This is a genomic window from Pseudomonas peradeniyensis, from assembly GCF_014268935.2.
Classification (GTDB): Bacteria; Pseudomonadota; Gammaproteobacteria; order Pseudomonadales; family Pseudomonadaceae; genus Aquipseudomonas; species Aquipseudomonas peradeniyensis.
Window position 1 is genome coordinate 1 of sequence record NZ_JABWRJ020000001.1, and the last position, 57,671, is coordinate 57,671.

Annotated in this window: 35 protein-coding genes and 1 pseudogene (1 of these 36 running past the window's edge); 20 read left to right on the forward strand and 16 right to left on the reverse strand. The window is 64.7% G+C overall.

What is annotated here, in order from left to right; all coding sequences use genetic code 11:
• Positions 1 to 335 precede the first annotated feature (335 nt).
• From HU751_RS00005 to HU751_RS00030, 6 genes are all read right to left on the reverse strand, one after another.
• Positions 336 to 803, reverse strand: coding sequence for an SRPBCC family protein (locus HU751_RS00005; protein WP_186734120.1), 468 nt, complete (start codon positions 801 to 803; stop codon positions 336 to 338).
• A 31-nt stretch (positions 804 to 834) separates the two neighbouring features.
• Entirely contained in the window at positions 835 to 4,266 is a 3,432-nt protein-coding gene (locus HU751_RS00010) for an amino acid adenylation domain-containing protein (RefSeq protein ID WP_186734121.1), read from the reverse strand.
• 10 nt (positions 4,267 to 4,276) lie between these two features.
• Positions 4,277 to 5,206, reverse strand: coding sequence for a diiron oxygenase (locus HU751_RS00015; protein WP_186734122.1), 930 nt, complete (start codon positions 5,204 to 5,206; stop codon positions 4,277 to 4,279).
• A complete protein-coding gene (locus tag HU751_RS00020) occupies positions 5,203 to 5,979 on the reverse strand; it encodes a DUF3050 domain-containing protein (protein WP_186734123.1) in 777 nt (258 codons plus the stop codon). Before HU751_RS00020 ends, HU751_RS00015 begins: the two co-directional genes overlap by 4 nt.
• A 601-nt stretch (positions 5,980 to 6,580) precedes the next feature.
• Positions 6,581 to 7,147, reverse strand: a complete 567-nt coding sequence (locus HU751_RS00025) for a hypothetical protein (RefSeq protein WP_186734124.1) — start codon at positions 7,145 to 7,147, stop codon at positions 6,581 to 6,583.
• A 78-nt stretch (positions 7,148 to 7,225) separates the two neighbouring features.
• A complete protein-coding gene (locus HU751_RS00030) occupies positions 7,226 to 7,918 on the reverse strand; it encodes a GntR family transcriptional regulator (RefSeq protein ID WP_186734125.1) in 693 nt (230 codons plus the stop codon).
• A 271-nt stretch (positions 7,919 to 8,189) separates the two neighbouring features.
• On the opposite strand from HU751_RS00030, the gene lapG reads away from it, so the two are divergent.
• Both lapG and lapD read left to right on the forward strand, forming a co-directional pair.
• Positions 8,190 to 8,891, forward strand: a complete 702-nt coding sequence (lapG, locus tag HU751_RS00035; RefSeq protein ID WP_186734126.1) for a cysteine protease LapG — start codon at positions 8,190 to 8,192, stop codon at positions 8,889 to 8,891.
• Positions 8,892 to 8,901: 10 nt separating this feature from the next.
• On the forward strand, positions 8,902 to 10,848 hold the full coding sequence (lapD, locus tag HU751_RS00040; protein WP_186734127.1) for a cyclic di-GMP receptor LapD: 1,947 nt from the start codon (positions 8,902 to 8,904) through the stop codon (positions 10,846 to 10,848).
• A 59-nt stretch (positions 10,849 to 10,907) separates the two neighbouring features.
• On the opposite strand, the gene HU751_RS00045 is transcribed toward lapD, so the two are convergent.
• A complete protein-coding gene (locus tag HU751_RS00045) occupies positions 10,908 to 11,249 on the reverse strand; it encodes a tryptophan synthase subunit beta (protein WP_186734161.1) in 342 nt (113 codons plus the stop codon).
• Positions 11,250 to 11,411: 162 nt separating this feature from the next.
• Complete coding sequence (locus HU751_RS00050; RefSeq protein ID WP_217862528.1) at positions 11,412 to 28,607, reverse strand: immunoglobulin-like domain-containing protein; 17,196 nt, start codon at positions 28,605 to 28,607, stop codon at positions 11,412 to 11,414.
• A gap of 349 nt (positions 28,608 to 28,956) precedes the next feature.
• On the opposite strand from HU751_RS00050, the gene HU751_RS00055 reads away from it, so the two are divergent.
• The 7 genes from HU751_RS00055 to HU751_RS00085 all read left to right on the forward strand — a co-directional run bounded on the left by HU751_RS00055 (position 28,957) and on the right by HU751_RS00085 (position 37,868).
• The gene (locus HU751_RS00055; protein WP_186734129.1) at positions 28,957 to 30,294 is read left to right on the forward strand and encodes a TolC family outer membrane protein; all 1,338 of its coding nucleotides are present in this window, start codon (positions 28,957 to 28,959) and stop codon (positions 30,292 to 30,294) included.
• Positions 30,295 to 30,339: 45 nt separating this feature from the next.
• Entirely contained in the window at positions 30,340 to 32,496 is a 2,157-nt protein-coding gene (locus tag HU751_RS00060) for a type I secretion system permease/ATPase (protein WP_186716004.1), read from the forward strand.
• Entirely contained in the window at positions 32,486 to 33,862 is a 1,377-nt protein-coding gene (locus HU751_RS00065) for an HlyD family type I secretion periplasmic adaptor subunit (protein WP_186734130.1), read from the forward strand. The genes HU751_RS00060 and HU751_RS00065 overlap by 11 nt, the downstream gene beginning before the upstream one ends.
• A gap of 321 nt (positions 33,863 to 34,183) precedes the next feature.
• A complete protein-coding gene (locus HU751_RS00070; RefSeq protein WP_186734131.1) occupies positions 34,184 to 35,083 on the forward strand; it encodes a TauD/TfdA dioxygenase family protein in 900 nt (299 codons plus the stop codon).
• 18 nt (positions 35,084 to 35,101) lie between these two features.
• Positions 35,102 to 36,121, forward strand: a complete 1,020-nt coding sequence (locus HU751_RS00075; protein WP_186734132.1) for an ABC transporter substrate-binding protein — start codon at positions 35,102 to 35,104, stop codon at positions 36,119 to 36,121.
• Between the two features lie 6 nt (positions 36,122 to 36,127).
• Entirely contained in the window at positions 36,128 to 36,991 is an 864-nt protein-coding gene (locus HU751_RS00080; protein WP_186734133.1) for an ABC transporter ATP-binding protein, read from the forward strand.
• Positions 36,992 to 37,004: 13 nt separating this feature from the next.
• A complete protein-coding gene (locus tag HU751_RS00085) occupies positions 37,005 to 37,868 on the forward strand; it encodes an ABC transporter permease (protein WP_186734134.1) in 864 nt (287 codons plus the stop codon).
• A gap of 33 nt (positions 37,869 to 37,901) precedes the next feature.
• Here the strand turns inward: HU751_RS00085 and HU751_RS00090 are convergent, their stop codons facing one another.
• Positions 37,902 to 38,459: a WYL domain-containing protein gene (locus HU751_RS00090; RefSeq protein ID WP_186734135.1), complete on the reverse strand. Its 558-nt coding sequence runs from the start codon at positions 38,457 to 38,459 to the stop codon at positions 37,902 to 37,904.
• Positions 38,460 to 38,665: 206 nt separating this feature from the next.
• On the opposite strand from HU751_RS00090, the gene HU751_RS00095 reads away from it, so the two are divergent.
• The 6 genes from HU751_RS00095 to HU751_RS00120 all read left to right on the forward strand — a co-directional run bounded on the left by HU751_RS00095 (position 38,666) and on the right by HU751_RS00120 (position 44,799).
• Complete coding sequence (locus HU751_RS00095) at positions 38,666 to 39,478, forward strand: tetratricopeptide repeat protein (protein ID WP_186734136.1); 813 nt, start codon at positions 38,666 to 38,668, stop codon at positions 39,476 to 39,478.
• 303 nt (positions 39,479 to 39,781) lie between these two features.
• Positions 39,782 to 40,219 carry a MarR family winged helix-turn-helix transcriptional regulator gene (locus HU751_RS00100; protein WP_028689248.1) on the forward strand — a complete coding sequence of 146 codons (438 nt, stop codon included), beginning with the start codon at positions 39,782 to 39,784 and terminating at the stop codon, positions 40,217 to 40,219.
• On the forward strand, positions 40,216 to 42,303 hold the full coding sequence (locus HU751_RS00105; protein ID WP_186734137.1) for an FUSC family protein: 2,088 nt from the start codon (positions 40,216 to 40,218) through the stop codon (positions 42,301 to 42,303). Before HU751_RS00100 ends, HU751_RS00105 begins: the two co-directional genes overlap by 4 nt.
• On the forward strand, positions 42,300 to 42,512 hold the full coding sequence (locus tag HU751_RS00110; RefSeq protein WP_016392395.1) for a DUF1656 domain-containing protein: 213 nt from the start codon (positions 42,300 to 42,302) through the stop codon (positions 42,510 to 42,512). The genes HU751_RS00105 and HU751_RS00110 overlap by 4 nt, the downstream gene beginning before the upstream one ends.
• Positions 42,509 to 43,384, forward strand: coding sequence for an efflux RND transporter periplasmic adaptor subunit (locus tag HU751_RS00115; RefSeq protein ID WP_186734138.1), 876 nt, complete (start codon positions 42,509 to 42,511; stop codon positions 43,382 to 43,384). The genes HU751_RS00110 and HU751_RS00115 overlap by 4 nt, the downstream gene beginning before the upstream one ends.
• Positions 43,381 to 44,799: an efflux transporter outer membrane subunit gene (locus HU751_RS00120; protein WP_186734139.1), complete on the forward strand. Its 1,419-nt coding sequence runs from the start codon at positions 43,381 to 43,383 to the stop codon at positions 44,797 to 44,799. The genes HU751_RS00115 and HU751_RS00120 overlap by 4 nt, the downstream gene beginning before the upstream one ends.
• Before the next feature lie 227 nt (positions 44,800 to 45,026).
• On the opposite strand, the gene HU751_RS00125 is transcribed toward HU751_RS00120, so the two are convergent.
• From HU751_RS00125 to HU751_RS00140, 4 genes are read right to left on the reverse strand one after another with little or no spacing between them, the layout of a single operon-like run.
• Positions 45,027 to 45,770, reverse strand: coding sequence for a penicillin-binding protein activator LpoB (locus HU751_RS00125; protein WP_186734140.1), 744 nt, complete (start codon positions 45,768 to 45,770; stop codon positions 45,027 to 45,029).
• 3 nt (positions 45,771 to 45,773) lie between these two features.
• A complete protein-coding gene (gene lpoB, locus HU751_RS00130) occupies positions 45,774 to 46,361 on the reverse strand; it encodes a penicillin-binding protein activator LpoB (RefSeq protein WP_028689243.1) in 588 nt (195 codons plus the stop codon).
• A gap of 21 nt (positions 46,362 to 46,382) precedes the next feature.
• A complete protein-coding gene (locus HU751_RS00135; RefSeq protein ID WP_186716015.1) occupies positions 46,383 to 46,751 on the reverse strand; it encodes a YcfL family putative periplasmic lipoprotein in 369 nt (122 codons plus the stop codon).
• Positions 46,752 to 46,765: 14 nt separating this feature from the next.
• The gene (locus HU751_RS00140) at positions 46,766 to 48,157 is read right to left on the reverse strand and encodes a COG3014 family protein (RefSeq protein WP_050707478.1); all 1,392 of its coding nucleotides are present in this window, start codon (positions 48,155 to 48,157) and stop codon (positions 46,766 to 46,768) included.
• 288 nt (positions 48,158 to 48,445) lie between these two features.
• Here HU751_RS00140 and HU751_RS00145 point away from each other — a divergent pair, with 288 nt between their 5' ends.
• Positions 48,446 to 50,389 (forward strand): cytochrome c/FTR1 family iron permease, encoded by a 1,944-nt coding sequence (locus tag HU751_RS00145; RefSeq protein ID WP_186734141.1) that lies wholly within the window; start codon positions 48,446 to 48,448, stop codon positions 50,387 to 50,389.
• A gap of 139 nt (positions 50,390 to 50,528) precedes the next feature.
• Positions 50,529 to 50,981, forward strand: coding sequence for a YaiI/YqxD family protein (locus HU751_RS00150; protein WP_186734142.1), 453 nt, complete (start codon positions 50,529 to 50,531; stop codon positions 50,979 to 50,981).
• Between the two features lie 219 nt (positions 50,982 to 51,200).
• Here HU751_RS00150 and elbB read toward each other — a convergent pair whose 3' ends face one another.
• The gene (elbB, locus tag HU751_RS00155; protein ID WP_186734143.1) at positions 51,201 to 51,866 is read right to left on the reverse strand and encodes an isoprenoid biosynthesis glyoxalase ElbB; all 666 of its coding nucleotides are present in this window, start codon (positions 51,864 to 51,866) and stop codon (positions 51,201 to 51,203) included.
• Positions 51,867 to 51,979: 113 nt separating this feature from the next.
• Here elbB and HU751_RS26740 point away from each other — a divergent pair.
• A pseudogene (locus HU751_RS26740) lies at positions 51,980 to 52,606 on the forward strand (sterol desaturase family protein); the annotation flags it as partial.
• Positions 52,607 to 53,107: 501 nt separating this feature from the next.
• Here HU751_RS26740 and HU751_RS00165 read toward each other — a convergent pair.
• Positions 53,108 to 53,752 (reverse strand): DedA family protein, encoded by a 645-nt coding sequence (locus tag HU751_RS00165; RefSeq protein WP_186734144.1) that lies wholly within the window; start codon positions 53,750 to 53,752, stop codon positions 53,108 to 53,110.
• 207 nt (positions 53,753 to 53,959) lie between these two features.
• On the opposite strand from HU751_RS00165, the gene hemB reads away from it, so the two are divergent.
• Both hemB and ppk1 read left to right on the forward strand, forming a co-directional pair.
• Complete coding sequence (gene hemB / locus HU751_RS00170; RefSeq protein WP_050707473.1) at positions 53,960 to 54,970, forward strand: porphobilinogen synthase; 1,011 nt, start codon at positions 53,960 to 53,962, stop codon at positions 54,968 to 54,970.
• A gap of 19 nt (positions 54,971 to 54,989) precedes the next feature.
• Complete coding sequence (gene ppk1, locus HU751_RS00175) at positions 54,990 to 57,230, forward strand: polyphosphate kinase 1 (RefSeq protein ID WP_186734145.1); 2,241 nt, start codon at positions 54,990 to 54,992, stop codon at positions 57,228 to 57,230.
• Positions 57,231 to 57,267: 37 nt separating this feature from the next.
• Here the strand turns inward: ppk1 and ppx are convergent, their stop codons facing one another.
• Positions 57,268 to 57,671: the 3' end of an exopolyphosphatase gene (ppx, locus tag HU751_RS00180; protein ID WP_186734162.1), read on the reverse strand. It continues 1,099 nt past the right edge of the window; only the last 404 of its 1,503 coding nucleotides appear in the window; its start codon lies beyond the right edge, outside the window — the gene reads right to left on this strand; its stop codon occupies positions 57,268 to 57,270.

The following is a 57,671-nucleotide window of genomic DNA, read 5'->3' on the forward strand; positions in this document are numbered from 1 at the left end:
ATTCCAAAGCCCCTGATCGCGATGCGGTCGGGGGCTTTGTCTTTTCAGGGTATCAATGCGCGAGCTCCCTGGGCTGTCGTGAAGGGAACAGCATTCCCAGGCACAGCACGGCCCCCTGTGGGAGCGGCTTCAGCCGCGATCACCCGCGAAGCGGGTGCCAGACACCGAGTTGCTTGCATCGCGGCTAAAGCCGCTCCTACAGAGATCTCTTTTTGCCGTGCAACAGCACAGCCTGAAGGGCTATCCCCCGACCCCTGACATCCAAGACAAAAAAAGGCCGCTCCCAGTTGGGAGCGGCCTTTTTGCTATCGGGGCATACGCCCCTGCCAGTGATATCAGCTCAGCAGATTACGCACATTGCCCATCGCCTCATCGGCAAAGCCCTGCAGGAACGCCTGGAAGCCCGGCAGGGCCTCTGGACCACCCTCCCAGGGCTCGGCCTGGATGGTCCAGGTCGCACGGCTGCGGTTGGCATCGATCACCTGCACTTGCATGGCAGCCCACAGGTTGCCGATATTCAGGCTGGTGTAGATCAGGCTCCAGGTCATGTGCATGGCCTGCTCGTCACGGCTGTTCAACTGCTCGATCACCACGTTGCCATCCTTGAACAGCTTCTTGCGCACCGAGCGCACGCCAGTGCCGGTCATCTCGATATGCGCCAGTGCAGGGATGAACACCGGGAAACCGGCGAAGTTGCCGACGATGTTCCACACGCTGGCGGCCGGGGCGGCGATCTCGACGCTGGCAACCACCAGGCAGCCTTGCGGGTTGCGGATCAGGGTGTCGGGTTTGAGTGCTTGCATGGGATGTTGCTCCTGTTGTGGATAAAAGAGATCAGATAAAGCCGATGTCGGCCAGGTAGCGGCAGCCGCGGCTGAGCAGCGCCGGGTCCTTGCTCGGGTAACGGGCACCCATGCGCTGCACGCCGGCACGGGCGTTGTCGTGGGCGATGCCGGAGATGTCGCCTATGTCCTCCTCGAAGCCGTCCAGGTAGAAGCCCAGGACGTCGTACAGCGCGTTGTCGCGGTCGACCCTGGCCAACTGGCGCTGCCACTGCTCGACGCTGACCAGCTCGAAGGCGTGGCCCTGTGCATGGAACGACGCCAGGTAGTCACGCCAGCGCAGCGGTTCGGGGTTGTGCAGGTTGAACACGCATTGGCCAGCCTGGTGGCGGCTGCTATGGAAGGCGATGAAACGGGACAGGAAGTCCACCGGCATGAGGTCGAAGTCGATCTCCAGCCCCGGCACCTGGCCCAGTTGCAGCGAACCCTTGAGCATCAGCATCAGCCGGTTGCGTTGGGGCTGGCAGGCGCCCGTGCGGCTGTCGAAGGTGATGTTGCCGGGGCGGAACAGGTTGACCCACACGCCCTGCTCGCGGGCACGGCTGAGGATGCGCTCGCCGACCCATTTGCTCAGGTTGTAGCCATTGCGGATGTAGATCGGCGGGGTACTGGCTGGATCGCTTTCCAGCACGCGACCGTCGTTGTCCACCGCGCTGCACGCAGACAGGGTCGAGACGAAGTTGAAGATCTTCTTGCGCCGGCCTTCGCACAGCCGCAGGCACTCGAACAACGGCTCGATGTTGTCGGCGGCCAGCACCTCGTAGTCGAGTACATGGTTGACCTGCGCGGCGTTGTGCAGCAGGGCGCCATAATTGTTGTCCAGGTCGTCGTAATCGGCCTGGGACAAGCCCAGCAGCGGCTTGCGCAGGTCCGCCTCGAACACCCGTACACGGCTCAGGTCCAGGGCAATATGGTTGTCCCGCAGGGACTGGGCGAAGCGCTCCTCGGCGGACTGCCCACCGGCGCGGCGCACCAGGCAGGCGACTTCGGTGGCGCCCCATTCCAGCAGGGCTTCGACCAGGTGCACGCCAAGGAAGCTGTTGGCCCCGGTGACGATGACCTTGTGCACATCGCCCAGACGCTCCATCGGCAGCACCTGCAGGCCGAGATCGCGGTTGGCGTCCTGCTCCAGGCGCGCCAGGGAGGTCTGCAGCGCGTCATCGTTGCCGTCGAGCAGCGCGCCCAGGCGCTGCAGGGTCGGCTGCTCGATGAAACGGTTGATCGCCACACCCTGGCCGAAGTGTTCCCGGATCTCCAGCAACAGGCGCGACAGCAGGATCGAGTGCCCGCCCAGGTTGAAGAAGCTGTCGTCCATGGAGATGTCGGCTGGCGGCAGCTCCAGCAATTCGCTCCACAGCTGCAGCAGGCGCTTTTCGGTCTCGGTCGCCGGCGCGATGCGCGCGTTCGTTGGCAGGGTCAGTGGCCGCGCCGACAACGCTCGGCGGTCTACCTTGCCGTTGGCCGTATAGGGCATGTGCTCCAGCACCTGGTAGAACATCGGGCGCATGTAGTCGGGCAGGTGCCGTTCGGCATGATCGCGCAGCAAGGCTTGTGCATCGGCCCGCTGCGGATAGGCGAGGAAGGCCAGGATCCGGCGCTGTGCGTCGATCACCACCGCTACCTGGGCGAACAGGTGGCTGTCGCGCAGGCAGTGCTCGATCTCCTCGGGCTCGACCCGAAAGCCTCGGATCTTCACCTGGTTGTCACGCCGCCCGCACAGCTCGATACCCTGCGCGGTCCACTTGCCGATGTCGCCGGTGCGATAGGCACGCAGCGTGCGGCCGGCGGGCAGGTTCAACTCGACGAAGCGTTCAGCGGTCAATTCCGGCTTGTTCAGATACCCCAGGCCGACACCGGGCCCGGCGATATACAGCTCGCCCGGGGTCTGCTCCGCTACCGGTTGCAGTGCCTGGTCGAGTATCAGCACCTGGGTGTTGGCGATCGGCAGGCCCAGGTTGCGGTTGCTGTCGCCGCTGGTGAACACCCGGGTGGTGGCCAGCACGGTGGTTTCCGTCGGCCCGTAGATGTTGTGCATCCGGCACTGACCGGCCAGGCGGGCGATGACCTCCGGCTCACAGACGTCGCCGCCGGTGATCAGGTGGCGCAGGCCGAGGTGGAGATCGCGTGGCAGGATGCTCAGCAGGGCCGGTGGCAGGAACGCGTGGCTGACTTCCTGGCTGTGGATAAGTTGTACCAGTTGCTGCGGATCACGGCGCTGGTCTTCGCTGGGCAACACCAGTTCGGCACCGCAGGCGAAGGTCGGCAGGATGTCCAGCAGCGAGGCATCGAAGCCGATGGTAGAGAACTGTAGTACTCGGCTGTGTCCGTCCAAGGCCACATGCTCGCGGTACCAGGCCATGAAGTGCGCCAGGTTGCGCTGGCTGAGCAGCACGCCCTTGGGCTGGCCGGTGGTGCCGGAGGTGTAGATCGCCACGCAGGCCTGCTCGGCGTGGGCCTGGCGCAGCGCCAGGCCAGGCAACGCCATGCCCGGTGTCGTTGCGAGGCTGCGTACATCCACATGGGGGATATCCACAGGCACATGCCCGTCATGCAGCACGACGCAGGCACCGGCATCCTCAAGGATCGACTGGCGTCGTTCGGCCGGAGTGGCCGGGTCCAGCGGCAGGTAGATGGCTGCACAGCCCAGTACTGCCAGCAGGCTGGCATAAAGGTCGGGCGTCTTGTCCATGCACACGGCGACCACCGGCGGCTGTTCACTGGACTCGGGCAGTAACGGCGCCAGGGCCTGCTGGATGGCGACGGTGCGGGCATGCAACTGGCGATAGCTTGAGCGCTGGCCAGCGTGGTTCAGGGCGGAGCATTCGGCATGCAGGCGCAGGCTGTGCTCCAGTGTTTCGACCAGGCCCGTTTCGGCCTTCTCCAGCAGGTCGGCGCGCAGCGTGCGGTTGAACGGGTGGCGGTAGGCCAGTGCTTCCAGCCAGTCCAGGCCATGCTCGCGCTCCTGGTCGCCGGGGCTTACTGCGGGCGCTTCCTGCAAATATGCAGGATTGCGGGCAAAGCGGGTGACCTGCAGGGCCAGTTGATCACACAAGGCCTGCAGGGTGTCTTCACGCAACTGCTGGCCGTTGCCGGAGCTTGGCGCTTGGATCGCAGCTCGCTGGATCAGCCGCTGGGCGCTGGCACTGCCGCACCAGCACAGGGCTTCGAGTTGCGGCAGGGGCTCGGCGAAGCTGGCGCCCAGGCGCAGCCTGAGCAGCGGCGTGTCACCCAGGGGCTGCCAGTCGCTGCTGCCCAGGGCCAGGCTGCCATCTTCCACCACCAGGTCCGGCCGGGCCGACAGCTGCTGGCACAAGGTCTGCGCGCTGTCGGCGGTGGCCGAGCCATGGCCGTGCTCGTGGAGCAGGCGGGCGAATGCCTCCAGGGTGGGGCTGTTGCCCACCAGGAGTATGTCGAGGCGTCTCATGTCCAGGTCCTCAGGGCAGGTAATCGCGCAGGGCGTCTTGCACGCAGGGCGACTCGAGCATCGAGCTGCTGCGGAAGAAACGCAGGATGTTGCCCAGCAACGGATGCTGGTGATTGATCGGGTAGGCCAGGCCTTGTGCTTCCTCGCGCAGGGCCTGGCGCACCGTTTCGTTCACCGGCAAGGCGGCGATCAGGGCGCAGTCGAAAGCCTGCTGGATGTCGCTGGTCAGGTACTGGCGCAGGAACAGCGGCAGTACCTTGGCGATCGCCTGTCGATCCGCTTGCGGCGCGGTGTGCCAGTAGATGCGCGTCAGCCGCGCCCAGAAGCTGGAATGACGGCCTTCGTCCAGCAGGTGATCGGCCATCAGTCCCTTCACCGAGGGCTTGACCGAGTCGTCCTTGGCAAAGGCCGCGACATCGTCGGTCAGGGTGTTCTCGGCGATGCCCACGCAGATCAGCTCCAGCGCATCGCGCAGGCCCTCGGGCACCTGGTCCAGCACGGCCGGGATGGCGCGGCTGAGTTCGATCTCCTGGGGCAGGGCGATCGGCTCGATGCCGGTCAGGGCGATGGTCTGCTGCAGGAAGTCCATTGCCACCAGGGCGTGATAGTCCTCGTCCACCACCACGGTCATCGCGTCGTAGCGGCAGGCGAACGGGAAGCGCACGGCAAAGCGGTCCTTGGCGATGCGCCGGGCGGTGCGGTCGACGATCTCGGTCTCGAAGATCACCACATCGTTGATGAACTTGTAGAGGCTTTGCACCAGCACGAAATCACGCAGCTGCGGACACTCGCGCTGGAACGTCGCGCCGAGCACCAGGGGCTGGCGGCTCAGGGGGTAGATCAGTCGCTGGTCATCCTCCACCAGGCGCCGGGGTCGGGTGCGGATGGTCGCCCGAGCCTCCCAGGCTTCGGCAAAGGAGCGGTACTCGAGGGCATTCATGGGGTGACCTCGGCGACAGGCGTCTGCAGCGAGGCTCGCAGGCGGTCCCACAGCGCCATGCGACTGTCCACCGCGGCGATGGCGGCCACGTAGACGTCTTCCTGGCGCAGCGGGTCGTGATCGACCAGGCGAGCCAGCAACTGTTCGGCGGCAGGCCCGTGGTCCTCGGAGTCCACCTCGATGTGGCGTTGCAGGTAGTAACGGAAGGTCGGCGCCTGCTCGGTGCCGATGCCCCACTCGTCGAGGATCTGCTGGAACATCGCCGGGATCACGCTTTCCCGGCCGTGCAGGAAGGCGGCCGCAACCCGGTGGGCCGGTGCGTCGAGGGCCACCTCGAGGGTGTCGCGGACGAATTGCTGGGCGGCTTCACTGGCACCGCAGCGTTGCAGGGCATCGATGGCCGTGGTGCCTTGCTGTTGCAGGCTGATGAAGCGATCGATGGCCTGGGTGCTGGCACCGACCTCGCGCATGGCATCAAGGTACAGTTCGAAGTGGCTGTAGTGGCCGTGGTCGAGGCGGTCATCCGATTCTTCGCCCAATACGATCTCGTTGATCAGGCGTGCCGCAGCCGGATCCGTCGGTGGTAGCCAGGGCAGGCTGACGCAGGTCAGCTCCTGCTGCAGGCGCTTGGTCAGCGACATGAAGTCCCAGACTGCGAAAACATGGGTTTCCATGAATCGACGCAATGTCTGCAGCGAGTCGATCTCGGAAAAGAGTGGGTGCAGGGAAAGTTCATGTTTCTTGTCGGAAAGTGTGCGCTTCAATGTGCTCATGATGAGGTCCGTTATGGATGGCATTCAGGGATGGAGTTGCTCTGCACATTGTTCGTTATATAAATTCCAGGCGAAGGGGTGCCTCGAATGAAATTTCGACATCGAACAACGGGTAGAGGCCGGCAGGGCTTGTCTGGCAAGGCGTCCACGGTGATGCCTGGCCGCCCTTGGCTGGCGCTATAAAAGTTAGAACAACTTCAAAGTTTGCCGCAATTGTTTTTTTGATTATTTTACGCTCAGGCTTTTCTTGAAATATAAGTGCCCGAATAAAACTTTGGGTAAGTTTTATTTTGGCAATATGTGCTCCTTCCGATAAATAACGATCAGAAAAATAGACACAGAGTGAATGCCTCACTCGGAGCACTGATGAACGGAGATGGGAGAGTGACTATTGGAGGGCGGCTGATCGCGTGCGGTCCTTGCCCCGGTGCCAGATTCCTTCTGCAGGTGAATGAGGAGGCAGGCGGCCAGGTCCACGTCTGATGATCAGCGGCCGCTGCGGGGAGTAGAGTGTGCTCAAAATGCTGGCACTGCCATGGCCGGCAGCAGGCAGGCCAGAGGAAAAATCCGCTTGCTCAGCGCCAGGAGGGCAGGGGAAGGGTCAGTAGCTGAGCAGCCCGAGGTGGCTGTTGAAGATGCGTACCAGACGCTGGTTGAGCATCGAGGCATCGACCGATGGCAGCGGCAACTCGATCAGCTCAAGCTCCCGACGCACCAGGTTGTGCCAGCCGAGCATCGCCGCCAGGGAGCCTGGCGGGTAGAGCACAGTCATCGGTACGTGCAATGGAAGGTTGCTGGTACTGAACTGCGGGCTGTCACAGCTTGAAACAAACAAGTGACGGGTCTGCCCCGGACAAGCCTCTTGCACCTGCTGGATCAGGGCCAGCGCGATGTGCGCGCCCAGCCCCTGGGCGAACAGGGCGTGGGGCTGTACGAGATAGGGCTGCAGCTGTTCGCGCAGGGCCTGGGTCAGGCGCCCGGTCACGGGCAGCGCGGCGGACTGTTCCAGGTCGGCAATGCTCGGGACATCGACCGCGACCAGTTCGATGGGGTCGCTGAGGGTCCTGGCCCAGGTGCGGTACTGGGCAAGTTGCTGCCGGGTGCTGGCCAGGCAGATCAGGCGGATCCTGGACGGCTGGTCGGGCGTGGTTTCCTGTCGCGTCTGCACGTGCACTGCCGTTCCTTGTGGCGGATCGTGTCTGCGCAGCGACGCGGTCGCTGAGGTCGGCTGCGCGGTTGAGCAGGATCAGTTGCCCGATTGCCTGTCGAGGTAGCTCCTGATGGTGCGCGCGGCATGGTTCAGGTGCTCTTCCAGGAGCTCGATGGCTTCGTCTACCAGCTTGTCGCTGGCGGCGTCGACCAGGGCGATGTGGTCGTCCTGGGTGAGCTTGCCCAGCCCCATCGAGGACAGGTGGAAGCGCAGGAAGCGCTCTTCCTCGTTGAGCTCGATCTCGATCATGCGCAGCAGTTTCTGGTTCTGCGCCTTGCTGTAGAGGGCCATGTGAAACAGTCGGTTAAGCCGGCCGATTTCGGCGTGGCGGGTCTCGCTTTCGAGCTGGCGGATATACGCCCTGGCCAGGGCGATGTCGTCGGCATCGAGCAAGGGGATCGACTGGCGCAGCGCCTCGGTCTCGAGCAGCACGCGCAGAGCGTAGGTGTCGACGGCATCCTCGCCGATCAGTGGCGCCACCACGGCGCCTTTGTGCATTACCACCTGCAGCAGGGACTGCGCCTCGAGCTGACGCAGCGCCTCGCGCACTGGCATGCGGCTGACGCCGAACAGGGTCGCCAGCTCCTGCTGGCGCACGGCGGTGCCCGGTGGCAGGCGGCCGTCGAGGATGGCACTGCGCAGGCGCTCTTCGATGACACCGCGGGCCAGGTGCGGCGGTACCTGCTCGCTGCCCAGCACGGTGCTCAGGAGTTTGGGTTTCTCAGCCACGCGGGGTTCGCCTCGGCAACATGAAAATTGGATCCAATAACCCTAGTGAGGGAAGGGGGCGCTTGTCAAACGGATTGATCAAGCGTGCGCGCCATGGCGCACTCACGAAACGCGGCTATCGTGAAGCAAGTTGCCGGCATTGGGAAGATGGCCAAGGTCGCCAGCCCTTGTACGAAGCGGGTTTGCCGACAGTTGGCAGCAAGGGCACCCGGTGCCATTGTCTTTTCCCGCGTCAGCCCGCACCATCGCTGCTTTCGACTGATCTGAACGGGTGTCCGCAGTGGCGATACCTTGGCCCCTCAATGCAACCGCACGCCGGCTCGGCCTTGCCGTGCTGCTCGGCTGCCTGTGGCTGGGCGCTACCCAGGCGGATTGGGACTTCTCGCAGATCAGCCGCCGTGCGCAGGCATTGTATGGCCCGCTGGGGCCGGGGCAGGGGCGCATCGATGCCTGGCAGAACCTGCTGGCGGCACAGAAGCAGGGCAGCGAGCTGGAGCAGTTGCAGGTGGTCAACCTGTTCTTCAACAAGCAGTTGCGCTACGTAGAGGACATCGACCTGTGGCACGAGGTCGACTACTGGGCCACGCCGGTGCAGTCGCTGATCAAGGGCGCGGGCGACTGCGAGGACTATGCCATTGCCAAGTACTTCAGCCTGCGGCGCATGGGCATCCCAGCGGAAAAGCTGCGCATCACCTACGTCAAGGCCCTGCGCCAGAACCGTGCGCACATGGTCCTGACCTATTATTCAAGCCCACAGGCCCAGCCTCTGGTGCTCGACAGCCTGATGGACGCGATCAAGCCGGCCAGCCAGCGCACCGACCTGCTGCCGGTGTATGCCTTCAACGGTGAAGGCCTGTGGCTGACCGGCGCTGGCGGCAACAAGAAGGTCGGCGACACCAAGCGCCTGTCGCGGTGGCAGGACTTGCTGAAGAAAATGCAGGCCGAAGGGTTCCCGGCCGAACCGGTTTACTGAAGGAGCACAGATGTCACTGTTCAAACAATTGCTGCTAGCCATTTGCCTGTTCCTGGTGGTCGCCTTCAGTGGCAGCTTCATGGTCAGCCTGGAGAGCTCGCGCAGCCAGTACGTCAACCAGCTGCGCTCCCATGCCCAGGATGCGGCGACCGCGCTGGCGCTGTCGCTGACACCGAACATCGACGATCCGGCGATGGTCGAGCTGATGGTCAGCTCGATCTTCGACAGTGGCTACTATTCGAGCATCAAGGTCATCGACCTGGACTCCAATGCCGTGCTGGTCGAGCGCCATGCCGAGCCCGACGCAGGGAGCGTGCCGGGCTGGTTCATCCAGCTGATCGGCCTGGACCCGGCCGGTGGCGACGCCATCGTCAGCCGCGGCTGGCAGCAGGCGGCGCGGGTCGAGGTGATCAGCCATCCGATGTTCGCCCTGGCCAAGCTCTGGCAGAGCGCCCTGGGCAGCCTGGGCTGGCTGTTGCTGTGCGGCGCGGCGAGCGCGGTGCTTGGGGCGCTGCTGCTGCGTCGTCAGCTGCGGCCGCTCGACTACATGGTGGCGCAGTCCCATGCCATTGCCCGCCGCGAGTTTCTCAGTCTGCCGGAGTTGCCGCGCACGCCCGAACTGCGTCGGGTGGTGCAGGCAATGAACCAGATGGTCGAGAAACTCAAGGCGCTGTTCACCGAGCAGGCCGAGCGCAGCGAGAAGCTGCGTGCCGAGTCGTACCAGGACAGCCTTACCGGGCTGGCCAACCGTCGATACTTCGAAATGCAGCTCAACGCCCGGGTCAGCAATCTGGAGGAGGCCCGTGCTGGCTACCTGCTGTTGCTGCGGGTCCAGGACCTGGCGGGCCTGAACGCGCGCCTGGGTGGCCAGCGCACCGACCAGTTGCTGCAGGCGGTGGGCGAGCAGTTGCGCCGCACCTGCGCGAACTTCCCCGAGACCAACGACCTGATCACCCGCAGCCGTGGCGGCGAGTTCGCGGTGCTGGCGCCGGGCATGGTGCATGACGAGGCGATCCAGTTGGCCCAGGCCCTGGAGACCACCTTGCATAGCCTGCACGAGACCGGCGCCAGTGATGTCGACCCAGTGGCCTGCATTGGCCTGGCGCCCTACAGCCCCGGGGATGCCCCGCAAGCGCTGCTCAAGCTTGCCGACGAGGCCCTGGCCCGTGCCGAGAGCCAGCCCGCGCCGGGCTGGGTGTGCCTGGAGCAGGGCGCCGCGGGCCAGGCCGCCGATAGCCACCATGCCTGGCACACGCGCTTGGACCAGGCGTTGGACAAGGGGCAGTTCGAGCTGTTCTTCCAGCCCGTCGTGGATGCCAGGGCGCCAGAACGGGTGCTGCACTACAAGGTCATCTCGCGCCTGCACGACGAGCAGGGCGAAGCCCTGGCGGCCGGCCGCTTCCTGCCGTGGCTGGAGCGCTTCGGCTGGATGGCGCGGCTGGACCTGCTGGTGCTGGAGAAGGTACTCAGGCACTTGCAGGGGCATGGCGAGGCGCTGGCGCTGAACCTGTCGGCCGCGACCCTGGCCGACCCCAAGGCGCTGCAGCGGGTCTACGAGCTGCTGGGGCAGCATGGCGCGCTGGGACGACGGTTGACCTTCGAGATCGGCGAGGAGCAGTTGCCCGAGCAATCGGTGCTGGAGCAACTGACCCGACGCCTGCGCGCCCTGGGCTTCAGCCTGGCACTGCAGCGTTTCGGCGGGCGCTTCAGCATGATCGGCAACCTCGCCCACCTGGGCCTGGCCTACCTGAAGATCGACGGTGGCTATATCCGCAATATCGACCAGGAGCGGCACAAGCGCCTGTTCATCGAGGCCATCCAGCGGGCGGCGCACAGCATCGATCTGCCGTTGATCGCCGAGCGGGTGGAGACCGAAGGGGAACTGAAGGTACTACGGGAGATGGGTGTGCAGGGGATTCAGGGGCAATTGGTAGGTGGGCCGGCACCCTGGCGTTGAGTTGAACCCTGTGGGAACGGGTGAACCCGCTCCCACAGGCGCAAACATTGGCCGCGTGATCAGATCAACCCGCCGTTCTCATCTTCTTCGATCAGGTTGTTCAGGCCGCCTAGCGCCTCACGTGCGCTGGCGCGACTGAGCAGCTTGGCCTGGGCGCCGGGCGGCAGGTCGGTGATGCTGAACACGCCCTTGGCGGTCAGTACCTCGATCAGGTCCTCCAGTACCCGGATCATGTCCAGGTCGCTCTGCTTGAGCTGCTTGAGGCTGTTCTCCACCACGTCGTCGGCGAACCATGCCTGGATCTCGACATGGTCGGACGGCAACATCTCGTTGAAGCCGGAGAACTCGGCGGCCTCTACCCGCTGCAACTGACCTCGGTCGTCGCGTTGCACGTAGTACATGGCGTGATCCCTCGTCACGGTGAATCCTTCTTGGTAGTCAGCAGCATAGGCAAAGTTCACCGGGCATGTAAGCCCGGTGCACGAGTATGCGCGTGAAGGGATGGCTGGAAAAGCCCGCGCCCCCGACGCCGGCCCTTGCGGGCCGAGGTTGGGGGTGAGGGATCAGCTGTTGGAGTTGTCGATCTTGATGGTCGGGTCGGCACCGCTGATCAACGAGTTGATCGTGGTGTTGGACCAGTTCACGCCCTCGAGCTTGATGGTCACGTCGGCGTTGGCCAGGCCACCGGCGGCGTTGAGCTTGCCTTCGGTACTGACCTGCAGGGTCGACTCGCCATTGACCGTGGTTATCTTCAGGAAGTTGTCGATGGTGCTGGCCTTCTCGCCCTGGAGCAGGTCGCTCAGGTCGAGGCGGTCACCCTCGCTGGCCTTGAAGTCCTTGATCACGTCCTTGCCCAGGTCGCCGGCCTTCCACACGAAGGTGTCGGCGCCGCTGCCACCGGTCATGATGTCGTCACCCTTGCCGCCGATGAGGATGTCATTGCCGGCACCGCCGAACAGGATGTCGTTGCCTTCGCCGCCGAGCAAGGTGTCGTTGCCGGTGCCGCCGAGCAGGATGTCGTTGCCCTTGCCGCCGTCGATGTAGTCGTTGCCACCCTGGCCGAAGATGATGTCGTTGCCGTTGCCGCCCAGCAGGGTATCGGCGCCGTCGTTGCTGCGCGAGACATCGAACTCGGCGTAGTTCTCGGTGATGTACTTGTGCATCGCCCGTGCGTCCACGCTGCCCGCGTCGACGCCCAGCTTGTCGGCGACATAGCCGCGGATCGCCTCGACACCAGTGCCGGCAACACCGTCGAAGACCATCAGGTCGCCGAAGATGATGTCGTTGCCGTCGCCGCCGTTGACCGTGTCGTTGCCCGGCTGGGTGACTTCGGTATGGCCGAGGATGGCCTCGGCCAGCTTGCTCGGGTCGATGTTGGTCTGCGGCTTGCCGTCGGTGTCGTACGGTTTCAGGTCGTTGGTGTTGACGCCATTGTTGAGGCCGATGGCCTCGACCTCGGACAGGCCCGAGAGCAGCTTGAAGCTGTCCTGCGAGTTGCTCGTGGTGGTGCTGTTGGTGTCGTAGCCCAGGCCACCACGCGAAGACAGTTCGTAGGTGCCGTTGCCTTCGGCGTGCAGCTCGCCGGAGACGCCGTACTTCCAGTTCCTGCCGCTGATGTACTGCACCTGCAGGTTGCCGGCGTTGTCGATGCTGACGTAGTTGGTCCTGCTGCTGTCGATGTAGTCGTTGAACGCCATGCCTGGCTTGTAGTTGATCGAGGCCAGGAAGGTGTCCAGGGTGATGCCCGAGGTCCCCAGGGTCGGGTTGGGGTTCTCGTTGGCCTGGTAGTAGGTCGGCTTGCCATCGGTGATGAAGAACGTCTGGTTGCTGCCGGTATTGCCACCATCCTTGAGGTTCTGGAACCAGTTGGCGGTGGTCTTGAAGGCGTCCTCGTAGTTGGTGCCGCCGTCTGCCCGCAGGTTGTTCAGGGCGTTGAGCAATTGCTGCAGGCCGGCATCGTTCAGGGTCACCGCAACGCTGCTCTTGACCTGGGTGGCGAAGTCCACCAGGAGAATGTTCACGGTACCCGACTGGTCGCCCTTGACGCTGGCGGCCAGGGTCTTGAACACCGATTCCAGGGACTTCTTCGCCGCATCCACGCCGGACGAGCCCATGCTGCCCGAGGTGTCGACGATGAAGGCGAGGTTGTAGTCCTGGCCCGGTACCACGTGCAGGCCGGTGACGTCAGCCACCACCACATCGTTGCCGTCGGTGCCGGTGATGTTGTCGCTGTCCGAGGACAGGTTGCTGGTGGTGTAGGACTGCGGGTAGACCGTGACCTTGATGGTGCCTTCGCTGGTCGCGGTGCTACCGCCGACGCTCTCGGTGGAGGTCGAGCTGACCTTCACGTCGAACTGGCCGGCGTAGTAGGCCGGTGGCTTGATGGTCAGGCTGCCCAGGTTCCAGCCGGTGACGTCCACCGCGTCCTTGCCGACGGTGATGGTGTGGCCGGCGTTGTCAGCCAGCACCGAGCCTGCCGGGATGCCGCTGAGCTTGACGCTCAGGGACTCGGAGCCATCGGTGTCGGTCAGGTTGGTGCTGATGCCCACCAGCTTGACCGGGGCGCCGTTCTCGCCGCCTTCGTTGAGCTTGTAGCCGTCGTAGTAGCCCTGGTTGTTGCTGCCGTGCAGGTCGCCGACGGTCACGCCGGCGTTGGTCAGGTCCTTGACGCTCGGGTACATCGGGATGTTCGAGCTGTTGAGGTCGGTGACCGCGCCGTTGCCCACCTTGATGTTGACGTCCAGGCTGCCGGGGCCGGACTGGTTGGCGTTGTAGATCTCCAGGGTGTAGTAGCCGCTGGTGGTCGGGGTGAAGCTGCCGGAGATGGCGCCGCTGCTGTTGCCCCAGGTACCGCTGGCGACGTTCTTGCCGCCCACGACGATCTGCAGGCTGTCATCGGCGGTGCCACTGAACGAATAGGTCTTGCCGGCTTCCAGGTAGATCAGGCCGGAGGTCTTCGAACCCGTGCCCGGGGTCACGGTGGCGACCGTGTCGACACCGGTGACGGTTTCGCTCTTGCTGGCATTGCCGGAGTTGGCGAAGACGTTCTTCAGCGCATCGCCGGTGATGCCGTTACCACCGCTGCCAAGGCCTGTGAGGCTGTTCCAGGTTTCCTTGAGCAGGCCGATGGAGTTGACGTTGTTGTTGCCGATGTTCAGGTCAGGCTTGTCGGCCACCGGCGCGATATCGACCTTCATGGTCACTTCGCTACCGGCGTTGGTGCCGTCGTTGGGCTTGTACTTGATCTGCGCGTAGTCGGCCTGCTTGTTGCCCACGCCACTGCCGCCATAGCCGTCGACACCGGACTGGTTGGCCAGTGGCACGAACTTGAGCTTGCCGGCGGCGATGTCGGCCTGGCTGATGTTCTGGTTCAGCGACACATCGACCCACGAGGTGCCGTTGAAGAACTTCAGGCTGCCCAGGTCCGGCAGCTTGCTGATGGTCACCGACAGGCCGGTGTTGCCATCGGCGTCGCTGACGTTGAAGTCGCCCCACTTGAACACGTAGTCGGTATCTTCGCTGCCGGTCACGGCGCCACCGGTCGACACCGGCGCGTGGTCGTTGTCGATGATGGTGGTGGTGACGCTGGACTTGCCGGCGTCGACCTGCAGGTTCTCGAAGCCGCCGCCGGTGGCGCCGGTGATCTTGACCGTGAAGTTCTCCGAACCTTCGACCAGCTTGTCGTCGATGGTCTTGATGTCGAAGGTGGTGCCGCTGCTGCCCGCCGGGATCTTCACGGTGACCACACCGGTGAAGTCCTGGCCGTCGGTGGCGGTGCCGCTGTAGGTCAGGGTGATGGTCACCTCGGACTTCGACGGGTTGCTCAGGGTCAGGTTGTAGTGGGCGGTATCGCCTTCGGTCACCGAGGTGTCGCCGCTGATGCCGACGGTGGTCAGGTCGCCCTGGCCGCTCGGCTCGTCGGTGACGCTGGTGGTGACGGTGTTGCTGCCCAGGGTCAGCTTCTCGAAGTTGTCGCCACCGGCGACCGATTCGATCTTGTTGACGATGTTCGGCTGGCCACCGACGTACGGGTCGTCCTTGGCGGTGATGGTGAAGGTGCCGCTGGCGCTGCCTGCCGGAATGCTGACCTTGGTGCCATCGGTCAGGGTGAAGGTCAGGCCGTTGTGGCCGGTGACCGACAGGCCCTGGGCGTTGGTCAGGGTCACGGTGTAGGTGACCTGGCCGCCTTCGCTGACGGTGGTCTTGTCGGCGGACAGGGTGGCCACGACTTCACTGATGGTGTCGGTGATCTGCACGGTGGCGTTGCCGCCGAGCTCGAGGTTCTCGAAGGTCTTGCCGGTGACCGCGGCATCGGTGATGCCGACGGTCAGCGAGCTGCCATCCTTGAACACGTCGTCGCCTTGGGCGGCGGCCTTGTACTCGACCTGGGTCTGGCCGGCCGGGATGATCACCTTGGCACCGTTGCTCAGGGTCACGGTCAGGTCCTGCGCCAGTTTCTGGCTGACCTTGACGGTGAACGATGGCTGCTGGTCTTCGGTGACGTTGCCGTTGCTGACAATGGTGACCGAGACCTTGTCGCCCTGGTTGCCGGTGCCCGGGGTGCCCGAACCTGGCTCGTCGGTGACGGTAGTCTTCACTTCGTTCTGACCCAGGGTCAGTTTTTCGAAGTTGTCGCCGCCGGTGACGCCGGTGATCTTGTTGCTGATGGTCGGCTGGCCACCGACGAACACATCGTCCGCAGCGGTGATGGTGAAGGTGCCGGTGGCGCTGCCCGCCGGAATGGTGACCTTGGTGCCGTCGGTCAGGGTGAAGGTCAGGCCGTTGTGGCCAGTGACCGACAGGCCCTGGGCGTTGGTCAGGGTCACGGTGTAGGTGATCTGGCCACCCTCGGAAACGGTGGTCTTGTCGGCGGACAAGGTGGCCACGACTTCACTGATGGTGTCGGTGATCTGCACGGTGGCGCTGCCGCCGAGTTCGAGGTTCTCGAAGGTCTTGCCGGTGACCGTGGCGTCGGTGACGCCTACGGTCAGCGAGCTGCCGTCCTTGAACACATCATCGCCTTGGGCCGCGGCCTTGTACTCGACTTGGGTCTGGCCAGCCGGAATGATTACCTTGGCACCGTTGCTCAGGGTCACGGTCAGGTCCTGGTCGAGCTTCTGGCTGACCTTGACGGTGAACGATGGCTGCTGGGCTTCGTTGACATCGCCATTGCCGACGATGGTGACCGAGACCTTGTCGCCCTGGTTGCCGGTACCTGGGGTACCCGAACCTGGTTCGTCGGTCACCGTGGTGGTCAGTGTGTTGTTGCCGAGAGTCAGCTTCTCGAAGTTGCCGCCACCGGTGACGGACTCGATCTTGTTGACGATGCTCGGCTGGCCGCCGACGAACACGTCGTCCTTGGCGGTGATGGTGACCGTACCAGTGGCGCTGCCGGCCGGGATGGTGACCTTGGTGCCGTCGGTCAGGGTGAAGGTCAGGCCGTTGTGGCCGGTGACCGACAGGCCCTGGGCGTTGGTCAGGGTCAGGGTGTAGGTGAACTGGCCACCCTCGGCAACCGTGGTCTTGTCGGCGGACAGGGTCGCGACCACTTCGCTGACAGTATCGCTGATCTGCACGGTGGCCGAACCGCCGAGCTCGAGGTTCTCGAAGGTCTTGCCGACCACGCTGGCATCGGTGATGCCGACGGTGAGCGGGCCGCCGTCCTTGAACACGTCGTCGCCCTGGACCGGCGCCTTGTACTCGACCTGGGTCTGGCCGGCCGGGATCACCACCTTGGCGCCATTGCTCAGAGTGACGGTGAGGTCCTGGTCGAGCTTCTGGCTGACCTTGACGGTGAACGACGGCTGCTGGGCTTCGTTGACATCGCCGTTGCCGACGATGGTGACCGAAACCTTGTCGCCCTGGTTGTCGGTGCCTGGAGTGCCCGAGCCCGGTTCGTCAGTAACCGAGGTCTTCACTTCGTTCTGACCCAGGGTCAGTTTCTCGAAGTTGTCGGCACCGGTGACGCCGGTGATCTTGTTGCTGATGGTGGCCTGGCCGCCGACGAACACGTCGTCCGGCGCGTTGATGGTGGCGGTGCCAGTGGCGCTGCCGGCCGGGATGGTGACCTTGGTGCCGTCGGACAGGGTGAAGGTCAGGCCGTTATGACCGGTGACCGACAGGCCCTGGGCGTTGGTCAGGGTCACGGTGTAGGTGACCTGGCCACCTTCGGTGACGGTGGTCTTGTCGGCGGACAAGGTGGCCACGACTTCACTGATGGTGTCGGTGATCTGCACGGTGGCGTTGCCGCCCAGCTCGAGGTTCTCGAAGGTCTTGCCGGTGACGGTGGCGTCGGTGACGCCTACGGTCAGCGAGCTGCCGTCCTTGAACACGTCGTCGCCCTGGGCGGCGGCCTTGTACTCGACCTGGGTCTGGCCGGCCGGGATGATTACCTTGGCACCGTTGCTCAGGGTCACTGTCAGGTCCTGGTCGAGCTTCTGGCTGACCTTGACGGTGAACGACGGCTGCTGGGCTTCGTTGACATCGCCATTGCCGACGATGGTGACCGAGACCTTGTCGCCCTGGTTGCCGGTGCCCGGGGTGCCCGAACCTGGCTCGTCGGTGACGGTAGTCTTCACTTCGTTCTGACCCAGGGTCAGTTTCTCGAAGTTGTCTGCGCCGGTGACGCCAGTGATCTTGTTGCTGATGGTCGGCTGACCACCGACGAATACATCGTCTGGAGCATTGATGGTGAAGGTGCCGGTGGCGCTGCCCGCCGGAATGGTGACCTTGGTGCCGTCGGTCAGGGTGAAGGTCAGGCCGTTGTGGCCGGTGACCGACAGACCCTGGGCGTTGCTCAGGGTCACGGTGTAGGTGATCTGGCCGCCCTCGGAAACGGTGGTCTTGTCGGCGGACAAGGTGGCCACGACTTCACTGATGGTGTCGGTGATTTGCACGGTGGCGTTGCCACCCAGCTCGAGGTTCTCGAAGGTATGGCCCGGAACCGTGGCATCGGTGATACCGACGGTCAGCGAGCTGCCGTCCTTGAACACGTCGTCGCCCTGTGCGGCGGCCTTGTACTCGGTCTGGGTCTGACCTGCCGGGATCACCACCTTGTCGCCGTTGGACAGGGTGACGGTCAGGTCGTAGCCAAGTTTCTGGCTGACCTTGACGGTGAACGACGGCTGCTGGTCTTCGGTGACGTTGCCGTTGCCGACGATGGTGACGGACACCTTGTCGCCCTGGTTGTCGGTGCCTGGAGTTCCGGTGCCCGGCTCGTCGGTCACGGAAGTCTGCACTTCGTTCTGACCCAGGGTCAGTTTCTCGAAGTTGTCGGCACCGGTGACGCCGGTGATCTTGTTGCTGATGGTGGCCTGGCCGCCGACGAAGACGTCGTCAGGCGCCGTGATGATGGCGGTACCGCTGGCGCTGCCGGCCGGGATGGTGACCTTGGTGCCGTCGCTGAGGGTAAAGGTCAGGCCGTTGTGGCCGGTGACCGACAGGCCCTGGGCGTTGGTCAGGGTCACGGTGTAGGTGATCTGGCCGCCTTCGGACACGGTGGTCTTGTCGGCGGACAGGGTGGCGACCACTTCACTGATGGTGTCGGTGATCTGCACGGTGGCGTTGCCACCCAGCTCGAGGTTCTCGAAGGTCTTGCCGGTGACTGCGGCATCGGTGATGCCGACGGTCAGCGAGCTGCCATCCTTGAACACGTCGTCGCCTTGGGCAGCGGCCTTGTATTCGACCTGGGTCTGGCCGGCCGGGATCACCACCTTGTCGCCATTGCTCAGGGTGACGGTCAGGTCCTGGCCAAGTTTCTGGCTGACCTTGACGGTGAACGACGGCTGCTGGTCTTCGGTGACGTTGCCGTTGCCGACGATGGTAACGGAGACCTTGTCGCCCTGGTTGTCAGTGCCTGGGGTGCCGGTACCCGGTTCATCGGTCACGCTCGTGGTGACGGTGTTGTCACCGAGGGTCAGCTTCTCGAAGTTGTCGCCACCGGCAACCGATTCGATCTTGTTGACGATCGAAGGCTGGCCGCCGACGAATACGTCGTCCGGAGCGGTGATGGTGAAGGTGCCGCTGGCACTGCCTGCAGGGATGGTGACCTTGGTGCCATCGGTCAGGGTGAAGGTCAGGCCAGTGTGGCCATTGACCGGCAGGCCTTGGGCGTTGGTCAGCGTCACGGTGTAGGTGATCTGACCGCCTTCGGTGACGGTGGTCTTGTCGGCAGTCAGGGTCGCGACCACTTCACTGACGGTGTCGGTGATCTGAACCGAGGCGTTGCCGCCCAGCTCCAGGTTCTCGAAGGACTTGCCGTCAACGGCAGCATCGGTGATGCCGACGGTCAGGGTATCGCCGTCCTTGAAGACGTCATCGCCTTGGGCCTTGGCCTTGTACTCGGCTTCGGTCTGGCCGGCTGGGATGATCACCTTGTCACCGTTGGACAGGGTGACGGTCAGGTCGTGGTCCAGCTTCTGGCTGACCTTGACGGTGAAGGCCGGCTGCTGGTCTTCGGTGACATCACCTTTGCCGACGATGGTGACGGTGACCTTGTCGCCCTGGTTGTCGGTACCTGGAGTACCGGTGCCAGGCTCGTCAGTCACACTCGTGGTGACGGTGTTGTCACCCAGCGTGAGCTTCTCGAAGTTGTCCGCGCCGCTGACGCCTTCGATCTTGTTGACGATCGAAGGCTGGCCGCCGACGAATACGTCGTCAGGGGCGGTGATGGTGAAGGTGCCGCTGGCACTGCCGGCCGGAATGGTGACCTTGGTGCCGTCGGTGAGGGTGAAGGTCAGGCCGTTATGGCCATTCACCGGCAGACCCTGAGCGTTGGTCAGGGTGACGGTATAGGTGATCTGGCCGCCTTCGGTGACGGTGGTCTTGTCGGCGGACAGGGTGGCCACGACTTCACTGACAGTATCGGTGATCTGGACCGAGGCGTTGCCGCCCAGTTCCAGATTCTCGAAGGTCTTGCCATCAACGGCGGCATCGGTGATGCCGACGGTCAGGGTGTCGCCGTCCTTGAAGACGTCGTCGCCCTGGGCCTTGGCCTTGTACTCAGCCTCGGTCTGGCCGGCCGGAATTACGACCTTGTCGCCATTGGACAGAGTGACAGTCAGGTCATGGTCGAGCTTCTGGCTGACCTTGACGGTGAAGGCCGGCTGCTGGTCTTCGGTGACATCGCCCTTGCCGACGATGGTGACGGTGACCTTGTCACCCTGGTTGTCGGTGCCTGGGGTACCAGTACCCGGTTCATCGGTCACGGTCGTGGTGACGGTGTTGTCGCCGAGGGTCAGCTTCTCGAAGTTATCGCCACCGGCAACCGACTCGATCTTGTTGACGATGCTCGGCTGGCCGCCCACGAACACGTCGTCCGGCGCGGTGATGGTGAAGGTGCCGCTGGCGCTACCGGCTGGGATGGTGACCTTGGTGCCATCGGTCAGGGTGAAGGTCAGGCCATTGTGGCCGTTGACCGGCAGACCTTGGGCATTGGTCAGGGTCACGGTGTAGGTGATCTGGCCACCTTCGGTGACGGTAGTCTTGTCGGCAGTCAGGGTCGCAACGACTTCACTGACGGTGTCGGTGATCTGAACCGAGGCGTTGCCGCCCAGCTCCAGGTTCTCGAAGGCCTTGCCATCGACAGCGGCATCGGTGATGCCAACGGTCAAGGTATCGCCGTCCTTGAAGACGTCATCGCCTTGGGCTTTCGCCTTGTACTCGGCCTCGGTCTGACCGGCCGGAATAACGACTTTGTCGCCGTTCGACAGGGTCACGGTCAGGTCGTGGTCCAGCTTCTGGCTGACCTTGACGGTGAAGGCCGGCTGCTGGTCTTCGGTGACATCGCCTTTGCCGACGATGGTAACGGTGACTTTGTCGCCCTGGTTGTCGGTGCCTGGGGTACCAGTGCCCGGCTCGTCGGTCACAGTCGTGGTGATCGTGTTGTCGCCGAGGGTCAGCTTCTCGAAGTTGTCCCCGCCGGTGACGCTTTCGATCTTGTTGACGATCGAAGGCTGGCCGCCGACGAACACGTCGTCCGCAGCAGTGATGGTAAAGGTACCGCTGGCACTGCCGGCCGGAATGGTGACCTTGGTGCCGTCGGTCAGGGTGAAGGTCAGGCCGTTATGGCCGTTGACCGGCAGACCCTGGGCGTTGGTCAGGGTGACGGTGTAAGTGATCTGGCCGCCTTCGGACACGGTGGTCTTGTCGGCAGTGAGGGTCGCGACGACCTCACTGACGGTGTCGGTGATCTGCACGGTGGCGTTGCCGCCCAGTTCCAGATTCTCGAAGGTCTTGCCGTCAACGACTGCATCAGTGATGCCGACGGTCAGCGAGCTGCCATCCTTGAAGACGTCATCGCCCTGGGCATCCGCCTTGTACTCGACCTGGGTCTGGCCAGCCGGAATCACCACCTTGGCGCCGTTGCTCAGGGTGACGGTCAGGTCCTGGTCCAGCTTCTGGTTGACCTTGACGGTAAAGGACGGCTGCAGGTCCTCGGTGACATCGCCGTTGCTGACGATGGTGACGGACACCTTGTTGCCGGTATCCGGATCATCAGTGACGGTGGTGGTGAGCGTTTCCTTGCCGAGCGTCAGCTTCTCGAAGTTGTCCGCGCCGCTGACACCTTCAAGCTTGTTCACGATCGAGGGCTGGCCGCCGACGAATACGTCGCTCGGGGCGGTGATGGTGAAGGTACCGCTGGCGCTGCCGGCCGGAACGGTGACCTTGGTGCCGTCGGTCAGGGTGAAGGTCAGGCCATTGTGGCCATTGACCGGCAGACCCTGGGCGTTGGTCAGGGTCACGGTGTAGGTGATCTGGCCGCCTTCGGTGACGGTGGTCTTGTCGGCGGTGAGAGTCGCAACCACCTCGCTGACGGTGTCGGTGATCTGGACGGAGGCATTGCCACCCAGTTCCAGATTTTCGAAGGCCTTGCCATCGACAGCGGCATCGGTGATGCCAACGGTCAAGGTATCGCCGTCCTTGAAGACGTCATCGCCTTGGGCTTTCGCCTTGTACTCGGCCTCGGTCTGACCGGCCGGAATAACGACTTTGTCGCCGTTCGACAGGGTCACGGTCAGGTCGTGGTCCAGCTTCTGGCTGACCTTGACGGTGAAGGCCGGCTGCTGGTCTTCGGTGACATCGCCCTTGCCAACGATGGTGACGGTGACCTTGTCACCCTGGTTGTCGGTACCTGGCGTGCCAGTGCCCGGCTCGTCGGTCACGGTCGTGGTGATCGTGTTGTCGCCGAGGGTCAGCTTCTCGAAGTTGTCGCCACCGGTAACCGACTCGATCTTGTTGACGATGCTCGGCTGGCCTCCGACGAATACGTCGTCAGGGGCGGTGATGGTGAAGGTACCGCTGGCGCTACCGGCCGGGATGGTGACCTTGGTGCCGTCGGTGAGGGTGAAGGTCAGGCCGTTGTGGCCGGTGACCGACAGGCCTTGGGCGTTGGTCAGGGTCACGGTGTAGGTGATCTGGCCGCCTTCGGTGACGGTGGTCTTGTCGGCGGTGAGAGTCGCAACCACCTCGCTGACGGTGTCGGTGATCTGGACGGAGGCATTGCCACCCAGTTCCAGATTTTCGAAGGCCTTACCGTCAACGGCGGCATCGGTGATGCCGACGGTCAGGGTGTCGCCGTCCTTGAAGACGTCATCGCCTTGGGCTTTCGCTTTGTATTCGGCTTCGGTCTGGCCGGCTGGGATGATCACCTTGTCACCGTTGGACAGGGTGACGGTCAGGTCGTGGTCCAGTTTCTGGCTGACCTTGACGGTGAAGGCCGGTTGCTGGTCTTCGGTGACATCGCCCTTGCCGACGATGGTGACGGTGACCTTGTCACCCTGGTTGTCGGTACCTGGTGTGCCAGTGCCCGGCTCGTCGGTCACGGCTGTGGTGATCGTGTTGTCGCCGAGGGTCAGCTTCTCGAAGTTGTCTGCCCCGCTGACGCCTTCGATCTTGTTGACGATCGAAGGCTGGCCGCCGACGAATACATCGTCAGGGGCGGTGATGGTAAAGGTACCGCTGGCGCTACCGGCAGGAATGGTGACCTTGGTGCCATCGGTCAGGGTGAAGGTCAGGCCATTGTGGCCGTTGACCGGCAGACCCTGGGCGTTGGTCAGGGTCACGGTATAGGTGATCTGGCCGCCTTCGGTGACGGTGGTCTTGTCGGCGGTCAGGGTTGCGACCACTTCACTGACGGTATCGGTGATCTGGACCGAAGCGTTGCCGCCCAGCTCCAGATTCTCGAAGGCCTTGCCATCAACGGCGGCATCGGTGATGCCGACGGTCAGGGTATCGCCGTCTTTGAAGACGTCATCGCCTTGGGCCTTGGCTTTGTACTCGGCTTCGGTCTGACCGGCTGGAATGACGACTTTGTCGCCGTTCGACAGGGTCACGGTCAGGTCATGGTCGAGCTTCTGGCTGACCTTGACGGTGAAGGCTGGCTGTTGGTCTTCGGTGACATCGCCTTTGCCGACGATGGTAACGGTGACTTTGTCGCCTTGGTTGTCGGTACCTGGCGTGCCAGTGCCCGGCTCATCGGTCACGGTCGTAGTGATCGTGTTGTCGCCGAGGGTCAGCTTCTCGAAGTTATCGCCACCGGCAACCGATTCAATCTTGTTGACGATCGAAGGCTGGCCACCCACGAACACATCGTCCGGTGCGGTAATGGTGAAGGTACCGCTGGCACTGCCGGCTGGAATGGTGACCTTGGTGCCGTCGGTCAAGGTGAAGGTCAGGCCATTGTGGCCAGTGACCGACAGGCCTTGGGCGTTGGTCAAGGTCACGGTGTAGGTGATCTGACCGCCTTCGGACACAGTGGTCTTGTCTGCGGTGAGAGTCGCAACCACCTCGCTGACGGTGTCGGTGATCTGGACGGAGGCATTGCCACCCAGTTCCAGATTTTCGAAGGCCTTACCGTCAACGGCGGCATCGGTGATGCCGACGGTCAGGGTGTCGCCGTCCTTGAAGACGTCATCGCCTTGGGCCTTGGCTTTATATTCGGCTTCGGTCTGGCCGGCTGGAATGACGACTTTGTCGCCGTTCGACAGGGTCACGGTCAGGTCGTGGTCGAGTTTCTGGCTGACCTTGACGGTGAAGGCCGGCTGCTGGTCTTCGGTGACATCGCCTTTGCCAACGATGGTGACGGTGACCTTGTCGCCCTGGTTGTCAGTACCTGGAGTTCCAGTGCCTGGCTCATCGGTCACGGCCGTGGTGATCGTGTTGTCGCCGAGGGTCAGCTTCTCGAAGTTGTCGCCACCGGCAACCGATTCGATCTTGTTGACGATGCTCGGTTGGCCGCCGACGAATACGTCGTCAGGGGCGGTGATGGTGAAGGTACCGCTGGCGCTACCGGCCGGGATGGTGACCTTGGTGCCGTCGGTGAGGGTGAAGGTCAGGCCGTTGTGGCCGTTGACCGGCAGACCTTGGGCGTTGGTCAGGGTCACGGTGTAGGTGATCTGGCCGCCTTCGGTGACGGTAGTCTTGTCGGCAGTGAGGGTCGCAACGACTTCACTGACGGTGTCGGTGATCTGGACAGAAGCGTTGCCACCCAGCTCCAGATTTTCGAAGGCCTTGCCGTCAACGGCAGCATCGGTGATGCCGACAGTCAGAGTGTCACCGTCCTTGAAGACGTCATCACCTTGGGCTTTCGCCTTGTACTCGGCTTCGGTCTGGCCGGCCTGGATCACCACCTTGTCGCCGTTGGACAGGGTGACGGTGAGGTCGTGGTCGAGCTTCTGGCTGACCTTTACGGTGAAGGCCGGTTGCTGGTCTTCGGTCACATCACCTTTGCCGACGATGGTGACGGTGACCTTGTCGCCCTGGTTGTCGGTGCCCGGAGTGCCGGTGCCCGGTTCGTCAGTGACGGAGGTCTTCACTTCGTCCTGATCCAGGGTCAGTTTTTCGAAGTTGTCGGCGCCGGTCACGCTTTCCAGTTTGTTGGTAATGGTCGGTTGACCACCAACGAACACGTCATCCGGTGCGGTAATGGTGAAGGTGCCACTGGCGCTGCCGGCTGGAATGGTGACCTTGGTGCCGTCGGTCAAGGTGAAGGTCAGGCCATTGTGGCCGTTGACCGGCAGACCTTGGGCATTGGTCAGGGTCACGGTGTAGGTGATCTGGCCACCTTCGGTGACGGTAGTCTTGTCGGCAGTCAGGGTCGCAACGACTTCACTGACGGTGTCGGTGATCTGAACCGAGGCGTTGCCGCCCAGCTCCAGGTTCTCGAAGGCCTTGCCATCGACAGCGGCATCGGTGATGCCAACGGTCAAGGTATCGCCGTCCTTGAAGACGTCATCGCCTTGGGCTTTCGCCTTGTACTCGGCCTCGGTCTGACCGGCCGGAATAACGACTTTGTCGCCGTTCGACAGGGTCACGGTCAGGTCGTGGTCCAGCTTCTGGCTGACCTTGACGGTGAAGGCCGGCTGCTGGTCTTCGGTGACATCGCCTTTGCCGACGATGGTGACGGTGACCTTGTCGCCCTGGTTGTCAGTGCCTGGAGTACCGGTACCCGGCTCGTCAGTCACGTTTGTGGTGACCGAGTTGTCGCCAAGGGTCAGCTTCTCGAAGTTATCGCCACCGGCAACCGATTCGATCTTGTTGACGATGCTCGGCTGGCCGCCCACGAACACATCGTCCGGTGCGGTGATGGTGAAAGTGCCGCTGGCGCTGCCGGCTGGGATGGTGACCTTGGTGCCGTCGGTGAGGGTGAAGGTCAGGCCGTTGTGGCCGTTGACCGGCAGACCTTGGGCGTTGGTCAGGGTGACGGTGTAGGTGATCTGGCCACCTTCGGACACAGTGGTCTTGTCGGCGGTGAGGGTCGCGACGACTTCACTGACGGTGTCGGTGATCTGCACCGAGGCGTTGCCACCCAGCTCCAGATTTTCGAAGGCCTTGCCGTCGACGGTGGCATCGGTGATGCCGACGGTCAAGGTATCGCCGTCTTTGAAGACGTCATCGCCTTGAGCTTTGGCTTTGTACTCGGCTTCGGTCTGACCGGCCGGAATAACGACTTTGTCGCCGTTCGACAGGGTCACGGTCAGGTCATGGTCCAGCTTCTGGCTGACCTTGACGGTGAAGGCTGGCTGTTGGTCTTCGGTGACATCGCCTTTGCCGACGATGGTAACGGTGACTTTGTCGCCCTGGTTGTCGGTGCCTGGGGTACCAGTACCCGGTTCATCGGTCACGGTCGTGGTGACGGTGTTGTCGCCGAGGGCCAGCTTCTCGAAGTTATCGCCACCGGCAACCGACTCGATCTTGTTGACGATGCTCGGCTGGCCACCGACGAACACATCGTCCGGAGCTGTGATGGTGAAGGTGCCGCTGGCGCTGCCGGCTGGAATGGTGACCTTGGTGCCGTCGGTCAAGGTGAAGGTCAGGCCATTGTGGCCAGTGACCGACAGGCCTTGGGCGTTGGTCAAGGTCACGGTGTAGGTGATCTGACCGCCTTCGGACACAGTGGTCTTGTCGGCGGTGAGGGTCGCGACCACTTCGCTGACGGTGTCGGTGATCTGCACGGTGGCATCGCCACCCAGTTGCAGGTTCTCGAAGGTCTTGCCCGCCACGCTGGCATCGGTCACGCCAAGGGTCACCGAGCTGGCGTCCTTGAACACGTCGTCGCCCTGGGCGGGCAGGCTGTAGGTGGCCTGGGTCTGGCCGGCGCTGATGACCACGGTGGCGCCATTGGACAGGGTCACGGTCAGGTCATGATCGAGCTTCTGGCTGACCGACACGGTGAAGGTCGGCTGTTCGGCCTCGGTGACATTGCCATTGCTGGCGATGCTGACGGTCACCGTGTCGATGCTGTCGCTGATCACGGTCTGGGTCGGCGTGGTGTCGGGCTCCAGCTTCTCGAAGTTGCCGCCGGTGGCGCCGGTGATGCTGGTGCTGACCGTGCTGCCATTGACGAACACATCGTTGGCCGGGGTCTGGAAGTCGACGCTGCCGGTGCTTTCGCCGGCCTTGACGGTGATGGTCTGGCCGTTGGACAGGGTGACGGTGACCGGAGTCTGGGCCGGGTTGGTCAGGGTCACGGTGTAGGTGATCACGCCGCCTTCGGTCACGCTCGGGGTCGCGGTGAGGGTGGCGGTGGTGGTGTCGATCGAGTCGTTGATCTTCGTTTCAGCGGGTGCTGGGTTCGGCTCCAGTTTCTCGAAGTTGCCGCCCGTTGCCCCCGTGATCGTGGTGCTGACGGTGCTGCCGTTGTTGTAGACGTCGTTGGCCGGGGTCTGGAAATCGACGCTGCCGGACGACTTGCCGGCCTCGATGGTGACGGTCTGGCCATTGGACAGGGTGACGGTGACCGGGGTCTGGGCCGGGTTGGTCAGGGTCACGGTGTAGGTGATCACGCCGCCTTCGGTGACGCTCGGGGTCGCGGTCAGGGTGGCGGTGGTGGTGTCGATCGAGTCGCTGATCAGCGTCTCGGCTGGCGTCGGGTTCGGCTCCAGTTTCTCGAAGTTGCCACCCGTTGCCCCCGTGATCGTGGTGCTGACGGTGCTGCCGTTGTTGTAGACGTCGTTGGCCGGGGTCTGGAAGTCGACGCTGCCGGACGACTTGCCGGCCTCGATGGTGACGGTCTGGCCATTGGACAGGGTAACGGTGACCGGGGTCTGGGCCGGGTTGGTCAGGGTCACGGTATAGGTGATCACGCCGCCTTCGGTCACGCTCGGAGTCGCGGTCAGGGTGGCGGTGGTGGTGTCGATCGAATCGTTGATCTTCGTTTCAGCTGGTGCTGGGTTCGGCTCCAGTTTCTCGAAGTTGCCGCCTGTTGCCTCCGTAATCGTGGTGCTGACGGTGCTGCCGTTGTTGTAGACGTCGTTGGCCGGGGTCTGGAAGTCGACGCTGCCGGACGACTTGCCGGCCTCGATGGTGACGGTCTGGCCATTGGACAGGGTGACGGTGACCGGGGTCTGCGCCGGGTTGTTCAAGGTCACGGTGTAGGTGATCACGCCACCTTCGGTCACGCTCGGGGTCGCGGTGAGCGTGGCGGTGGTGGTGTCGATGGTGTCGGTGACCTGGGTCACCGCCGGGGTAGTGCTCGGCGTGACGATCAGGCCGTTACCGCCAGTCGTGCCGGTAATGGTCGCGGAGATCTGGCCGCCATCGATGTAGGGCGTGTCGTTGGCCGGGATGTTGACGTTGACGGTGCCGGTGGTCTGGCCGGCCGGGATCACGATGACGGCGCCGTTGGACAGGGTCACGGTCAGGTTGGTCAGCGGTGGCTGGCCGACGGTGGCGGTATAGACGATGACGCCACCCGCCTCGGTGATCGTGGGGGTGGCGCTCAGGGTCAGCCCTGTGGTGAGCGGGACGTTGGTCGTGTTGGTGCTGGCAGCGTTGCCGTCCAGCCCGCCCAGCTCCTCGACCGCCAGGCCGTTGGCGAAGCCTATCGGGCCGGTGGGGAAGCCGATGCTCGGGTCGACCACTCCGGCGGTCTCCTCGAGCAGGACGAAGCTGTGCCCGCCGCCGACCGAACCGCCGCCTGCCGCGGCAGGTCCCGCCGCAGTGGCTTCCAGCTCGGTGGTCGGGTCGACACCGGCGGCGATGGCCTGTTGCAGCTCTTCGACCGAGGGCGCGGCTTGCGCGGTGGCCTGGCTCAGGTCGGTGCTGCTGTCGGGCGCGTCGGCGCTCCACTGTGTGTCGCGGCCGAGGTCGAGCACGCGGCCGTCGGCCAGCTCCAGGGTGACCGCGCCGCCCGCGCCGGTGTCTACCTGTTCGCCCGCCAGCAGGCGATCGCCTTCGATCAGTACGCGCCGGATGCCTTCTGGGGAAACTGCGATGACTTGGCCAACAATGCTTTTGACGATGGCGACAACAGTGCTCATTGGACTCTCCGGGCTACCTGTTCAGTTGGCTTCCATGCCTGGCCGGCGTTCGAGGGCGGCGACTGATGGAATGTTTCAAATATGTTTTTGACGCTGATTTGCGTCAATTTTACGTCTATAATTTCTGGCTATTAAGTTTATGCCAAACTATTGACCTTCTGGCTGCCATCCTAAACAATCGCCAAGGTAATGTCACATTGATATTTGGCCAGCAAAGCCCTTTCTTTCGTATTAATCGCACTGCCTATTCGGAAGCTTCCTACATACAGGATCAGGGTTTGCCATTTTCCAAGGCAGGCACGGCTTCGGCTGTGATTTGGGACAACAGCTCTCTCGGGAACCAGTAAAAATGCGTGCGTCACTGTTCACCGCTCTTCCTTTCGCTCTCGCCGCCTCTTTCGTTCAAGCACAAACCTTGCCCGAAGCCATGCAGAAGGCCCTCGAGGTCCATCCGGAAATCCAGGCCGGCGTGAACGCCCGCACGGCTGCGGACTATCAGCTGCGCGCTGCCCAGGGCGGCTATTTGCCGCGGGTCGACGTGACCGCCGGCTATGGTCGCGAGGGCACCGACAGCCCGAGCACCCGCAACCGCTGGGAGACCCTGAACCGTGGCGAGTCGGCCATCCGCCTTCGGCAGATGGTCTTCGACGGCTTCGCCACCTCCAGCGAGGTCGGTCGCCAGCAGGCCACCGTCAACGCCCGCGCCTACTCCCTGCTGGGGACCTCCGAGCGCACCGCGCTGACCGTCGCCCAGGTCTACCTGGACGTGCTGTCGCGCCGCGAGATGGTGCGCCTGGCCGAAGACAACCTGCGCAACCACGAGCGCATCCTCGACCAGATCAAGCTGCGCACCAGCCGTGGCGTGGGCCGCCTGGCCGACCTCGACCAGGCCGAGGCGCGCCTGGCCCAGGCCCGCAACAACCTGATCACCGAGCAGACCAACCTGGCCGACGCCAACACCAACTACCTGAGCGTCGTCGGCCAAATGCCCGACGAGTTAAGCACGCCCGCGCCATTTGTCGACCTGCTGCCGGCCACCCTCGACGAGGCCCGCCACCAGCTGGTCGAGGAAAGCCCGATCCTGCGCTCGGCCGAGTCGGACATCGCCGCCGCCGAGAAGCAATACGAAGCCGCAAAGTCTACGTTCTATCCACGATTCGATGCTGAACTCGGACGAACGGCCGACAACAACCTCGACGGCGCCGTCGGCCACAACAACGAATGGCAGGCCATGCTGCGCATGAACTTCAATTTGTACGCTGGTGGCAGCAACAAGGCGGACCTGGAATCGAAGTCGTACTTGGCCAACCAGGCCCTGGACATTCGCAACAACGCCTTGCGCCAGCTCAATGAGGAGTTAGGCTTGGCATGGAATGCTCTGGAGAACGCCAACGCCCAGGTGCCGATCGCCCAGCAGTACGTCGATCACAGCAACCGCGTGCGCAGCGCCTACCAGCAGCAGTTCGGCCTGGGCGAGCGTACCTTGCTCGACCTGCTCGACAGCGAGAATGAAACCTTCACCGCCCAGCGTCGTCTGGTAGAGGTGAAGAACACACAAATGTTTACTCAGTATCGAATCAAGGCGACCATTGGTCAGCTGCTCAAGAGCCAGGGTGTCGTAGCACCGATGGCGTCCGTTGTGCAGAACGACCTGAAACCCAAGGTGAACCTGCCAGGCATGAACTGAAAGGCGCACCTTGAATCACCCCCGCAAGGATGAAGAGAGCGCCGCGTGGAATCCGAAGTCAGTCGAGTCCAACTCAGCCACGATCCACGCAGTCAGCATGACGACCCGCTGCTGGACAGTCTGCTGACCCTGTGTGTCCTGCACCAGAAGCCTGCCAGCCGGGCCATGCTGACCACCGGGCTGCCCTTGCCCTCGCAGCGCCTGACCCCCGAGCTGCTGCCTCGCGCAGCCGCCCGGGCCGGGCTGCAGGGGCGTCTGCTGCAGCGTAAGCTCGAGCAGATCCCCAGCATCGCCATGCCGGCGATGCTGCTGCTCAAGGAAGGCCGCTGCGCGGTCCTGCTCGGCTGGGAGAACGAGGATACCGCGCGCCTGCTGCTCAGCGAGAGCGACGGCGGCGAGGTGCATGTCACCCGTGAGGCGTTGCAGGGCGACTACAGCGGCAAGGTGTTCTTCGCCCAGCCGCAGCACAAGTTCGACGTCAACCACGGCAACCTGATCCCGCGCGCGCGCTCGTGGTTCCGCGACACCCTGCTGCGCAGCAAGTGGCTGTACATCGATGCCATCGCCGCCAGCCTGGTGATCAACCTGATCGCCCTGGCCGCACCGCTGTTCGTGATGAACGTGTACGACCGCGTGGTGCCCAACCAAGCTACTTCGACCTTGTGGGTGCTGGCCATCGGCATTGCCGGTGCCTATGTCTTCGACCTGATTCTCAAAGGCTTGCGCAGCCTGTGCCTGGACCTGGCCGGCAAGAAGACCGACCTGATCATCTCGGCGACGCTGTTCGAGCGCATCGTCGGGATGTCGATGAAGTACCGTCCGGCGCGGGTCGGCAGCTTTGCCCAGAACATCCACGAGTTCCAGGGCCTGCGCGACTTCCTTGCCTCGCTGACCCTGACCAGCCTGATCGACCTGCCGTTCACGTTCCTGATCCTCATGGTCATTGCCATCATTGGCGGGCACCTGGTGTGGATTCCGATCCTGGCCTTCCCGTTGGCGCTGGGTATCGGCTATGCCCTGCAGAAGCCGTTGATGGCGACCATGGAACGCACCATGGCCTTGGCCTCCGAGCGCCAGTCGAGCCTGATCGAGACCCTCGCCGGGCTGGATGCGGTCAAGGTCAACAACGCCGAGAGCGAGCGCCAGTACATGTGGGAGCAGACCCTCGGCACCCTGAGTCGCCTGGAGCTGCGGGTGAAGGTGCTGTCGGGCCTGGCCATGAACATCACCGCGCTGATCCAGCAACTGGCCGGCGTGGCGATGATCTGCGTGGGCGTGTACCTGATCATCGACGGCAACCTGAGCATGGGCGGCCTGGTGGCCTGCTACATGCTCAGCGGTCGCGCCCTTGGCCCGCTGGGCTCGCTGAACGGCCTGCTGGCCCGCTACCAGCAGGCCAAAGTGACCATGGTCGCCACTGACCAGATGATGGAACTGCCCCAGGAGCGCAACTTCGAAGAGCGTCCGCTGAGCCGCCAGGTGCTGCAAGGCGCCATCGAGTTCCGTGGGGTCGAGTTCACCTACCCGAACCAGCAGAACCAGGCGCTCAAGGGCATCAACCTGAACATTCGCCCGGGCGAGAAGGTCGGCATCATCGGCCGCAGCGGCTCGGGCAAGAGCTCCCTGGCCAAGCTGATCGTCGGCCTGTACGAACCGGACAACGGCTCGCTGTTGGTTGATGGCGTGGACATTCGCCAGATCGACGTCAGCGAACTGCGCCACAACATCGGCTACGTGCCCCAGGACATCCAGCTGCTGGCCGGCACCCTGCGTGACAACCTGGTCAGCGGCGCCCGCTACATCGAGGACGAGCTGATCCTCCAGGCCGCGGAACTGGCCGGCGTGCACGAGTTCGCCCGCCTGCACCCCGACGGCTACGAGCTGCAGGTCGGCGAGCGTGGCCAGAACCTTTCCGGCGGCCAGCGACAGAACGTTGCCCTGGGTCGGGCGCTGCTGCTCAACCCGCAGATCCTGCTGCTCGACGAGCCCACCAGCGCCATGGACAACACCGGCGAGGAGCGTCTCAAGCAGCGCCTGGCCGCGGTGATCGAGAACAAGACTGTGCTGCTGGTCACCCACCGGGCGTCGTTGCTGTCGCTGGTGGACCGGTTGATCGTCATCGATCGTGGACAGATTGTTGCGGATGGCCCGAAAGCCGCCGTCATGGATGCGCTGAAGAAGGGGCAGATCAGTGTTGCATAAGCTGGATATCGGGCGTTTCAAGGACAACCTGCGCCGCTACTTCAAGGGCTCCGAGTCGCTGGCCGGCCAGCCGCTGCCCGAGGTCAACAAGGCGCTGATCGAGGACGCGCCACGGGTGGTGCGCCTGACCATCTGGGGCGTGATCGCGTTCTTCCTGTTCCTGATCATCTGGGCCAGCGTCGCGCCCATCGACGAGGTGACGCGCGGGGAGGGCAAGGCCATCCCGTCGTCCAAGGTGCAGAAGATCCAGAACCTCGAGGGCGGCATCGTCGCCGAGATCTTCGCCAAGGAAGGGGAGATCGTCGAGGTCGGCCAGCCGCTGCTGCGCCTGGATGAAACCCGCTTCGCCTCCAACGTCGACGAGACCGAGGCCTCGCGTCTGGCCATGGCCCTGCGCGTGCAGCGCCTGACGGCCGAGGTCGAGGACAAGCCGTTGCAGATCGACGAAGAGCTGCGCAAGGCCGCGCCAAGCCAGGCCGCCAACGAACAGTCGCTGTACCTGAGCCGTCGCCAGCAGCTGCAGGACGAGCTTGGCGGCCTGCAGCAGCAGTTGGTGCAGAAGCAGCAGGAGCTGCGCGAGTTCAACTCCAAGCGCGCCCAGTATGCCAACAGCCTGCAGTTGCTGCGCCAGGAAATCGCGATGTCCGAGCCGCTGGTGGCCCAGGGCGCGATCTCCCAGGTCGAGGTGCTGCGCCTGCGTCGCGCCGAGGTCGAGAACCGCGGCCAGATGGACTCCACCGCCCTGGCCATCCCCCGTGCCGAGGCGGCGATCAAGGAGGTCGAGAGCAAGATCGAGGAGACCCGCGGCAAGTTCCGCAGCGAGGCGCTGACCCAGCTCAACGAAGCCCGCACCGAGCTGAACAAGGCCACTGCCACCAGCAAGGCGCTGGACGACCGCGTGCACCGCACCATGGTCATCTCGCCGGTGCGCGGCATCGTCAAGCAACTGCTGGTCAACACCATCGGCGGGGTGATCCAGCCGGGCAGCGACATCATCGAGATCGTGCCGCTGGACGACACCCTGGTGGTCGAGGCGAAGATCCTGCCCAAGGACATCGCCTTCCTGCACCCGGGCCAGGAAGCCACGGTCAAGTTCACCGCCTATGACTACACCATCTACGGCGGCATGAAGGCCAAGCTCGAGCAGATCGGTGCCGACACCATCACCGACGAAGACAAGAAGACCACCTACTACCTGATCAAGCTGCGTACCGACAAGAGCCATCTGGGCACGGACGAGAAGCCGCTGCTGATCATCCCGGGGATGGTGGCGACGGTGGATATCATGACCGGCAAGAAGACCATCATGAGCTACCTGCTCAAGCCGATCATCAAGGCCCGTTCGGAAGCCTTGCGCGAGCGTTGATCGCTCGACGGGGCGGTAATCCTGTGGGAGCGGGCTTGCCCCGCGATGGCGTTCGCCCAGGCAACGAGGTTGTTGCTGCCGACGTCATCGCGGGGCAAGCCCGCTCCCACGCCCTCGCTTTGCAGGCTGGTGCAGGGCGGAGCATATTCATATGAATATGCAATAAAGGTATTTAAAATCCTGTTCTTATGACTTTATAGTCACCCCACTGCGTACCCGCCGACCAATCGGCGCGCCGCACGACTCGAACCCACACGGGCAATCCCCGTGCGTTTCCGATCGTTGCGCGCCCTGAAGTCGCGCACTGCGTGGGAGTGAACAATGCCAGCCGCCTCGAACGCCTTGTCGACCATCGACAGCGCCCTGCCGCAAACCTTCGACATCCGCCCGTTCCCCGGCGCCGTCGGTGCCGAGATCATCGGCCTCGACCTGGCCCGTGCGGTCAATGCCGAGGATTTCACCCGTATTCACCGCGCCCACCTGGACCATCACGTCCTGGTGTTTCGCGACCAGCGCATTACCCCCGAACAGCAGATCGCCTTCAGCCGCCGTTTCGGCGAGCTGCAGATCCATGTGCTCAAGCAGTTCCTGCTCGCCGGCCATCCCGAGATCCTGATCGTTTCCAATATCGTCGAGGACGGCCGCAACGTCGGCCTGGGCGATGCCGGCAAGTTCTGGCATTCGGACCTGTCGTACAAGGAACTGCCGAGCCTGGGCTCGATGCTGCACGCCCAGGAGCTGCCCAGCGAGGGCGGCGACACCTTGTTCGCCGACATGCACAAGGCCTGGGACGCGGTGCCCGAGGCCCTGCGTCGGGTCGTCGAGGGCCGCAGCGCCGCCCACTCCTACACCGCCCGTTACGCCGAGACCAAGTTCGAAGGCAACTGGCGCCCGACGCTGACCGCCGAGCAACTGGCCCAGGTCCAGGAGGTCATCCATCCGGTGGTGCGTACCCACCCGGAAAACGGCCGCAAGGCGCTGTTCGTCAGCGAAGGCTTCACCACCCGCATCGTCGGTCTGCCGGATGACGAAAGCCGCGACGTGCTGCAACAGCTGTACGCCCTGAGCGTGCTGGAGCAGAACATCTACCGCCACCAATGGCAGCCCCACGACCTGGTGTTCTGGGACAACCGCTCGCTGATCCACCTGGCCACCGGCTGCCCGGCGCACCTGCGCCGCAAGCTGTACCGCACCACCATCCAGGGCGATGCCCCGTTCTGACGACTGAGGAAACACATCATGCGCAAATCCATCAGCCGCCTGGCGGCAAGTATCGGCCTGGGCGCCAGCTTGGGTCTAGGCAGCCTGGCGGCGCCGACCGTGGCCCACGCCGAAGGGCAGATCCGCATCGCCGAGCAGTTCGGCATCGTCTACCTGCTGCTCAATGTGGTGCGTGACCAGCAACTGATCGAGAAGCACGGCAAGGAGCAGGGCCTCGACATCAAGGTCGACTGGGCCCAGCTTTCCGGTGGCGCGGCAATCAACGATGCATTGCTGTCCGGTTCGGTGGACATCGCCGGCGCCGGCGTCGGGCCGCTGCTCACCGTGTGGGATAGAACCCGCGGCCGGCAGAACGTCAAGGCCGTCGCCTCGCTGGGCAACTTCCCGTACTACCTGGTCAGCAGCAACCCCAATGTGAAGACCATCGCCGATATCTCCGACAAGGACCGTATCGCCGTGCCAGCGGTGGGCGTTTCGGTGCAGTCGCGTTTCCTGCAGTACGCCGCCGCCCGGCAATGGGGCGACAAGGAATACAACCGCCTCGACAAATACACCCTGGCCGTGCCGCACCCGGACGCCACCGCGGCCTTGCTGGCCGGCGGCACCGAGCTCAACGGGCACTTCTCCAACCCGCCGTTCCAGGACCAGGTGCTGGCCAACAAGAATGTGCACGTGGTGCTTAACAGCTACGACCTACTTGGCCCCAACTCACCGACCCTGCTGTTCGCCACCGAGAAATTCCGCAAGGACAATCCCAAGACCTACAAGGCCTTCGTCGATGCCCTGGCCGAAGCCGCCGACTTCGCCCAGAAGGACAAGGCCGCCGCCGCCGACACCTATATCCGCGTGACCAAGGCCAAGATCGACCGCGAGGCGCTGATCAAGCTGATCGAAAACCCGCAGTACGAATTCACCGTCACGCCGAAGAACACCTACAAGCTGGCCGAATTCCTCTACCGGGTCGGCGCGATCAAGAACAAGCCCGAATCGTGGAAGGACTACTTCTTCCAGGATGAACGCCCGTTGCAGGGGAGCTGAGCGCCGATGACCGCCCCATTGCCAGGCCACACGGCCAGCAACCTGAGCCGTGTCGCCACCCCACCGTTGCTGGCGGTGGACAACCTGAGCCTTGAATACCGCACCGCCCAGCGCGTGGTGCGGGCCACCCACCAGGTCAGTTTCGAGGTCGACCGCGCCGACCGTTTCGTCTTGCTCGGCCCGTCCGGCTGCGGCAAGTCCACCTTGCTCAAGGCCGTGGCCGGCTTCATCGCACCACGGGAAGGGCAGATCCTGCTCCAGGGCCAGCCGGTGTGCGGCCCGGGGCCGGACCGCATCGTGGTGTTCCAGGAGTTCGACCAGTTGCCGCCGTGGAAGACGGTGAAGCAGAACGTGATGTTCCCGCTGCTGGTGTCCGGCCAGCTCAAGCGCGTCGAGGCTGAGGAACGGGCGCTGCATTACCTGGAGAAAGTCGGCCTGGCCGCCTTCGCCGACGCCTACCCGCACACCCTGTCCGGTGGCATGAAGGCCCGCGTGGCCATCGCCCGGGCACTGGCCACACAGCCCAAGGTCCTGCTGATGGACGAGCCGTTCGCCGCGCTCGATGCCCTGACCCGGCGCAAGATGCAGGAAGAGTTGTTGCTGCTGTGGGAGGAGGTGCGCTTCACCCTGCTGTTCGTCACCCACTCCATCGAAGAGGCGCTGGTGGTGGGCAATCGCATCCTGCTGCTGTCGCCGCACCCCGGGCGGGTGCGAGCCGAGGTGCACAGCCACCAGTTCGACCTCGGCAGCCTCGGCGCCAGCGACTTCCAGGCCAGTGCCCGACGTATCCACCGGTTGCTGTTCGACGAGGCCGATGCCTCGACGCCAGCGGACGATCTGGGCTTCAACGATATCCGTATCGCCTACTGACGGGAGCCAGGGCATGACGACGACACCTGTACGCCAGGAATACGAAGTGCAGCTGCAACCCCTGCCGGGTGTGCCGCTGGAGCGCGAGCTGCCGCTGCTGCAACGCTTGTGGCAACAGGGCTGGCTGCGCAAGGCCGTGATCCTGGTACTGCTTGCGGTGGCCTGGGAGGCCGTGGCCCGCTATACCGGCAACGACCTGCTGCTGCCGAGCTTCCTGCAGACCGCCAGCGCGTTGTGGGACGGGCTGCTCAGCGGCGAGCTGCCGGCCAAGGTCGGTGTATCGCTGGTGGTACTGCTCAAAGGCTATGTGCTGGGCATCGTCCTGGCCTTCGGCCTGACCAGCCTGGCCGTCTCGACGCAAGTGGGGCGCGACCTGCTGGGTACGCTGACCTCGATGTTCAACCCGCTGCCGGCCATCGCCCTGCTGCCGTTGGCCTTGCTCTGGTTCGGCCTGGGCGACAACAGCCTGATCTTCGTGCTGGTGCACTCGGTGCTGTGGGCGCTGGCGCTGAACACCTACGCGGGCTTCCTCGGCGTGTCCGAGACCCTGCGCATGGCCGGGCGCAACTACGGGCTGCGCGGCCTGCGCCTGGTGCTGCACATCCTGGTGCCGGCGGCGCTGCCGTCAATCCTGTCGGGGCTGAAGATCGGCTGGGCCTTCGCCTGGCGCACGCTGATCGCTGCCGAGCTGGTGTTCGGCGCCAGCAGCGGCAAGGGCGGGCTGGGCTGGTACATCTTCCAGAACCGCAACGAGCTGTACACCGACAAGGTGTTCGCCGGGCTGGCGGTGGTGATCCTGATCGGCCTGCTGGTGGAGGGGCTGGTATTCAACACCCTGGAGCGGTTGACCGTGCGGCGCTGGGGGATGCAGCGCTAGATATTCGGGCTTGCCCCGCGATCGGGCCTCCAGTCACTCCAGGTATTGCGCCGCCGCACTGGCCAATGTCCGCGCAATCTCCTCGCGCAGCGCCTGCGGCGCTTCCACCACCAGCCCCTCCCCCTGGCTCAGCAACCACCAGCGCAGGGGCCAGCCATCCGCCACCGTCGCCCGCAGCCGGTGCCCCTGTTCCAGGGCAGTCAGCTGCATGTCGGCGGTCAACGGCGCTTCGCGCAGTCGGCGGGCCAGCAGGTCGCTGATCCATGCCTGCAATTCGACGCCTTCCCCTTGCCCGGGCTGCAGCGTATCGCCGCGCAGATAACCCTGCAGGTCGAAATTCCCACGTAGTTCGGCACCGGCATTGGCCGACCAGTGCCAGCCGAACGGAATGCTCTTGTCGTTGCGCTCCAGCGGGAAGATCAGCGACAGCTCGTTGAGATCGCGCTCGACCGTGCGCTTGCTGACGGTGAAGCCCACGTCACGCAGCCGCCACACCAGTTCGGCACTGGTGATCCCGGGGGAGCGGCTGGGCAACTGGCGGAGCAAGGCCCATTGGCGGCTGAGGGTGGCGCGGGTGGTGGCGAACGGCAAAAGGAAACGTCCTTGTCTAGGCTTGCCGGCATAGGATGGCGGCACGGGTAGGGCATGGCAATTGGCCACAGCGTGCTCAGATCAAGGAAGATGCAATTGGTTGCCTGGGATCAATTCGTTCGCGACAGGTTTTGTCGTGGCATCGCGCAGAATCACGCCTCACCACAGTGGAGGTTGGAGCTGTGGGTCGTTCAATGAGGATGAACATGTCTGCCGCCAGCAATATCCATTCGCTGCTCGCCCGGCTTCTCCCCGAGCGGATCGTCCCGGCCCCGGCACGCCCCGGACAGCGCCACAGGCTGTTCGCCGGGGTCGGCATGCCCAGCCAGCAGGCCTTGAGCGGCGAGCGCTTTGGCCTGAGCGATCGGCTGGACGAGGCGGTCGATCTGCAGGCGGTCTACCATGACCTGTGCCGCCAGGCGTTGCTGGGCAATGTCGGGGCGCTCAATGACCTGGGCTGGATCTGGCTCAATGGCAAGTACTGGCGCGGCGACACCGTGCTGGCCGGGCATCTGCTGCGCATGGCCGCGCTGCAGGGCAATGCCGCGGCCTGGTTCAACCTTGGCCAGCAGCATTACTTCGGCAAGGGTGTCGATGTCTCCTACGCCAACGCGGCCGAATACTACCGCCATGCCTTCGAGCGAGGCATGGTGCATGCCGCCGCCGCGCTGGGCGACCTGTACGAGGAAGAGGTGTGCGAGGGCGACCAGGTCTGGCAGGTCGACCCGCTCGAGGCCTACCAGTGGTTCCTGCGCGGCGCCCAGCGCGGCGAGACGCGCTGCCGCTTCGAGGTGGGCTACCGGTTGTTGCATGGGCTGTATGTCGAGGCGGACACCAAGGCCGGGCTGTATTGGCTGGAGCTGGCGGCGGCGACCGGCGTGATGCAGGCGGCCGAGGAGCTGGCGGTGCACTTCAGCAGCCGTGACGCGGTGCGCTACCTGGGCTGGCGCGACCAGGCGATCCAGATGGGCAGCACGCTGGCGCTGACCATGAAGCTGGAAGACCAGATCCAGCCGTGAGGCAATGTTCAGCGCGATCCCTGTAGGAGCGGCCTTGCCGAGGCGTCGGACCGGTCGGAAAGGGCCGCAAAGCGGCCCCAGCGATCTTCGCACCAACGCTGAAATCCTGGGGCTGCTACGCAGCCCTTTCCGACCGGTCCGACGTCTCGGCAAGGCCGCTCCTACAGGGATCGCGTTATCCGGCCAGATTGCGGGTAGATGAACAACCTTTCATCTACTCCCTTCGTCACCCCCGGTTGACGACAGGGGTAGGGCAGGGCGTATATTGATAGTTAGCAAACTATGAATATCCTCGGTTCCCACATGTCCCTTGACGCACTGCACCTGAAAATCAGCAGCGGAATGGTCGTGGCCGCCCGTCACTGGCGTCGCCTGTGCCAGGGCGCCCTGACCGGCTACGGCATTTCCGAAGCCTGCGCCGTGCCGCTGCTGATGATCGTGCGCCTGGGCGACGGCGTGCACCAGGTGGCGGTGGCGCAGGCGGCCGGGCTGGAAAGCCCGTCGCTGGTGCGCCTGCTCGACCAGCTGTGCAAGGCCGGGCTGGTCTGCCGCAGCGAGGACCCGCTGGACCGCCGCGCCAAGGCCCTGAGCCTGACCGTCGAGGGGCGCGCCCTGGCGGAGTCCATCGAAGGCGAACTGGTGCGCCTGCGCCGTGAGGTGCTCGGCGGTATCGACCAGGCCGACCTGGACGCCACCTTGCGGGTGATCCAGGCGTTCGAAGCCGCGGGCGTGATGCCATGAACGGCTTCTTCAGCTCGGTGCCCCCGGCCCGCGACTGGTTCTACGGCGTGCGCACCTTCGCCGCGTCGATGATCGCCCTGTACATCGCCTTGCTGATGCAGCTGCCGCGCCCGTACTGGGCGATGGCCACGGTGTACATCGTCTCCAGCCCGTTCCTCGGCCCGACCACCTCCAAAGCACTGTACCGGGCCCTGGGCACGTTGCTGGGCGCCGGCGGGGCGATCCTCCTGGTGCCGCCGCTGGTGCAGTCGCCGCTGCTGCTGAGCATTGCCATCGCCCTGTGGACCGGCACCCTGCTGTTCCTTTCGCTGAACCTGCGCACGGCCAACAACTACGTGCTGATGCTGGCCGGCTACACCCTGCCGATGATCGCCCTGGCGGTGGTCGACAACCCGCTGGCAGTGTTCGACGTGGCTTCCTCCCGCGCCCAGGAGATCTGCCTGGGCATCGTCTGCGCGGCGGTGGTCGGCGCGATCTTCTGGCCGCGCCGGCTGGCGCCGGTGGTGGTGGGTGCGACCGGCAACTGGTTCGCCGAGGCGATCCGCTACAGCGATACCTACCTGGCCCGCGAGGCCAGCGCCGACAAGGTCGGCGGCATGCGTGGCGCGATGGTCGCCACCTTCAACTCGCTGGAACTGATGATCGGCCAGCTCGGTCACGAGGGCGCCGGTCCGCATACCCTGAAAAATGCCCGTGAGCTGCGTGGCCGCATGATCCACCTGTTGCCGGTGATCGATGCCCTGGACGACGCCCTGATCGCCCTCGAGGGCCGCGCCCCGGCCCAGTTCGCCCAGTTGAAGCCGGTACTCGATGCTGCCCGTGAATGGCTCAAGGGCACTGCCGACAGCGCCTCGGTGGCGCGCTGGACCGCCCTGCACGAGCAGGTCGACCGCCTGCAGCCCGGCGCCGCCGCCATCGACCAGCGCGCCGAACTGCTGTTGTCCAACGCCCTCTACCGCCTGACCGAATGGGCCGACCTCTGGCAGGACTGCTGCACCTTGCAGCACGCCCTGCGCAAGGACGACGCCACGCCGTGGCGCGCGGTCTACCGTCACTGGCGCCTGGGCCGGCTGACGCCGTTCTTCGACCGTGGCCTGATGCTCTATTCGGTGTTCTCCACCGTCACCGCCATCATCGTCGCCTGCGGCCTGTGGATCGGCCTGGGCTGGAACGACGGCGCCAGTGCGGTGATCCTCGCCGCCGTGTCGTGCAGTTTCTTCGCCGCCATGGACGACCCGGCGCCGCAGATCTACCGGTTCTTCTTCTGGACCTTGATGTCGGTGATCTTCTCCAGCCTGTACCTGTTCCTGGTGCTGCCCAACCTGCACGACTTCCCGATGCTGGTGCTGGCCTTCGCCGTGCCGTTCATCTGCGTCGGCACCCTGACCGTGCAGCCGCGTTTTTACCTCGGTACCCTGCTGACCATCGTCAACACCTCGACCTTCATCAGCATCCAGGGCGCCTACGACGCTGACTTCTTCACCTTCATCAACGCCAACCTGGCCGGCCCCGTGGGCCTGCTGTTCGCCTTCATCTGGACCCTGGTGGTGCGCCCGTTCGGCGTGGAGCTGGCGGCCAAGCGCATGACCCGCTTCACCTGGCGCGACATCGTCGAGATGACCGCGCCGGCCACCCTGGCCGAGCACCGCCAGGTCGGCGTGCAGATGCTCGACCGCCTGATGCAGCACCTGCCGCGGCTGTCGCAGACCGGCCAGGACAGCGGCGTGGCCCTGCGCGACCTGCGCGTGGGCCTGAACCTGCTCGACCTGCTGGCCTACCTGCCGCGTGCCGGCGCCGAGGCTCGCGAGCGCCTGCGCACGGTAATCGAGGAGGTCGGCAGTCACTACGCCGCCTGCCTGCGCGCCGGCGAGCGCCTGCATGCCCCGGCGGCGCTGCTGCGCAACATGGAGCGTGCGCGCCTGGCGCTGAACCTGGACGAATTGTATGAACGCGGCGACGCCCGCACCCACCTGCTGCACGCCCTGAGCGGCCTGCGCCTGGCGCTGCTGCCGGGCGTGGAAGTGATGCTCGAGCCTGCCGAGCAAACGCAACTGCCCCCCGGGCTCGACGGAGCGCCCCTGTGATCGGTGAACTGGATATCAGCGGGGTGTTCCTGCCCACGCTGCTGGTGATGATGTTTGGCACCTACCTGCTGTTCCTCGGGGTGCACGCAGTGCTGGTGCGCCTGCATTTCTACCGCCTGGTCTGGCACCGGGCGCTGTTCAACGTTGCCCTGTATGCCGTGCTGCTTGGTGCGGTGGACCACTTTTGCCGAAGCCTGATGCTGCCATGAAAAAACCTTTGCTGACCCTGGGCCGCGTGGTCCTGACCTTGCTGGTAGTGACCTTCGCCGCCGTGCTCGTGTGGCAGATGGTGGTGTACTACATGTTCGCCCCCTGGACCCGCGACGGTCATATCCGCGCCGACGTGATCCAGATCGCCCCGGATGTGTCCGGGCTGATCCAGAAGGTCGAGGTGCGTGACAACCAGACCATCAAGCGCGGTGACGTGCTGTTCACCATCGACCAGGACCGCTTCACCCTGGCCCTGCGCCAGGCCAAGGCGACCCTGGCCGAGCGTCAGGAGACCCTGGCCCAGGCCTCCCGCGAGGCGCAGCGCAACCGCAAGCTGGGCAACCTGGTGGCGGCCGAGCAGCTTGAAGAGAGCCAGTCCCGCGAAGCCCGTGCCCGCTCGGCGGTGAACGAGGCCCAGGTGCAGGTGGATGTGGCCCAGCTCAACCTCGACCGCTCGGTGGTGCACAGCCCGGTGGACGGCTACCTCAACGATCGCGCCCCACGTGCCCACGAGTTCGTCAGCGCCGGGCGCCCGGTGCTGTCGGTGGTCGACAGCGCCTCGTACCACGTCGATGGCTACTTCGAAGAGACCAAGCTGGGCGGTATCCATATCGGCGACGCCGTGGAGATCCGCGTGATGGGCGACAACACCCGCCTGCGTGGCCGCGTGCAGAGCCTGGCCGCCGGCATCGAGGACCGCGACCGCAGCAGCGGCGCCAACCTGCTGCCCAACGTCAACCCGGCGTTCAGCTGGGTGCGCCTGGCCCAGCGGATCCCGGTGCGCATCGCCTTCGACGAAGTGCCGGAAGACTTCCGCATGATCGCCGGACGTACCGCCACGGTGTCGATCATCGAGGGGCAGCATCCATGAAGCAGCTGATCCTGGCCGGGCTGTGCCTGTCCCTGGGGGCCTGCATGATGGTCGGCCCTGATTACGAGCTGCCCAAGGACGCCGCCGTGCAGCGCGGTGACCTCAATGGCCCGCTGCGCCAGGACGCCGACAGCGTGGTCTCGGCGCCAGTGCCAGAGGATTGGTGGCAGCTGTACCAGGATCAACGGCTCAACGAGCTGGTGCGCCAGGCCCTGAGCGCCAACACCGAATTGCGCGTGGCCGCGGCCAACATCGCCAAGGCCCGTGCCCAGGTGGAGGTGGCCGAGTCCCAGGGTGGCTTCAACGGTGGCGTCAAGCTGGGCGCCCAGCGCCTGCAGGAGTCCGGCGAGGCCTTCCTGCAGCCGGAGAAGGTGCCGGTGGCCAATATCGGCGAAGCGATCATCAGCGCCAGCTACCAGTTCGACCTGTGGGGTACCTTCAAGCGCGGCACCGAGGCCGCCAAGGCCAACGCCGACGCGGTGCAGGCCGCCGCCGACACCGCGCGCATCACCCTGGTGGCCGATGTGGTCAAGGCCTATACCCAAGTGTGCTCGGCCAACGAGGAATACCACATCGCCCGCGAATCGCTGGACCTGCAGCAGCAGAGCGTGCAACTGACCCAGCGCCTGCGCGACGCCGGGCGTGGCGACGAGACCCAGGTCACCCGTTCGCAGACCCAGTTCAAATCCTTGCGCGCCGAACTGCCGCGCTTCAAGGCCGAGCGTGAGGCGGGCCTCTACACCCTTGCTGCGTTACTGGCCAGGCCGGTCGAGCAATTGCCCGCCGGCACCGCCGATTGCGCCGAACTGCCCCATCTGTCGCAGCTGGTGCCGGTCGGTGACGGCGCCGCGCTGCTCAAGCGCCGTCCGGACGTGCGTCAGGCCGAGCGCCAGCTGGCGGCGGCCACCGCCAGCATCGGCGTGGCCACCGGCGCGCTGTACCCGAATATCAGCATCGGCGCCCAGGTGGGCACCATCGGCATTCTCGAGAACCTCGGCGAGCCGGCCACCAACCGCTGGGGCTTCGGCCCGCAGATCAGCTGGAACATCCCCACCAACGGCACCCGCGCGCGCATCCGCATGGCCGAGGCCTCGACCCAGGCGGCGCTGGCGCATTTCGACGGGGTGGTGCTCAACGCCATTCGCGAAACCCAGACCCGCCTGGCGCAGTACAGCGCGCTGCTGGATCGGCGCGATGCCCTGGCCGAGGCGGAGCGCTCCGCCAAGGAGTCGGCGGACCAGACGCATCTGCGTTACCAGGTTGGGCGTGAGTCGTTTCTGGCCGATCTGCAGGCGACGCGGACCTATACAGACGTAAGGGCGCAGCTGGCGGCGGCCAACAGCCAGGTGGCGATTGGGCAGATAGGGGTGTTCCTGGCCTTGGGTGGCGGCTGGAAGGGCAGTGCCAGACCCTGAGATCTCCGGGGCCGCTGTGCGGCCCTTTCGTTGCGGTTCGTCGCCACGGCAAGCCAGCTCCCACAAAGGCTGCACAGATCCCTGTGGGAGCCGGCTTGCCGGCGAAAGGGCTGCAGAGCAGCCCCAGCGATTTGTGCATTACGGCTAAATCCCTGGAGCTGCTTTGCAGCCCTTTCCGACCGGTCCGACGCCTCGGCAAGGCCGCTCCTACAGGGATTGCGTGTGGCTCAGTTCAGCACCCGCGCCGGCTCATCCGGCGGCAGGTTGTCCCGGCCACGCGGCTGTTCCGGCTGCCCAGGCACCGAGCCGCCCAACTGCTCGGCCAACTGCTGCGCCACATCCTCGCCCAGCGCCTTCGATACATCCCGCACCACCCGCGGACGGTTCAGCGTCACGCGGCGGTCCTGGCCCTTCACCAGCTTGGTGTCCTGCCCCTCACCCATGGCGGTGAACGCCGAGGTGATCTCGTAGGTGCGGGTGTTGATCAGGCTGAAGTCGGCGACCACGGTCAAGCCCAGCACCGCCGAGTAGCTGTCGGTGTGGTCCAGCGAGTTGATGTCCTGCTGGAAGTCGATGTCCGACAGGGTACCGAACAGCACGTAGTCGGCGCCCTTGAACGCGCCGTTCTTGATGCGGCGGATCACGTCGTAGACGTCTTCCTTCGAGTCGGCGGTGTAGGGACGACCCTGGACCAGCTGGAACATGCCGGTCTTGAGGATCTCACCCTTGATGTCGCCACCGAACTTGCGCAGCTCGGTCTGCTCGATGTAGCTGTTGAGGCTCTCGTACTCGCTGTAGCTCGACTGGCCGCTGGCGTGGTACATGCCGGCCTGGCCGCTGCTCTGGGCGTTGATGGTGTGGATGTACTCCTCCACCTGCGCCTGGTAGGCCAGGTCGGTTACCGCCACCTTGGGGGCCGCCTGCGCGCCGAAGGCGCAGGCCAGGCCGATGATTGCCATCCATGCACGCATCGATCAACGCTCCGTGGTCTTGCGGATTTCTTTTTCGTCCATCCACTCGGCCAGGCCGCTTTCCACGTCGATCAGCTGCAGGCTGAACTTGTAGAACACGTCCTTGTAGTCGCTGCTGCGCTTGACGATCGAGCTGATCGAGCCTTCCAGGCGGTACTTGGCGGCGATCATGTTGCCGGTCTTGGCCACGGTCTTCTTCTTGTACAGGCCGCTCTGGTTCTGCAGCTTGAGCTGGTCGACCTGGCTCTGCATGTCGGTGTTGTCGCTGGCGAAGCGGGCGGCGCCGGACTTCATCAGCTGGGTCTTGATCGAGGTGGTGATCTCGCGGGTATCGATGTACTCGCTGGTCTTGTTCTTCACGTCGTACACCTGCACCACCGGGCGGCCGTGCAGCACGCCGGACTGGGCCAGGGAGCGGGTCATGCTCTCGGCGATCATCTGCAGGTCGGTGGAGCCGAACTCGTTGGTCACCAGCTCGACGGCTTTGCTGTCGCCGTAGCTGATGTTCTTGCCGCCGAGAACCGGCGACGGGGTGCTGCAGCCGCTGACCAGGGCGATGGCGATGGCGGCGAGGGAAAGGCGTGCAAACATGGAACGTGCTCCTGAAAGGGGTTACCGGGTGTGGACTTCGAGGCGGAAGTCACGGGCAGCGGGGGTCGGTGCGATGGCGGGGAGGAACTTGGCCTGCTTGCCGTACAGCGGCAGGGCCTTCCAGCTCTCTTCGTCGGCCACCGGGAATCCGTCGTTGCCCAGCCAGGCGAAGCGGTAGTAGAGCGTGCGGTTGCTGCGGCTGGTGTTGGTCAGCGCCACGTTGACGGTGAGGTAGCCGTTTTCGCGGGCGACGCGCATCTGGCCGACTTCGATGTCATCCAGCTGGCCCATGGTCACCACCTTGCTGGCGGCGCTGCCGGGGGCAGGGGGCGGGGTGGCGCAGCCGGCCAGGAGGGCGACGGCGGCCAGGGCGAGGCATGTTCTACGCATGTTCGATCCTTGGGTTACTTGAGGCTGGCGACAGCGGTGGCTGCGGCCTGCGGGGCGACGATGACGGCCGGGCCGCCAGCGAATACGCGGTTGCCGACCACGCGTAGGCTGACCACCTGATACGGGCGATCGATCTTCACTGTGACCTGGGTACCACCGAGGCTCGACGGCAGGCTCAGGTGGTGTTCACCCTGCTTGAGGCGTACCCGGGCCACCTGGGTCTCGTCGGGCAGGGTGCGCCAGGTACGGGTATCGGCGCCTTCCAGCACGGTGGAGGCAATGCCCACCACCAGCCCGGCCATCGGGTTGGCCTTGTTCAGGTTCTTCTGTGCCACGCCGCGGCTGATGGCGCGCACGCTGGTGCGCAGGATGATGCCCGGCATGTCGTCGCGCAGGGCGCGGCGCGACATGGCCGTGGTGCTGTTGAGCGCGGTCAGGGCCAGGGCCTTGTCGTTGAGCTGGATCTCGCCCAGGTGCGCGGTCGAGGTGTCTTCCTTGATGATCGGGAACGACAGCGGGGTGATCACCAGGTTGTCCTGGATCGGCAGCGGCAGGGGAATGCGGATCGAATCGCGGGCCGGGGCCAGGCCGGTCTGCACCACGATCAGCACGTCGCTTTCACCGGCCTTGGCGCTGTTCTTGTCCAGTTCGAGCAGCGCCTGGTCCAGCAACGGCGTGTTCGGGCGCAGTTCGGCGGCCTTGCGATAACCCGGCGCGGCCAGGCCTTTCTCGCCGAGGGCCTCGTAGACATAGCCGGACAGGTAATGGCTGAAGGCGCTCTGGTAGCTGTTCTTCAGGCCGACCACCTCAGGGGCGTCGAGGCTGGCGACCGGGTAACCCTGCAGGTCCTTGTACTCGGTCTTGATGCCTTCCTTCTCGGCCTGTTCCTCGCGCTTGAGGTATTCCTTGTCGCGCAGCTCGGCGATGATGGCCTCGCGCTCGTGGGTCTTCTTGATCTCGGTGCGGGCGCCGTCGAAATCGTTCTGTGCCAGCAGGTTCAGGGCCATCTGCGTGGTCAGCATGACTTTTTCGTAGTCATAGCCTTCGTAGCGACGGACCTTGTCGTTGACCAGGTAGCTGCCGAACTGGCTCAGGTACTTGTCGGTGTCGAGCTTGACCGACTCTTCCCACTGGAACACCACGCTGTCGGCCGAGCGCCAGGCGTCCTGGCTGCCCTTGAGGTCACCTTTGGAGCGCAGCAGCTCGCCTTTTTCGAAGTAGTAGAGCAGGTCTTTCTGCTCGCCCTTGTTGTTGCTCTCGAGCAGGGCGAGGGCGGCGTCGACGTTGCCGGCGGCCAACTGCTTGTTGGTCTCCTGCAGTTCGCTGTCGTAGCTGCGGAACACCGAGCAGCCGGTGAGCTGCACGGCGGCGACCAGGGTCGCCAGGGTGAGGGCGCGGGATACCATCGGACTTCTTCTTTCCCTGAAACGGTTGGCCGCGTGGGCGGGGGCGGCAGATCCCTCTGTTTTATCGCCAGAACCTCTCGATGGAGGCGCCTTGATTGCTAATGGCTATTACGGCGGCGCGGGATTATACCCAAAGTAGTAGCGCGGTGATGGCGAATTGCTTCGCATTTTTACGTTGATGCCATCAGTCGGAAAAAGCCGTTCTCACGGACTGTTCCGCCAATTTGTCTCAAGATTTTTCATGAAATCTGCCCCTGAGCCTTGAGCGGGGGAGAGTGGAAGTGAACAATGTTCTCTTTCGTATTTCCGTCGAGATTGGCCATGATTTCCCGTTCCCGTCTGCTTGCCTGGCTGCCTGCCCTGTTGCTTGGCCCGGTGCTGGCGCTGTGCAGCACCCCGACGCTGGCCGAGGCTCCTGCCGAGGCGACCAAGGCACTGCACCTGCTGGACTACATCGGTGCCGACTACCCGCCGACCGTGCGCGACGGCAAGGTGGTGGACGACGGGGAATACCGCGAGCAGCAGGAGTTCAGCGGCGTGCTGGCCGAGCTGGTCAAGGGCCTGCCCGCGCATGCTGAGCGCGTCGCCCTCGAGCAGGGCGTGCAGAGCCTGCGTCAGGCCATCGACCAGCGTCAGGATGGTGCCGCCGTCGCCCGCCAGGCCCGGCAACTGGGTGCGCGCCTGGCAGTGGCCTACGAGGTCAGCCAGGCCCCGGTGATCACCCCCGATCCTGCTCGCGGCGCTTCGCTGTATGCGCAGAACTGCTCGATCTGCCATGGTGACACGGGCCTGGGCGACGGCCCGGCGGGGGTCGGCCTGGAGCCTGCGCCAGCCAACCTGCGCGATGCCGGGCGCCTCGACCAGTTGAGCCTGTTCGACCTGTACAACACCCTTGGGCTGGGCATCGAAGGCACCGAGATGCCGTCATTCGCCGACCAGCTCGACGAGCGCCAGCGCTGGGACGTGGCGGCCTACATCGCCAGCTTTACCGCCGATCCGCAGGCGGCCAAGGGCGACAAGACCTGGAACATCGCCGACCTGGCCCGGCAGACCCCGGCCGAAGTCGCCGCCAGCGAAGGCGCGGATGCCGTGGCCGCGTTCCGCGCCCAGCGGGCGCAGCCGCCGCAGGTCAAGCGTGGCCCGGCGCAGCTGCTCGAATACACCTCCAGCACCCTGGACAAGAGCCTGGCGGCCTACCACGCTGGCGACCACGACCAGGCCTACGACCTGTCGGTGGCGGCCTACCTGGAAGGCTTCGAGCTGGTGGAAAGCTCGCTCGACAACATCGACGCCCAGGCCCGCAAGGACACGGAAAAGTCGCTGATGGCCTACCGTCAGTCGTTGCAGGACGGCCTGCCGGTGGCCCAGGCCGAACAGCGCCTGGCCGAGGCCAAGGCCAAGCTGGAGCAGGCGGCCAAGCTGCTGGGCAGCGATGGCCTGAGCTGGTCGCTGAGCTACGTCTCCGGCCTGCTGATCCTGCTGCGCGAGGGCCTGGAGGCGATCCTGGTGCTGGCGGCGATCCTGGCCTTCCTGCGCAACACCGGGCAGCAGTCGGCGGTGCGCAGCGTCAATATCGGCTGGGGCCTGGCGCTGGTCGCCGGTTTCGCCACCTGGGCCCTGGCGGCCTACGTGATCGACGTCGGCGGTGCGCAGCGTGAGCTGCTCGAAGGCTGCACGGCGCTGTTCGCCGCAGTGATGGTGCTGTGGCTTGGCGTGTGGATGCACGATCGCCGCCACGCCGCCGCCTGGCAGGACTACATCAAGCGCAGCCTGGTCAGTGGCGGCGGGCGCTTCGGTTTTGCCTTGCTGGCGTTCTTCTCGGTGTACCGCGAGCTGTTCGAGGTGATCCTGTTCTACGAGACCCTGTGGCTGCAGGCCGGCCCGGCCGGTCATCAGGCGGTGCTGGCGGGTGGCGCCACGGCGCTGGTGCTGCTGGTGGGCCTGGCCTGGGTGATCCTGCGCGGCTCGGCCAAGCTGCCGCTGTCGTTGTTCTTCAGCATCAACGCGGCGCTGTTGTGCGCACTGTCGGTGGTGTTCGCCGGACATGGCGTCAAGGCGCTGCAGGAGGCCGGCGTGCTGGGTACGCGGCCAGTGGCGTTCTTCGAGTTCGACTGGCTGGGTATCCACGCTGACGCCTATTCGCTAGGCGCGCAGGCGCTGGCGTTGCTGGCGGTCATGCTCCTGTATGGGCGCAGCTGGCTGGCCGGGAAGCGCAGGGCTGCCGCCAGCTAAGATCGTGGGCGCGGGAATCGTGGGAGCGGGCTTGCCCCGCGATGACGGCAAGGCTGGCATAATGCACGTCAATCCAGGCCGAATCGCGGGGCAAGCCCGCTCCCACGAGGTTACTGGCCCTGGTTCAGGAACAATCCCAATGCGTGTATGGATCGATGCCGATGCCTGCCCCAAGGCGGCCAAGGACCTGATCGTCAAGTTCGCCCTCAAGCGCAAGCTCGAAGTGGTGATGGTGGCCGGCCAGCCGCAGATCAAGCCGGCCTTCGCCTGCGTGCGGCTGATCGTGGTGCCGAGCGGCATGGATGCGGCCGATGACTACCTGGTGGAGAACGCCGAGCCCGGCGAGCTGGTGATCTGCAGCGACGTGCCGCTGGCCGATCGCCTGATCAAGAAGGGCGTGGCGGCGCTGGATCCGCGCGGTCGCGAGTTCGACGAGCGCAACATGGGTGAGCGCCTGGCGGTACGCAACCTGTTTACCGAACTGCGCGAGCAGGGCCAGGTCGGCGGTGGCCAGGCGCCCTATGGCGAACGCGAGAAGCAGGCGTTTGCCAATGCGCTGGACCGCATTCTCAACCGCCTGTCCAAAGCCTGACGCTATCCCGGAAGCATTCGCCAAGCCTGTGGGAGCGGCCTTGTGTCGCGATGGGGCGCGTAGCGGCCCCAGGATCTCGGCGTCATGCACAATCACCGGGGCTGCTACGCAGCCCATCGCGACACAAGGCTGCTCCCACAGGGACCGCAGCAGCCATGAGTCTGCGCTTTACCTGTAGGAGCCGGCTTGCCGGCGATGAGGCCGGTACACCAGCGTTTATCAGTCGTTCTCGTGGGTCAGTTCCAGCACCCGATCCACCAGCTTGTAGATGCCGCCCGCTGCCTCGCTGATCGACTTGGCCAGCATGTACGCCGGGGTGGTCACCAGCTTGCGCTGGGTATCCTCGACGATGTCGTGCACATCGCATTCCTCATGGGTACCGCCCATCTTCACCACCGCCGCGCTGGTACCGGCGTCGTTGCCGATGGTGCAGACCACGCCCGGCCCGTAGATCTTCGCCGCCAGGGCCGGCGAGATGCAGATCAGGCCGACCGGCTTGCAGGCATCGGCAAAGGCTTCGGCCAGGGCCAGTACATCCGGGTTCACGGTGCAGTTGGCGCCTTCTACGGCGAAGTTGGACAGGTTCTTGGCGGCGCCGAAACCACCGGGCACGATCAGCGCATCGAAGTCCTCGGCCCGCGCCTCGCGAATGTCCTTCACCTCGCCACGGGCAATGCGCGCCGACTCCACCAGCACATTGCGCGATTCCGGCATTTCTTCCCCGGTCAGGTGGTCGATCACATGCATCTGCGCGATGTTCGGCGCGAAGCACTGCACCTGGGCGCCACGCTGGTCCAGGCGCAGCAGGGTGATCACGCTTTCGTGGATCTCGGCGCCGTCGTACACGCCGCAACCGGACAGAATCACCGCAACTTTTTTCGTCATGCTCAATACTCCAGTGTCGAGGCGCTAAATGTCCTCTAGTTTGGCAGATGTAGCCATGGGATTTGCCCCGTAGGCGGCCTAATCTTCGTGGACAACCTTGGAGGTGGCCGTTCATGGACCTGATTCTGCTGGCCGTGCCGTTCTTCTTCGTGCTGATCGCGGTGGAGCTGATCGCCGACCGCGTGCGCGGGCGGCGCAACTACCAGCTCGCCGACTCGATCAACAGCCTGAGCACCGGCGCGCTGTCCACCAGCACCGGGTTGCTGACCAAAGGGGTGGGGCTGGTCACCTATGCCGTGGCCTGGGAGCACCTGGCCTGGCTGCGGCTGCCGGCCGATGCCTGGTGGGTGTGGGTGGTCGCCTTCGTGCTCTACGACCTCTGCTACTACTGGCTGCACCGCCTGGGCCACGAGCGCAACGTGCTGTGGGCCGCGCACTCGGTGCATCACCAGAGCGAGGAGTACAACCTCACCACCGCCCTGCGCCAGACCAGCAGCGGCTTCCTGTTCTCCTGGATCTTCTACCTGCCGCTGGCGCTGCTGGGCGTGCCGCCGCTGGTGTTCATCACCGTGGCATCGCTGAACCTGCTGTACCAGTTCTGGGTGCACACCCGCCATGTGCCCAAGCTGGGCTGGCTGGAGTGGATCTTCATCACGCCGTCCAACCATCGCGTCCACCATGCGCAGAATCCTCTGTACTTGGATCGCAACTATGGCGGTGTGTTCATAATCTGGGACCGACTGTTCGGCACCTTCCAGGAGGAGGACGAGCGCGAGCCGGTGATTTTCGGCGTGACCACGCCGCTGGCCAGCTGGAACCCACTGTGGGCCAACGTGCAGTTCTACGCCCAGCTCTGGCATGACGCTCGCCGCACTGCCAGCTGGTGGGACAAGCTGCGCATCTGGTTCATGCCCACCGGCTGGCGCCCGGCGGATGTGGCCGCGGCTTATCCACAGCCCAAGCAGGACCTGGCGGCGTTTCGCAAGTTCGCGATTCCCCTGGGCAGCGCGCAGCAGCTGTACGTCACCGTGCAGTTCGCGGTCTACGTGGCGCTGGGCAGTTATCTGATGGAGGTGGCGGAGCAGGTGGCGCCCGCAGCCCTGGTGCTGGGCTGGACGGTGATGGCGTTCGGGCTGTTCGTGCTGGGCGCGGCGCTGGAGGACCGGCCCTGGGCGGGGCGCCTGGAGACCGTACGACTGCTGTCGAATGCGCCGGCGCTGTATCTGGCCGGCGCGCTTGGCTTAGTGCTGGTCACGCCCGTGTTCTGGTGGCTGCTGCTGGGCTACAGCCTGCTCAGCCTCGGCGGTCTGGCCCTCTGCCGCCGCGCGGCGCTCGGCGCGGATGTTGCGAAAACGCCGGCGCAGCCAGAGCAGCAGGCCCAGCACCAGCAGGCCGCCGAGCACCCATAGTTCGTATTTCTTGATGCTGCCGAGCATGCCTTCGAGAATGGCGCCGAAGTGGTAGGCGGCCAGCCCCAGGGCCAAAGCCCAGACTGCGGCGCCGATGCCGTTGAGCAGCAGGTAGCGGCGTGGCGGGTAGCCGGACAGGCCGATGGCCACCGGCATCACCGTGCGCAGGCCGTAGACGAAGCGGAAACTCAGTACCCAGATGTCCGGATGGCGGCGGATGTGCTCCAGCGCCCGGTCGCCCATGGCTTGCCAGCGCGGCTTGCGGGCGAGGATCTTGCGCCCGTGGCGGCGGCCCATGAAGTACCACAGCTGGTCACCGGCGTAGCTGCCGCAGAAGGCCACCAGGACCACCAGCTTGATGTCCATGTATTCGCGGAACGCAAGAAAGCCCGCGAGCACCAGGATGGTCTCGCCCTCGAAGAACGTGCCGAGAAAAAGGGCAAAGTAGCCGAAATCGTTCAGGAATTGTTGAAGCATTTTCTGGCGTGCTGGCGAAATGAACGCGCAGCCTACCCCTTCGGGCGCGTCGGGGAAAGTGTCCAAATGTGTCTCGACGTGAAGATTCCCTGCAACGACAATGGCTGCGGCCACAAGTCGCAGGGTTGCCTAAGGATGTAACACAGGCGTCATAATGGCCGCTTATAACTGTCGCGCTGCCCGCCCGCGCGGGCTCAGGAGTCTGCCGTGAGCTTTACCCCCGCCAACCGTCTGTTTCCTGCCACCCGCCTGCGTCGCAACCGCCGGGATGAATTTTCCCGTCGCCTGGTTCGCGAAAACACCCTGACCGTCGATGACCTGATTCTTCCGGTATTCGTACTGGACGGCGAGGGCCGTCGCGAAGAAGTACCGTCCATGCCGGGCGTCGAGCGCCTGTCGATCGACCTGCTGCTGGAGGCCGCACAGGGCTGGGTGGAGCTGGGCATTCCGGCGCTGGCACTGTTCCCGGTGACCCCGACCGAGAAGAAGTCCCTCGACGGCGCCGAAGCCTGGAACCCGGACGGCATCGCCCAGCGCGCCACCCGCGCCCTGCGTGCCCGCTTCCCGGAGCTGGGGGTGATTACCGATGTGGCCCTGGACCCGTTCACCACCCATGGTCAGGACGGCATCCTCGATGAAGAGGGCTACGTGCAGAACGACATCACCGTCGAAGCACTGGTGCGCCAGGCGCTGTCCCACGCCGAGGCCGGCGCCCAGGTGGTGGCCCCGTCGGACATGATGGACGGTCGCCTCGGTGCGATCCGCCAGGCCCTGGAAGAGGCCGGCTACGTCAACGTGCGCATCATGGCCTACTCGGCCAAGTACGCCAGCGCCTACTACGGCCCGTTCCGCGACGCGGTCGGCTCGGCGCTGAACCTGGGCAAGGCCAACAAGGCCTCCTACCAGATGGACCCGGCCAACAGCGACGAGGCCCTGCACGAAGTGGCCACCGACCTCGCCGAAGGTGCCGACATGGTCATGGTCAAGCCGGGCATGCCGTACCTGGACATCGTCCACCGCGTGAAGACCGAGTTCAAGGTGCCGACCTTCGCCTACCAGGTCAGCGGCGAGTACGCCATGCACATGGCCGCCATCCAGAACGGCTGGCTCAGCGAGGCCGTGATCCTCGAATCCCTCACCGCTTTCAAACGGGCAGGCGCTGATGGCATCCTGACCTATTTCGCCGTGCGTGCCGCTCAATTGATGAGAGGGCAGTAACGCCCTCCAGGAACGTCAGATGAATAACGAAGTGCTAACCCCTGTCGAGATCAAGGATGCCCAGGCCGTGCCCGAAGAAATGGTGCAGACCCCGCCCGACCTGCCGGCGGTAGCGGAGCCGGAAGCGGTCGTCGAAGCCGCCCCGGCACCCGCGCCTGCGCCGGCCCCGGCGATCGCCGTGCCGAGCCTGGACGACAGCAGCCTGTACATTCATCGCGAGCTCTCGCAGCTGCAGTTCAACATCCGTGTGCTGGAGCAGGCGCTGGACGAATCGTACCCGCTGCTCGAGCGCCTGAAGTTCCTGCTGATCTTCTCCAGCAACCTCGACGAGTTCTTCGAGATCCGCGTGGCGGGCCTGAAGAAGCAGATCAACTTCGCCCGCGAACAGGCCGGCGCCGACGGCCTGCAGCCGCACCAGGCGCTGGCGCGCATCAGCGAGCTGGTGCACATCGAGGTGGACCGCCAATATGCGATCCTCAACGACGTGCTGCTGCCGGAGCTGGAGAAGCACGCCATTCGCTTCATCCGCCGTCGCTACTGGACGCCCAAGCTCAAGACCTGGGTGCGCCGTTACTTCCGCGACGAGATCGCGCCGATCATCACCCCGATCGGCCTCGATCCGACCCACCCGTTCCCGCTGCTGGTGAACAAGAGCCTGAACTTCATCGTCGAGCTCGAGGGTGTCGACGCCTTCGGTCGCGACTCGGGCCTGGCGATCATCCCGGCGCCGCGCCTGCTGCCGCGGGTGATCCGCGTGCCGGAAGAGGTCGGTGGCCCAGGCGACAATTATGTGTTCCTGTCGTCGATGATCCACGCTCACGCCGATGACCTGTTCCAGGGCATGAAGGTCAAGGGCTGCTACCAGTTCCGCCTGACCCGTAACGCCGACCTGGCGCTGGACTCCGAGGAAGTCGACGACCTGGCCCGCGCCCTGCGCGGCGAGCTGTTCTCGCGCCGCTACGGCGATGCCGTGCGCCTCGAGGTGGCCGATACCTGCCCGAAACACCTCTCCGACTACCTGCTCAAGCAGTTCAGCCTGAGCGAGAGCGAGCTGTACCAGGTCAACGGCCCGGTCAACCTGACCCGCCTGTTCAGCATCACCGGCCTCGACAGCCACCCGGAGCTACAGTACACGCCGTTCACCCCGGCGATCCCCAAGCTGCTGCAGAACGCCGACAACATCTTCAGCGTGATCGGCAAGCAGGACGTGCTGCTGATGCACCCGTTCGAGTCGTTCACCCCGGTGATCGACCTGCTGCGCCAGGCCGCCAAGGACCCGCACGTACTCGCGGTGCGCCAGACCCTGTACCGCTCGGGTGCCAACTCGGAGATCGTCGACGCCCTGGTGGACGCGGCGCGTAATGGCAAGGAGGTCACCGCGGTGATCGAGCTGCGCGCGCGCTTCGACGAAGAGTCCAACCTGCAGATGGCCAGCCGCCTGCAGGCCGCCGGCGCGGTGGTGATCTACGGCGTGGTCGGTTTCAAGACCCACGCCAAGATGATGCTGATCCTGCGCCGCGAGCAGGGCGAGATCGTCCGCTACGCGCACCTGGGCACTGGCAACTACCACGCCGGTAACGCCCGCCTGTACACCGACTACAGCCTGCTGACCTCCGACGACGCCCTCACCGAGGACGTCGGCAAGCTGTTCAGCCAGCTGATCGGCATGGGCAAGACCCTGCGCATGAAGAAGCTGCTGCACGCACCCTTCACCCTGAAGAAGGGCATGCTCGACATGATCGCCCGGGAGACCCAGTTCGCCCTGGAAGGCAAGCCGGCGCACATCATCGCCAAGTTCAACTCGCTGACCGACGCGAAGATCATCAAGGCGCTGTACAAGGCCAGCCAGTCGGGCGTGCGTATCGACCTGGTGGTGCGCGGCATGTGCTGCCTGCGCCCGGGCATCCCGGGGGTGTCGCACAACATCCACGTGCGCTCGATCATCGGCCGCTTCCTCGAGCACACCCGGGTGTTCTACTTCCTCAACGGCGGCGAGGAGCAGATCTACCTGTCCAGCGCCGACTGGATGGAGCGCAACCTCGACAAGCGCGTCGAGACTTGCTTCCCGGTGGAGGGCAAGAAGTTGCTGCTGCGGGTGAAGAAGGAGCTGGAGGGGTACCTGACCGACAACACCCAGGCCTGGACCCTGCAGCCGGACGGGCGCTACGTGCGCAGCACGCCGACCGGCAACCAGAACCCGCGCAGTGCCCAGGCGACGCTACTGGAGCGGCTGAGCAATCCGGTGCTCAACGTACGTTAGATGGATTGCTGGGGCGCGTAGCGCCCCCCTTTGGCCTTTAGCGGACGCTGAGAACGAAATTGACCCGTGCCAGCCATTCCGCCTCGTTGGCGAAGTCGGCCTGGGTCAGCTGGTTCTGCTCCAGCCAGCCGCTCGGGAAGACCACCTCCAGGCTGTTGTCGCCTGCCTGTAGCTCCACCTTGGGCATCTGCTGGGTGCCGCGGATATGGTGGAACAGGATGGCGAAGCGCAGCAGCACGCACAGGCGGATCAGCTTGACGCCTTCGTCGCCGAACTCGGCAAACTTGTCCTTGGGAATGTTGCGACGGTGGCCACGCACCAGCAGGGCCATCATCTGCTGGTCTTCGCGAGAGAAGCCCGACAGGTCGGAGTGTTCGATCAGGTAGGCGCCGTGCTTGTGGTAGTGGTAGTGGGCAATATCCAGTCCTATTTCATGGATTT

Excerpts from the sequence above, each read along its gene's own strand:
- HU751_RS00115 (WP_186734138.1), top strand. The coding sequence starts at position 42,509 with ATGAAAAAACCTTTGCTGACCCTGGGCCGCGTGGTCCTGACCTTGCTG.
- HU751_RS00015 (WP_186734122.1), bottom strand. The coding sequence starts at position 5,206 with ATGAATGCCCTCGAGTACCGCTCCTTTGCCGAAGCCTGGGAGGCTCGG.
- HU751_RS00120 (WP_186734139.1), top strand. The coding sequence starts at position 43,381 with ATGAAGCAGCTGATCCTGGCCGGGCTGTGCCTGTCCCTGGGGGCCTGC.
- HU751_RS00080 (WP_186734133.1), top strand. The coding sequence starts at position 36,128 with ATGACCGCCCCATTGCCAGGCCACACGGCCAGCAACCTGAGCCGTGTC.
- HU751_RS00085 (WP_186734134.1), top strand. The coding sequence starts at position 37,005 with ATGACGACGACACCTGTACGCCAGGAATACGAAGTGCAGCTGCAACCC.
- HU751_RS00150 (WP_186734142.1), top strand. The coding sequence starts at position 50,529 with ATGCGTGTATGGATCGATGCCGATGCCTGCCCCAAGGCGGCCAAGGAC.
- HU751_RS00165 (WP_186734144.1), bottom strand. The coding sequence starts at position 53,752 with ATGCTTCAACAATTCCTGAACGATTTCGGCTACTTTGCCCTTTTTCTC.
- ppk1 (WP_186734145.1), top strand. The coding sequence starts at position 54,990 with ATGAATAACGAAGTGCTAACCCCTGTCGAGATCAAGGATGCCCAGGCC.
- HU751_RS00105 (WP_186734137.1), top strand. The coding sequence starts at position 40,216 with ATGAACGGCTTCTTCAGCTCGGTGCCCCCGGCCCGCGACTGGTTCTAC.
- HU751_RS00045 (WP_186734161.1), bottom strand. The coding sequence starts at position 11,249 with ATGTACTACGTGCAACGCGACGACCGAGGTCAGTTGCAGCGGGTAGAG.
- HU751_RS00135 (WP_186716015.1), bottom strand. The coding sequence starts at position 46,751 with ATGCGTAGAACATGCCTCGCCCTGGCCGCCGTCGCCCTCCTGGCCGGC.
- HU751_RS00100 (WP_028689248.1), top strand. The coding sequence starts at position 39,782 with ATGTCCCTTGACGCACTGCACCTGAAAATCAGCAGCGGAATGGTCGTG.
- HU751_RS00055 (WP_186734129.1), top strand. The coding sequence starts at position 28,957 with ATGCGTGCGTCACTGTTCACCGCTCTTCCTTTCGCTCTCGCCGCCTCT.
- HU751_RS00075 (WP_186734132.1), top strand. The coding sequence starts at position 35,102 with ATGCGCAAATCCATCAGCCGCCTGGCGGCAAGTATCGGCCTGGGCGCC.
- lpoB (WP_028689243.1), bottom strand. The coding sequence starts at position 46,361 with ATGTTTGCACGCCTTTCCCTCGCCGCCATCGCCATCGCCCTGGTCAGC.
- HU751_RS00070 (WP_186734131.1), top strand. The coding sequence starts at position 34,184 with ATGCCAGCCGCCTCGAACGCCTTGTCGACCATCGACAGCGCCCTGCCG.
- HU751_RS00020 (WP_186734123.1), bottom strand. The coding sequence starts at position 5,979 with ATGAGCACATTGAAGCGCACACTTTCCGACAAGAAACATGAACTTTCC.
- elbB (WP_186734143.1), bottom strand. The coding sequence starts at position 51,866 with ATGACGAAAAAAGTTGCGGTGATTCTGTCCGGTTGCGGCGTGTACGAC.
- HU751_RS00005 (WP_186734120.1), bottom strand. The coding sequence starts at position 803 with ATGCAAGCACTCAAACCCGACACCCTGATCCGCAACCCGCAAGGCTGC.
- HU751_RS00095 (WP_186734136.1), top strand. The coding sequence starts at position 38,666 with ATGTCTGCCGCCAGCAATATCCATTCGCTGCTCGCCCGGCTTCTCCCC.
- HU751_RS00140 (WP_050707478.1), bottom strand. The coding sequence starts at position 48,157 with ATGGTATCCCGCGCCCTCACCCTGGCGACCCTGGTCGCCGCCGTGCAG.
- lapD (WP_186734127.1), top strand. The coding sequence starts at position 8,902 with ATGTCACTGTTCAAACAATTGCTGCTAGCCATTTGCCTGTTCCTGGTG.
- HU751_RS00125 (WP_186734140.1), bottom strand. The coding sequence starts at position 45,770 with ATGCGTGCATGGATGGCAATCATCGGCCTGGCCTGCGCCTTCGGCGCG.
- HU751_RS00145 (WP_186734141.1), top strand. The coding sequence starts at position 48,446 with ATGTTCTCTTTCGTATTTCCGTCGAGATTGGCCATGATTTCCCGTTCC.
- HU751_RS00010 (WP_186734121.1), bottom strand. The coding sequence starts at position 4,266 with ATGAGACGCCTCGACATACTCCTGGTGGGCAACAGCCCCACCCTGGAG.
- HU751_RS00050 (WP_217862528.1), bottom strand. The coding sequence starts at position 28,607 with ATGAGCACTGTTGTCGCCATCGTCAAAAGCATTGTTGGCCAAGTCATC.